The organism is Streptomyces sp. NPDC047515, assembly GCF_040643055.1.
In the GTDB taxonomy this organism is placed as follows: Bacteria; Actinomycetota; Actinomycetes; order Streptomycetales; family Streptomycetaceae; genus Streptomyces.
Genome location: NZ_JBEYTM010000059.1, coordinates 1 through 49,179, shown reverse-complemented (window position 1 = coordinate 49,179; position 49,179 = coordinate 1). Strand labels below are relative to the sequence as shown.

The following is a 49,179-nucleotide window of genomic DNA, read 5'->3' as shown; positions in this document are numbered from 1 at the left end:
TCCAGAACCCTGAAGCCAGAATGATCAAGAGATCGCAGAGTGGCTCACTTTTCATCCGCCGCCCGTGGTATCCATTTCACCCGTTGCCGACACAGTCCGGCGCGGTTGAGATCGGAGGCACTTCCCTGCCACCTCCGCATGAATCCAGCAATCGCATACCGGAGACCGGGCCGGCCCGATCTACAGGGTCAGTGGCGCAGGGCATATCGGGTCAGGCGGGAGCAGGCGGCCTTCTCGCTGACCCCGAGCGCGCGGGCGACGGTGTCCCACTGTGGCCCGTCCACGATGTCGACGCTGAAAGTGGCGTCGGTCGCCGACCCGCCGTGCTGACCAGGAACCCGCCGAGGGTGGGCCCGGCGATCGTGGCCACGCCCGCGACTCCGCCCCAGAGGCCGAGCGCGGTGCCCCGGCGCTCGGCCGGGAACGAGCCGATGATGATCCTCGTCGTCTGCGGCATCAGCGCCGCGGCACCCAGCCCTGCACGACGCGGGTGGCGATGAGCTGGGCCGGATCCTGGGCCAGGGCGCACAGCACGGATGTCACGGTGAACAGCGCGCGACACCCCCGATGAACATGGTGCGCGGCCCGCGCACGTCGCCCAGTCGGCCGAACGTGATCAGCAGTGCGGCGAGGGCGAGGATGCAGACATTGATCACCACAGCACCTCGTCCAGCGACGCGTGCAGGTCGCCGAGCATGCTGGGGATGGCGACGTTGACGGCCGTCGGCTCCAGCAGTGTCATGAAGAATCCCGGACTGAGCGTCAGCAGCACCACCCAGGGGTATTGATCCCAAGGGTATTGATCACGAACAGGAGGTTCAGCAGCACGCTGCTGAACCTCCTGCGGGCGCACTGGCCGCTGCCAGGCAGGGTGAAAAGCGTCACTGCCGCAGGATTCACCGGGCGGACCGCAGGCACCATCGGCCGAGGCGAATCAGCCCACCCGGGCGAGAGGGGAATGTCAGCTCTTGGCAGGGGCCTGCAGACTCCACAGCCGCCCATCGGGGTCCCGGACGGTCATCACCCGGGTTCCGTAGTACATGTCCTGGAACGGGTGACCACCTCCAACTGCTCACCCCGGACCGGTGGCAACTCATCCGTGACGGCTCCGCATGCAGGTCGACGATCACATGACCGTCACCCACATCCACGGATACGCAACCGTCCCTGCGGACGTGCGCCGTGGTGCTCACCCTCGCCGGCCGAGTGCTCACCAACCCCAACGACCCGCGACGAGAGTCGGCCGGCTCAGCAGACGTCACCTGCGCGTCCAAGACGATCGACGCGACCCTCCCCCTGCGGACCGGGACCTGCTCGCCTGATGCCGACGATGCCCCGGCGGTGCTGGAATCACCGGCCCGGGGTCTTTCGTCTCGCGTGCCTCTCACACACTCTGTGCGAAACGGTCGTCCAGGGGCCTCTGACCTGGACCTTATGGACTCGGTGGACGCTCACGAACCGCTGCGGACGCCAGGTAAACTCTGGACACGTGACTGCTGTGTCTGCGAAGCCTCGCATCCCCAATGTCCTGGCCGGCCGCTACGCCTCCACGGAGCTGGCCGTCCTCTGGTCCCCCGAGCAGAAGGTGAAGCTGGAGCGTCAGCTGTGGCTGGCGGTGCTGCGCGCTCAGAAGGACCTCGGGATCGAGGTGCCTGACGCCGCCCTCGCCGATTACGAACGTGTCATCGACCAGGTCGACCTGGCCTCGATCGCCGAGCGCGAGAAGGTCACCCGTCACGACGTCAAGGCCCGGATCGAGGAGTTCAACGCCCTCGCCGGCCATGAGCAGGTCCATAAGGGCATGACCTCCCGGGACCTCACCGAGAACGTCGAGCAGCTCCAGATCCGGCTCTCCCTGGAACTGATGCGCGACCGCACGGTGGCGGTCCTGGCCCGGCTCGGCAAGCTGGCGGGCGAGTACCGCGAGCTGGTGATGGCCGGCCGCTCCCACAACGTCGCCGCGCAGGCGACCACGCTCGGCAAGCGCTTCGCGACCGCGGCGGACGAACTCCTGGTCGCCTACGGGCGGCTCGACGACCTCCTGGGCCGCTACCCGTTGCGCGGCATCAAGGGCCCCGTGGGCACGGCCCAGGACATGCTCGACCTGCTGGGTGGCGACGCCGGAAAGCTCGCCGACCTCGAACAGCGCATCGCCGGACACCTCGGCTTCGCGCAGGCCTTCACCTCGGTCGGTCAGGTCTATCCGCGCTCACTCGACTACGACGTCGTGACCACACTGGTGCAGCTGGCCGCGGCGCCCTCGTCCGTCGCGAAGACGATCCGTCTCATGGCCGGGCACGAGCTGGTGACCGAGGGCTTCAAGCCGGGCCAGGTCGGCTCGTCCGCGATGCCGCACAAGATGAACACCCGCTCCTGTGAGCGCGTCAACGGCCTGATGGTCATCCTGCGCGGCTACGCGTCGATGACCGGCGAACTTGCGGGCGATCAGTGGAACGAGGGCGACGTGTCCTGCTCCGTGGTCCGCCGGGTGGCGCTCCCGGACGCATTCTTCGCGTTCGACGGTCTGCTGGAGACCTTCCTGACGGTGCTCGACGAGTTCGGGGCGTTCCCGGCTGTCGTCGCCCGCGAGCTCGACCGGTACCTGCCATTCCTCGCGACGACCAAGGTCCTGATGGGTGCGGTGCGCGCCGGTGTCGGCCGAGAGGTCGCCCACGAGGCGATCAAGGAGAATGCTGTCGCCTCGGCCCTGGCCATGCGTGAGCAGGGCGCCGAGCGCAACGAACTGCTCGACAAACTGGCCGGCGACGACCGCATCCCGCTGGACCGCGCACAGCTGGACGCGCTGATGGCCGACAAGCTCTCGTTCACAGGAGCGGCGGGTGACCAGGTCACCGCACTGATCTCCCGCATTGAAGAGATCACCAAGCAGCATCCCGAGGCCGCCGGGTACACGCCTGGCTCCATCCTCTGACGCTCGGCGCCACAGCCGGATGACCTTCGAAGAGCTCCGGACCGCCCGCGACCGCACCGTTCCCGATGTAGTCGCGGGTGGCCTGCGTGTGCTGTTCTGCGGGATCAACCCGAGCCTGATGACCGGAGCGACCGGCCACCACTTCGCCCACCCCGGCAATCGCTTCTGGCCCGTACTCCACCGGTCCGGCTTCACCCCACGGCAGCTGAAGCCGGTAGAGCAAACCGAACTGCTTCGATACGGCCTGGGCATCACCAACGTGGTCGCCCGCGCCACCGCACGAGCGGACGAACTGTCCATCGACGAGTTCCGCGAGGGAGGACAGATCCTCGCGGCCAAGGTCGAGGAGTTGCAGCCGCAGTGGCTGGCGGTCGTGGGGGTCACCGCGTACCGCACGGCCTTCGGCAGGCGCACCGCCCGGATCGGTTCGCAGGACCACACGATCGCCGGCACCCGTGTCTGGGTGCTGCCCAACCCCAGTGGTCTGAATGCCCACTGGACCGTCCAGACGATGACGGAGGAGTATGGACGCCTCCGCGCCTCCGTCGAACACGACAGCACCAACACCGCCGCAGAGTAGCCCTGACTCCCCCGGCGCCTGCACAGCGATTTGCCCCATGCTCTTGCAACAGGCACCAGTCGGCCTTGCTGGACCCGCGGCTGGTGGCTGGTCGCTGGTGGCGCCGTGTCGCACCGAGCGGCCTGATTACGGTGCATGACCGTTGGCTGCGCTGCTCGCCGTGCCATGGCTGCTCGCAGCGAGAGGTCGAGAGGGCCACTGGTCGCGACGAGCAGGCCGGAGACTGGTCGGCCTCAGCGGGGCCAGAGGTGATCAGCCCGGCCCTCGGCGGAGCCCGGAAAAGATCGGCCCGGCCTCGGCAGGCCGAGTCGCGGTGTGGGCCCCCGGCTGGTCGGGCCGGCGGGCGGAGCACGTTGCGAAACCCGGAAGCCCGCGCCTGCGACAGCGGCCGGATGTCCGGTCCGTGTCAGAGGGCGACGTCCGGGCTGGACACGGCAAACGATTGCGGGGCTGTCCGGACGTCGTATCAGGACAACGGCCGGCTCATCAGGACAACGGCCGACTCACGTCACGGCGGATCGATCTCCGTCACCACAACGCTCAGTTCGCAGCCGGGGCCGTCCTCCTCCCGACAGAGCCCCATGGCGACCCACCGGTCCTCGATCCGCCAGAGCTGAAGGTGTTCGCAGCCCGCCACCGTCTCGGCCCATGCCTCCGGGAGCTCCCCACCAGCCATCATCCGCTCCTGCGCACTCCACAGACTGATCGTCTGTGGCTCACCCCAGCGGCTGGTGAGCAGCGTCAGCAGCACGTCGTGCTCCGCCAGGCACTGGGCTCGGTGTTCCAGCCGCCCCACCTCGTCCTCGTCGTCGTCCCAGTGGTCGGTGTCCGAATGCAGGGACGCTGTGTGATAGCCGGGCCCGCTGACTCCCGAGCCTGACCGGATGCGCTCCGCGGGAAAGTCCCGGGTCCGCATCCCGTCGATGAGGCGGAGCTGATGTGCGGTGGTCATGCCATCAGTAAACCTCCCGGCACTGACAAACCGCTCCGCCTCATGCACTTTGAGTGGCTTTCAGCCCCCTCGCGCGACGCCGAGAACGAGGGCCGGGTATCGGGCGGTCGGCGCTATGCGTCCCTGCGCCGGATCGCCCACCAGCCCGCCAGCAGGGCGGCCGCCGCCCATGCCGCGGTCACCGCGAGTCCGCTCCACGGTCCGAGGCTGCCTACGTCGTTCTGGTGGAGCACCAACTGTCCCGCCCTGTCCGGCAGATATTGCGCCACACCGCTTGAGACGTCTCCCACCACGAAGGAGACGATGAGCACGAACGGAATGAGCAGGCTGAGCACTGCTGTGGCGCTGCGCATCAGTACCGCCAGTCCGGCCGCGAACAAGGCCATCAGGGTCAGATAGATCCCGCCTCCGAATGCCGCCCTCAGGGCACCCGGCTCCCCGAGGCCGATCGCGTAGTTTCCCATGAACATCTGCCCCACGAGGAAGGCGCTGAAGCTGGTGACAAGCCCGACCACGAGCGCCGACGTACCGACGAGCGCCATCTTGGACGCGTAGAGGACATTGCGGCGCGGCACGGCGGCGAGCGATATACGCAGGGCGCCATTGAGGTATTCGGACGAGATCGCGGTTGCTCCGAAGCTGATGGCAGCGATCTGTCCGAAGTTCAGCGCGGAGAAGGCGTTGAAAATCAGATCGGCGTCTGTCTTCTCCGCCTCGGTTCGACCTGCGATGGACAGCGCCAGCACGGTCATGGCGAGTGTTGCCAGGAGGACCGCTATCAGGGATCCGGTCACCGAACGTACCGATCTGATCTTGATCCACTCGGATCGCAGCACTGCTGTGGTCGACATGGTCACGACTCCTGACGGTTGTGGGACGGGTTCACCGCGGACACGAAATCCATGGCGTCTGCGGTGAGGTCGAGGTATGCCTGCTCCAACGTGGTCTGTTCGTCGCCGAGTTCAAGGATGGCGATCCCTTCCGCGGCGGCTGTCGCACCGATCTCCCCGGCCTTCGCACCCTCGACGGTCCAACACCCGTCTTCACTCTGCACAGGCTCATATCCATTGCGGACCAGGACATCGCGCAGCCGGATGGATTCGGTGGTGCGCACGCGCACCCGGGGCCTGCTGCGCGAGTCCAGGAAGTCCTGCATCGGCAGATCGGCGAGGAGCCTGCCCCTGCCGAGGACCACCAAGTGGTCTGCGAACGACGACGTCTCGTTCATAAGATGGCTGGACACCAGGACCGTGCGGCCCTCTCGGGCCAGCCGCTTCAGCAGCTCGCGGATCCAGATGATGCCTTCCGGATCCAGTCCGTTGGACGGTTCGTCGAGCATCACGACCTCCGGGTCTCCGAGGAGGGCGGCCGCTATGCCCAGCCGCTGTCGCATGCCGAGGGAGAACGTCTTGATACGCGCTCCTGCGACCTGGCCGAGGCCTGCCTCCTCCAGGACTTCGTCCACTCTGCGCGCACGCATCCCGTTGCTGACTGCGAGAGCCAGCAAGTGGTTCCGCGCGGTACGCGAGCCATGGGCGGCCTGAGCGTCGAGCAGGGCACCCACGCGGCGCAGCGGCTCGTCGAGCGTCGCGTAGGGCTTCCCACCGATCGTGGCCGTGCCACCGGTGGGCCGGTCCAGGCCGAGAACGAGTCGCATGGTGGTGGACTTGCCTGCGCCGTTGGGGCCGAGAAAGCCCGTGACTCGGCCGGGACGCACACTGAACGTGAGGCTGTCCACGGCGCGGGTCGTGCCGTATTCCTTTGTGAGCTCATGGACGTCGATGCTGGTCATGTCCTCAGCCTCGCGGCCTCGCCGGGTGCCCAGCCTCCCCCGGCGGTGTGGACCGACTCCCCCGCACGGGGGAGCCGCCGGTCCCGTGCGGGCTGACACGATGGCAGCATGATCCGCTTCCTCCGCCCGATGAGCTCCTCTGTCACCTACACCCGGTGGCTGCATCTCCTCGTTCCGGCAGCGGTCTACAGCGTGTGGCTCTTCATCTCCATGGACTCACCATGGGTACCCATGGTTTTCGCCGTGCCGGTGGGGTTGCTGCCCGCCATGCGACTGGCGGAGGGTGTTCAGGCCCAGCTCCTGCTCACACCTGAGGAGCGAGGCAGGCCCGATGCCGCGATCTCCGCAACCGCCGCGACCACCTGGGCGGATCGCTGGCGAACCGTGCTGTGGCTGGAGATACGACTGCTGCTCGCAGCGGTCGTGGTGTTGGCAACGGTGTGGCTGCCGGCGACCACGGTCGATCTCGTCCTCGCCGCCTCCGGATTCGGCGCGAGCAACCAGTGGCTGGTCCGCAGAGTGGAGCCGCACTGGTGGTACGCGCTGCTCTCGCCCCTGCCCATAGTGGTGCTGTTGGCCGTGGTCGCGGCGTGCGGCGAGCTGATCACCGCGACCGCCCGTCGGCTCCTCGCCCCCTCGCCGGGACAGCGGCTGACCGCTCTGGAGGAGCGCACCGAACAACTGCTGGAGCGTAATCGCATCGCGCGCGAGCTGCACGACTCGATCGGGCACGCATTGACTGTCGCAGTCGTGCAGGCAGGTGCGGCCCGGGCGGCTCGCGACCCGGAGTTCACCGAGCGGGCGCTGACCGCGATCGAGGAGACCGGCAGGGACGCGCTCGACGATCTGGAGCGGGTTCTGCGGGTGCTGCGAGAATCGGGGCCCCCGGCGGGCCAGCGGCCGACGCTCACCGAAGCCGACCGGCTCCTGGACTCCGCGCGCGGTTCGGGGGCGAGGATCGATGCGGATGTGTGCGGTCCGCTGGAGCAGGTTCCCGGAGCGATCTCCCGCGAGGGGTATCGCATCCTCCAGGAATCCCTCACCAACGTGCTGCGTCACTCCGGGGCGGTACCCGTTCGTGTGCGGATCAGCGTCGCGAACGGACGGCTGGAGCTGGAGGTGACCAATCCGATCAGCGAATCGACGAATACGCCAGGTGGTGGCAGTGGGTTGCGGGGCATCCGCGAGCGCGCCGCGCTGCTGGGCGGAAAGGCCAAGTCGGGTCCGCACAAAGGCGAATGGAGGGTGCATGCGAGTCTTCCACTGAACGGGACGAGGGGTGTCCCGTAGTCCCAGGCGGATCTTCACGCACCTTCGGACGCATTGCATCGAGGGACGGCGGGGGCATCCTCGTACCGGGCGTATTCGCGCGATCGGACAGGGCGGCGAGGAGCTGCAGCTGCCGTCGTCCGCCCTTCCGGGGGTGAGGGCCGGCCCTTATAGGCTGACCGGATGCCGGTTACTGTTCTTCTGGTCGACGACGAACCCCTCGTCCGCACGGGGCTGCGTGCGGTGCTTGAGGCCGAGCCCGATATCGAGGTGGTGGGCGAAGCGGGCGACGGTGCCGCAGTGATTCCGTTGCTGCGTCGGCTACGCCCCGATGTAGTGGCCATGGATGTCAGGATGCCGCTGATGGATGGCATCGAGGCGACCCGGGTGGTGCTGCGGACCGTACCGGATCCACCGAAGATCCTGGTGGTCACCACCTTCGAGAACGATGAGTACGTGTACGAGGCGCTCCGGGCCGGGGCGGACGGATTCCTCCTCAAACGTGCCCGGCCCGCCGAGATCGTGCATGCGGTGCGACTGATCGCTGAGGGCGAGTCATTGTTGTTCCCCGCGGCGGTCCGGCAACTGGCCGCGGAGTACGGAACGAGCAAGGCACGGGCAGCCATGGAACGGGCTTCGCTCACCGAGCGGGAGGCCGCCGTGCTGCGGCTGATGGCCCGCGGACTGTCGAATGCGGAGATCGCCGCGAAGCTCGTGATCGGTGTCGAGACGGTGAAGACCCATGTCAGCGCCGTACTCGCGAAGTTGGGTGCGAGGGATCGTACCCAAGCGGTGATCGCCGCGTACGAGTCCGGTTTCGTCGCTCCGAGCTGATCACCACCGCCTCCACATGCCCGTTCCCACCCGCAGTCGCCCTGCACCCGGGCAGCGAGTACGATCCGCCTGACATGCGCACGAGCTGGGAGGACACATCGTGGGCCGGTTGACCGGTGGGGATCCGTCGCTGCTGCGACGAATCAATTCCGCGGTGGTTCTGCACGCCCTCCGGGGCGCCGACTCCCCGACCCTCACGGATCTCACCCGGATCACCGGTCTGTCCCGACCCACGGTCGAGGGCGTCATGGAGGGGCTCTTCGAGGCCGGACTGGTCGTCGAGTCGGTTCCCGACGATGGTGGGACGCGGCGTCAGGGGCGGCCGGCCCGCCGGTTCCGCTTCCGTGCCGAGGCAGGGCATCTGCTCGGTATCGAGATCGGACCGCACCGGATCTCTGCTCTGTTGTCGGGCCTGGACGGCCGGATCATAGGGGCTGGTTCACGCGAGGTGTCGGAGACGGCCTGCGCCGACGACCGGCTCGACAAGGTCAGGGCCGTGGTCGCCGACGTGCTGCGGCGGACCGGTGTGGCCCGGAGCAGCCTGCGTGCGGTCGGGGTCGGCAGTCCGGGCATCGTGGAGGCCGACGGGACGGTCCGGCTGGGCACCGCGCTGCCGGGCTGGACGGGACTGGCACTGGGTGAGCGGCTGAGACGCTCCTTCCGCTGCCCCGTCCTCGTGGAGAACGACGCCAATACCGCGGCGGTCGCGGAGCACTGGAAGGGTGCGGCCACCGAGTCCGACGACATCGTGTTCGTCCTGGCGGGGCTGAGCCCGGGGGCCGGTTCCCTCATCGGCAGACGACTGCACCGTGGTTTCGGTGGGGCGGCGGGTGAGATCGGCGCCCTGCACCTCCTCGGCCGTGAGGCGACGCCCGAAACGCTTCTGTCCACGACGGACACCCCACTGGACCCGTTGGACGAACCCGCGGTTGCCACCGTGTTCGCCGAGGCACGGCGTGGCGATGTCCGGGCGCAAGCAGCGGTCGAGCGGTTCATCCAGCGTCTGGTGCACGATGTCGCGGCGCTGGTGCTGGCGCTGGACCCGGAGCTGGTGGTGATCGGCGGTTGGGCCGCGGGATTGGACGGTGTGCTGGACCCGCTCCGCCGTGAGCTGGCCAGGTACTGTCTTCGGCCGCCCCGGGTCACGTTGTCGTTGCTCGGCGAGGCGGCGGTGGCCACGGGCGCCCTGCGACTGGCTCTCGACCATGTCGAGGAACAGCTCTTCGCGGTGGAAGGCACGGTGACGGCCCGCCGCTGAGTGCGACGGGCCGTACGTGTACATCACCGGCAGGTGGAGCCGACAGGGCTCAGGAGGCCTGTCGCTCCTCGTTGTGATGGCTGATCTCCAGGTCGCCCGAATCGCCGAAGGTGAGCCGGCACGTGTCGGCCCGGTAGGTGGCGACGGAGAGTGCCGCCGTGCCACCGGCCGCGAGGTAGCGGGTGGTGACGACGAGAACGGGGGCGCCGGGAAGCCGGTCCAGCTCCTTGGCGTCGTCCACGCGCGCCGAGCCGAGCTCCACCGAACGGTCCTGGCCGTCGAGTCCGAGACGGTGCAGTTCGCGCAGGACGCTGCGGGCCCGGGCGGGGCCGGAGGGGGCGTCGATCGCGGAGAGGTCGGGCACGGACGAGGACGGGACGTACAGGAGTTCCGCCGCGACGGCCTGTCCGTGAGTGACCCGGATCCGGCGGACGATGTGCACCGGCTCGTCGGGCTCCACGTCGAGCACGGCCACCACCGACGCCGGCGCGACCGCCGTCGTGCAGTCCACGGGCTGCCAAGCCTCGCCGGTGCCGCCACCGGACCAGTCCCGTTGCGCCGTGGAGACCGCGATCCCGACGCGCGGTGGGGCGACGGTGGTCCCGACACCGCGGCGACGCTGGAGCCTGCCTTCGAGTTCGAGCTGCTCCAGAGCCTGCCGGAGCGTGGCTCGGGCGACGCCGAACCGGGCGGCGAGCTCGCGCTCGTTGGGCAGGATCTCGCCCACCGCAAAGTCCGAGTCGAGTGCCTCACTGAGCACGGTCTTGAGGTGCCAGTACTTCGGCTCCTGCACCGTTTCCAGCTGCGTGGTCCCCACCCTGTCCTCCGCAATCGCCCAGCGGCTTTTCCGCGACGCTATTTATTAAAGGTTCCTGTCTTAACGTTGAGACCATAGGACGGCACACCCCCTTGGTCAAGACCAATCCTCCATCGGTCACGCAGCGAAACGAGCCTCTTCCGCAGAGCGTTCACAGGACGTTCGTGGTGCCGTGAGCCGCCCGCAGCACCTGGCGTCACGACGGGCGGGAGGCGGGGCCCCGGGCAGGGGCGGCAAGCTGTTCCCGCCGGCGGACCCGAGGAAGGCGCGCCGATTGCGAGCGCGCCGAAAGGCCGGTGAATCCGGCTACTCTGCGGCCAGACCGACGAGCTTGTCGGGGTTGCGCACGATATATACGGACTGAATGAGCCCGTTCCTGATGTCCACCTGGAAGACGGAGTCGGGCTTTCCACCCGAGAGCAGCAGGAGACCCGGCCCGCCATTGAGCTCCAGGAACCGGAAGCCGAGCTCCGGGAGCTGATCGTGGGCGACGGCGAACAGGAAGCGGCCGACCTTGTCGGCACTCTCGATGATCCGCAGCGGCCCCTTGGACTTTCCACCACTGTCCCCGACGAGCCGCACATCGGGTGCCAGCAGCGCCAGCAGTTCCTCGATGTCGCCACCCGCCGCCGCGGCGAGGAACCGCTCCGTGAGGTCGCGGCGCCGGGCCGGGTCGACGTCGTAGCGCGGTTTGCGCTCCTCGACATGGCGCCGCGCACGTCCCGCGAGCTGGCGCACCGCCGTCTCGGACCGGTCCAGGGCGGCGGCGATCTCGGCGTACGGGAAGCCGAAGGCCTCGCGCAGGACGAAGACGGCCCGTTCCAACGGTGACAGCGATTCGAGAACGACCAGCACGGCGACCGATACGGAGTCGGCGAGAACGGCCCGTTCCGCGGTATCGGGAACGGCCGGGCCGAAGTCGGTGACAAGGGGCTCCGGCAGCCACGGCCCGACGTACGACTCACGCCGCGACCGGACCTGCCGCAGTCGGTCGATGGCGAGCCGGGTGACGACCCTCACGAGGAAGGCGCGCGGCTCCCGTACGTCCTCGCGCGAGGCGGACGACCAGCGCAGCCACGCCTCCTGCACCACGTCCTCGGCGTCGGCGATCCCGCCCAGCATGCGGTAGGCGACCCCGGTGAGCACGGGACGGTGGCCCTCGAAGACGTCGGTCGCGGTATCGCCTGTCACCCCTCCATCCCAGCCGACGCGTCGCACCCTGTCCAGCGCGAATCGCCCGGCCCCCTTGAACTGCAAGCTACCGAGCGGTAATTGTTATTGACGAGACGTCTAAGTCGCGCTCAGGCATGGCTCCTTCATGCCTGACCACCCCGGGAGCACCAGCATGGCCACCACGGTCTCGTTCAGCGCCGACTCACCGCGAGGGCCCCGGGCTGTGTCCGTGGCGTATGAACGCAGTGGCTCCGGAGAGCCGTTGCTCCTGTTGCACGGGATCGGCCACCACCGTCATGGCTCTCTCGGAGTGCGGCCGGACGTGCGGCCCTGACCAGCACCATCTATGCGCGGCCCGGCCGCCGTTCACCCGGCGCGGTGGTCGCCGAGACCGTCGCCCTGCGTGAGGCGACCGGTTTCCGTCAGACACTTGCCGTCGGGCGGACCGTCGCGTTCACGGACGATGTGCCGGGGTTGCCCGTGACCATCGCCTGGGGCAGCCGGGACCGGATTCTGCTGCGCCGTCAGGGAATCGGGGCCAAGCACACCATTCCCGGCGCGCGACTGGTCCGGCTGCCGGGCTACGGACATGTTCCGATGAATGACGACCCGGCGCTCGTGGCACGCGTCGTTCTCGACGCCAGCCGCTGAATCGGCACCCCCGCCGCATGTCGGAGCCGCGCCGTGCGAAGGAACGACGACGGGCAGCCGGGTGGCCCGGCCCGAGGTCCATTTCCATGACGTCCACTACGCGCAACCACCGTCAGGAGACCGCGTCGGGTGTCCGGCCGCCGGCAGCGGCCCAGCGGGACACGGAAGGACAGGACATCGGTCGGGGCCGCGGCCGGGTGTTCATCCGAGGTTGGTGTGCACGCCGCCGACGGGCACGAAGGTGGGTTCGGTCCACAAGCCACCCGTCATCCGCCGATCATTGCCCCGGAGGCGCCTCGATGTCGTACCGTCCGCGCATTTTGTCCCTCGACCGCCGCGGTGTGCTGCGTGGTTCGCTCGCCGCCTCGGCCGCGCTCGCGCTCCCCGTGGCGGGCGCCGCGGCCCCCGCCTTCGCTCTGTCCGGCCGACCGCGCGCCGCATGGGGTGTGCAGGTCGGCGACGTCACCGCGTCATCCGCGCTGGTCTGGGTACGGTCGGACCGTCCGGCCCGGATGGTCGTGGAGACAGCGGCGACGGAGTCCTTCCGCCGGTCCCGTACGTGGCACGGCCCACTGGTCGGTTCCGCTACCGACTTCACCGGGACCACACCGCTCTACGGGCTGCCGCCGGGCGAGCAGGTGCACTACCGGGTGACGCTCACCGATCCCGGGGACCCCCGCCGCAGCGGCGAGCCGGTGTACGGAACCTTCCGGACCGCGCCCGCCCGCCGCCGGGACGGGGTGCGTTTCCTGTGGTCCGGCGATATCGCCGGCCAGGGCTGGGGCATCAACCCGGACATCGGTGGCTATGTGGTGTACGACGAGATGCGTCGCCTGGACCCGGACTTCTTTCTGTGCAGTGGCGACAACATCTACGCGGACGGGGTGATCGAGCCGAGCGTGCCCCTGCCCGACGGGCGTGTCTGGCGCAATGTCACCACACCGGAGAAGTCGAAGGTCGCCGAGACCCTTGCCGAGTACCGCGGAAACTTCCGCTACAACCTGCTCGACCACAATCTCCGCGAATTCAACGCGCAGGTGCCCTCGATCATTCAGTGGGACGACCACGAGGTGCGCAACAACTGGTATCCCGGGCAGATCCTCGACGACCCCCGCTACACCGAGAAGAACGTCGACGTGCTGGCGGCCCGGTCGATGCGGGCGTTCCGCGAGTACTTCCCGGTGTCCACGCTGCGTGCCTCGTCGGACGAGGGACGAGTGCACCGTGTGGTGCGGCACGGACCGCTGCTCGACGTGTTCGTCCTCGACATGCGATCCTTCCGAAACGCCAACTCCCCCGGCCGGCAGCCCGACGACACCACCGGCATCCTCGGCGCCCAGCAGCTCCGCTGGCTCAAGCAGGAGCTGTCGCGGTCGCGCGCGGTGTGGAAGGTGATCGCCGCGGACATGCCGCTCGGACTGGTGGTCGCGGACGGCGCCGCGGACTTCGAAGCTGTCGCCCAGGGCGAGCCAGGGGCGCCGCTCGGTCGTGAACTCCAGATCGCTGAACTGCTCCGCCACATCAAGCACCGGCGGATCACCGGCACGGTGTGGCTGACGGCCGATGTGCACTACACGTCGGCGCAGCACTACAAGCCCGAGCGCGCGGTGTTCAAGGACTTCGCACCTTTCTGGGAGTTCGTGTCCGGACCGCTGGCGGCCGGCCAGTTCCCGGCCAACGCGCTCGATGCGACGTTCGGTCCCGACCAGGTCTTCGTGCGGGCACCCGACCGCGCCAACGTGTCACCGATGGAGTCTCCGCAGTTCTTCGGCGAGGTCGACATCGACGGCGACAGCGGCGAGTTGACCGTCCGGCTGCGCGCCCAGGGCGGTTCCGTGCTGTTCAGCAAGGTGTTGCAGCCGGGGCGCGTCGGACAGTGAACCGGCTCACCGACCATCGGCCCCGTGCAGTGGGCCGGGGCCGATTGTCAGTGGTGGGTTCTACGGTTTTTGCATGACCCGATCCGTTCAGGCATTGGCCTACTCACGCCCGTCCGCACTGGAGTCCTCGCAGGCCGGGCAGCTCCTCGGTCTGGAGACCGCCGGTGGTCTCACGCCGCGGGGCACCGAGCCCCACCCCCGGTTCTTCTCCGGATTCCTCACCTCACCGAGGATCGCCGCGCGCGGTCTGCTGGCGGTGGCGGACGTGGCATCAACGCGCTACTACCAGCGCACCCTGCCCGCATCGCTCGATCCGGTGATGACGGGCAACGGCGACCGGTTGCGCTTCGAGTCGTTCTCCGGCTGCTGCGGGGTGTACGCGCGCCTCGATGTGCTCGAGGACGGTTTGGACGGCGCGCGGACGGGTTATGGCACGACGAATGTGGATGTCAACAATCCGCTTCGGGACGCACTTTCGCGGATAGCGGGAGACGATCCGCTGCATATGCGCGTGGGCCCGGACGAGTTGGCCGTCACTACCATGGACGGACCGGTCGTGGAGAAGAAGATGCCCTTGCCCGACCGGTGGCTGCGTGGCTTCGCCGAGGCGCAGCTGGTGTCCGCCGGTTTCGATCTGCGGGCCGAACTGCCCGCCGCGGAGGCCGTACGGTTCCTGCGTGCCCTGCCTCGCTCGTCGGGGAATGCCTCACGGGGCGCGCAGTGGGTCGTTCCCGTCGGCAAGACGTTGCGGCCGACGACCCGCCCGGTCCCGGGTGCGGTGTGTCTGCCGGGCCCCGAGCGGTTGGTGGCCCTGCAGCGGGTGTTGCGTCATGCGACGGCACTGAGGGTGTACGGGCCCGTGGCCGACGGTGCGGCGACGGCGAGTGCCTGGGAGGCGGTGCTCCCCGGCATGCGGCTCACCCTGACGCTCTCGCCCGATGCCTCGCGGGGATTCTCCGGTGAGGGCAGAGTGCTCGACGCGTTGGCCACCGACGACGCCGCGGCCGACGCCGAGCTGGTGTCCGTGCTGCTGGCCTGGGAGCCGCGGATCGAACCCGCCGATCTCGTGGAACAGTCGGGCCTGACGGTCGAGCGGGTGCGGGCCGCGCTCACCTGGCTGGGCACGGCGGGCCGGGTCGGCTACGACCTCGCCGACGCGACCTATTTCCACCGCGAGCTGCCGTACGACGCCGACCGGGCCGAGCGGCACAATCCACGCCTCGTGGCGGCCCGGCAGCTGGCCGGCTCGGGCGCCGTCGTACTCGACGGGGACGTGGCGACCGTGGCCTCGACGGAACGCCGGTACCAGGTGAGGGAAAAGGGCGGAGTGCTGAGCTGCACCTGCCCATGGTGGGTCGACTACCGCGGGTGCAGGGGCCCGTGCAAACACGCGCTTGCCGTCCGGATGGTCCGCCGCGGTGCGCCGGTTGCCGGAGGTGTGCGATGAAGGAGCTGCTCATCGCCGTGCGGGAAGGACACAAGGAGAATGTACCGGCCCTGCTGGCCCGGCTCGATGCGGCCGAACGGCGTTCGGCGCTGGCGGAGTTGAAGGCACTCCGCAAGGAAGCACGGAGCTGGCACTGGCACGAACAGGAGAGGATCCGGAAGACTCTGCTGATCGCGGGCGCGGGCTGTCATACAGGCGCTGCGGGCTGCGCGACCTGGATCGGCGGCCGGGACCTGCTGGGTTGGACACGGTCCCCGTACCCACTGGTCCTCGAAGTCCTGGCGGACCGTGATCCCGCCTGGCTCGGTGACGTCGCACACCGACTGGCGGCGCGGCCGACGACGGCGGAGATCACGTACGAGCTCATCTCCGAGCTGGTGAAGATCGCGCAGTGCCCCGTACCCGCCACGGACGGCTTCGTGCGGGGCTGGGCCGAGACGGTCTCGACCGTGCGGTGGCGACGGCGCGGGACACGGGCCCTCATCGATCGCCTCCGCGCCGACCCGCATCTGGCTGCTCTCATCCCTCGGCTCTTCGAGCTGACGGAGCTGCCGCCGCAGGTGACCTGGTACGACCAGCCCGACAACCCATGCCACTGGCCCCAGACGCTGGCCGTCCTAGCGGACGAGGGCCTGTTGGAGCGGCGTGGCCTCGTCGAGCGTTGTGCCACCCGGCTGCTGCGCGGCGGAAAACCCGGCGACCTGCGTTTCTTCCTGACGGTGCTCCGCCGGCTCGCGCTGACCGAGCGGGAGGAGGCCGAAAGGATCGCGGACTGGATCGGCATGGCCGCGGACGGGATCTCCACCGTGGCCGGTCATGCCCAGGGGGTGCTCGCCCGGCTGGACGAGCGGGGCGAGCTACCCGTGCGGGCACTGGCGGATGTCTCCGGTTCGGTGCTGTTCCGTGCCGAGAAGAAGCTGGTCCGGGCCCAACTCGTACTGATCGGCAAGGCGCTGCGACGCGATCCGTCGACGGCCGAAGAACTACTGCCGGTCGTCGCCGAGGCCTTCGGGCACGAGGACATCGACATCCAGCAGCGGTCGCTCAAACTCGTGGCACGCCACCTGCCCGCCGTCGGCGACCCGGTGCGCGAAGAACTCGCCCTTTCCGCATCGTTGTTGGGTCCGACGCACAGCGCGGCCGCGGCGGAGGTGTTCGGCGATCTGCTGGGCGAGCGCTCGACCGCAGAGTCGTACGAGGAGGTCCTTCCGCCCGTCCCCGACCCGCAACGTCTCGAACCCGCGCCGCCAACGCTGCCCGAGCTCGTCGAGGAGGTCGTGGTCCTCGCGAGATCCGCGTCGCAGGAGAGCACCACCTTCGAGCGGGCGCTGGACGGGTTGGTCCGCCATGCCCACACCGACCGGCCGGCGTTGGCCGACGCATTGCGTGAAGCGCTTGCGGGACAGTGGTGGCTCGGCGACGAACCGCAGTCGCGGGTGGAGCGGCGGCTCCGATCGGAGGCCGGAATCGAGCTCGTCGTGGCCGTCCTGCTCGGACGGATACCGGCACAGGCCGCACATGACGGGCGTGCCGCGTGGACCGGCACCGGGACCTGCGTCCATGCCGCCCTCACGGGAGTGATGCGGGCCCGGCTGTGGGAGGCCGCTTACGCCGTACTGAGCGGCACCGCGCCATTCCTGCTGGCCTTTCCGACGTGGCACACCGGCTCGATCGATCCTGCCGTGCTCGTCGAGCGACTGCGCACCTACCAGCGGCTCGGGATCCGGCCCGGGCAAGCAGACTTCGCCCAGGCCCTGCTACGCGTACGGCGCAGCGGTCAGGACGAGGCCGCAGCGGCCGCGGCCCTCCTGGGAACCCGGGAGGGTGACAGGCTGGCCGCCTGGCTGCGGGTCGACGAGCCGCTCGCGCGCACGTCCCGCTTCGATCTGGAGAAGGGCAGTACCTCGACACGAGGCTGGCCGCTGCGGGAACCGACCGACTGGACGCGACGCGTCCTGATGGCGAGCGAGGAACGCCCGGTCATCCAGCAGGAGTTCCCCCGTTCCTTCCACTGGCTCGGCCATCCGCATTCACCGGACCACCGCCTCTGTCCCCACTGGGGCGACCACTCGGGCACGTGGCTCGCCACGCTGCCCGAGGACGGCGAAACGCTGGCTGCGTGGCTGCTGCCGACCACAGCGACCTGCGCGACGGACGAATTGCGCGGCACGGCCGAACCGTTGCCCGGACTCGTCGAGCTCGGCGGGCCGACCGCCCCCGAAGCCATCCATCTGTCCGTGGCATACGGGCTGGGGGGCCCGCCATCCGGAGGATCGGTTGTCGGCGGTGGACGCCCTGCTGATGCTCGCGGCCCAAGGCCGGCTGGGCGCGGCATCAGTCGGCCAGGACCTGGCGATCCTCCTCGACCACAAACTGGTGAAGCCCAACCGGCTCGCGGACTCCACCCGTACCGCAGCCGCCACCGGCGCATACCGGATGGTGCTGTCCGTACTTGCCCCCGTGCTGCCAGGGCTGCTCACTCAGGAGAAGGCGCCTCGCGGGCTGAGCGACCTGCTCCCCGTGGCCGCCGAGTGCGTGGAGCACTGTGGTCCGGTGAGCTCGGAGCCGATCCCCGGCCTCACCGAAGTGGCCGCGCGTGGCGGATCCTCGCAGCTGGTACGTCAAGCAATGCGCCTGAAGACAGCCTGGGAGCAGGCAGCCGAACCGACAGGTTCCGGACCGATGGCCTCCGCGGCGATGGGGTCAGGACCGTCGGACTCCGGACCAACAGAAGCCGGCGTGACCGGCGTGACCGATGTGACCGGCGAGACCGGCGAGACCGGCGAGACCGGCGAGACCGGCGAGGACATCGTGGCGTAACCCGCAGGGACCTGTCCGGGGCCGATGGGTCGCGCCCGGACCGGGTCGGCTCGGACCAGCGCCGTCCCGACCGACGACCACCGTCCGGGCGCGATGCTCCTCGCAACGGGCCGGGACGAGAGCCGCCCCACTCCGGCCCTGGGATTCGCGGGCCCGGCTCACCGTCCCGGGCCCGGACGGAAGCTGCCGTGCCCCCTCCGCACGCCCCCGGCCAGCAGGACCTGCTATACCGGCCGATCCGCAATTGATCAAGACAATAATCCACCAAACCCGCCGATAAGGGACCAGATCCACACTTAACCCATCCGTCACAAAGCGTTCGTGGTGAAGCAACACCGCTCCGTCACAGTGATGGCATGACTGATGTGACATCCGCCAAGTCCACCCGCCGCTCCCACCACTGGCGGCGGGACGTGACCGAACTCGCCGGGCTGTTCACCGCGGTCGCGGTGGCCGACGCGATCGCCGACCTGATCGGGCACCAGCCGGACGGACCGTATCTCTTGATCGCCTCGGCCGTGGCCCTGGCCGTGACAGCCGCTTTCCACGCCTGGTGGTCGCGGCGGCACAGCCACGCTCCGCCTCCGACCGCCATCGACCCCATCACGAACAGCGGAAGCGACAGCGACGACGACGGCGCGGCCCCGTCCCATCGCACCATTCCCGCCGCGAGCACGCTCGTGACCGCGTCCACCGCCGCGGGCCCGGCCCGGTCCCCCGAGGACACGGTGCTGTGGCGGATGCGTACCACCGTGCGGGACGCTCCGGGCAGTCTGGCCGCGCTGTGCGCGGCACTGGCCCGGCACCGGGTCGACATCCTCACCCTGCAGACGCACCCGCTGGCACACGGCACGGTCGACGAGTTTCTGCTGCGTGCGCCCGCCGCCCTCCAGGCCCAGCAGCTGAGCCGGGCGATCTCCGCCGCGGGGGGTGGCTCGACGTGGATCGAGCGGGCCGACGCGCACGACCTGGTGGACACCCCGACCCGCATCCTGGGCCTCGCCACGCGCACGGCCCTGGACGCGGCCGAACTTCCCCTCGCCCTGCGTCAGCTGCTGGGCCGCTGCACCATCCACTCGCTGCCCGCAGTCTCGATCACCGGCCGCTCCACCGGTGAGACGGCGCCGGTCGAGGGCGTGCTGGAGGGGACGGTGATGCGGCTGCGCGACCCGTCCGGAGGCGCCATCACCGTCGAGCGGCCCTATCTTCCGTTCACCCCGACCGAATTCGCGCGAGCCCGCGCCCTGGTGGAGCTGGATGCCCGGCTCGGTCCCCGCGTGCCGCGCGGCGAGCACGTACTGACCCTCCCCGAGGGCAACGAGATCACCGTGCGCCGGGTGGATCGCAGCGATCTCGAAGCAGCACGCGCCATGCACGACCGCTGCTCCGAGCAGACGCTGCGACTGCGCTATCACGGCCCTGTCCACGACGCGGACCGTTACCTCGACCACCTGCTGAGTCCCCGATTCGGCCGCACCCTGGCCGTGGAGACGGCCTCTGGCCGGCTGGTCGCGCTCGGCCATCTCCTCTGGGACGACGACGAGACCGAGGTAGCTCTCCTGGTGGAGGACGAGTGGCAGCGCCGCGGGATCGGCTCCGAGCTCCTCGGCCGTCTGGTGGTGCTCGCCATCGAGGCGGGCTGCGAGAGCGTGTACGCCGTCACCCAGGCGTCCAACACCGGCATGGTCGCGACCATGCGGGCGCTGTCCCTGCCGCTCGACTACCAGATCGAGGAGGGCACTCTGGTCGTCACCGCCCGATTGGACGCGACTCCGGTCCGTTCGCTGCCACCGTACGAACAGGCCGGTCGCTGACCTCCCGACGCGGGAATTCCGGCCCGGGGCCTCCAAACCCGAGGCCTGCGAACCCGGGGCCTCCAAACCCGGGGCCACCGAACCCCGGGGCCACCGAACCCGAGTTCTCCGTCCAAAGGCCCCGGCCCCGGAGCCGGACCCGCCCCTCACAGCCGGCTTCCGTAATCCCCGTCCCTTACGAACCGCCCCCCGCCCCCCTCTTCCCGTCAGCTCAGTGCCTGGCACAGGTCGGCCCACAGGTCCTCGACGTCCTCCAGTCCGACCGACATGCGCAGCAGCCGGTCCCCGACGCCGGATGCCTGCCGGTCCCCCTCGTCCACAATGCGGTGACTGATGGAGGCCGGATGCTGGATCAGGGTGTCGACACTTCCGAGGCTGACCGCGGGCGTGATGAGGCGTACGGCCGAAATCACCTGGTGTGGATCCCCGTACACCTCGAACGAGACCATCGCCCCGCCCAGCTTCGGATAGTGGACCCGGGCGATGCGTGGATCGACCGTCAGTCTGCGCGACAGTTCGGCGGCGCTCGCGGAGGCGGCCCTTACCCGCACCGGAAGTGTGGCGAGGCCACGCAGCAGCAGATATCCCGCCATCGGGTGCAGCACCCCGCCGGTGGCGAAGCGCACCTGCCGCAGCCGGGCCGCGAACTCCTCGTCACAGGCGACGACTCCGCCCATCACATCGCCGTGCCCACCGAGGTACTTGGTGGCGCTGTGCAGCACGATCCGTGCGCCGTGCTCGACGGGGCGCTGGAGCACGGGGGTGGCGAAGGTGTTGTCGACGAGCAGCGGCACGGAGCCGCAGGAGTGCGCGAGGGCATGGATGTCGGCCTCGGCGAGTGTCGGATTGGCGGGCGTCTCCACCATCACCAGCCCGGTGTCCGGACGGATCGCGTCCGCGATGCCCGCCGGGTCGGTCCAGGTCACCTCGGTGCCCAGCAGACCGGCGCCGAGAAGGTGATCGCTGCAGCCGTAGAGCGGACGGACGGCTACCACGTGACGCAGTCCCATGCTCGCCCGGACCAACAGGACCGCGGTGAGCGCCGCCATTCCGCTGGCGAACGACACGGCGCTCTCCGCGCCTTCGAGCCGCGCGAGCGCGGTCTCGAAACGGGCGGTCGTCGGATTGTCCAGTCGCGCGTAGACCGGCGGGCCCTCAAGTCTGGCGCCGGTGGCGGCGAAGGTGTCGATCCGCTCGGCCTCGCCCCTGGAGTCGTACGAGGGGTACGTGGTGGACAGGTCGATCGGCGGGGCGTGCAGGCCCAGCGCCGCGAGATCGTCGCGGCCCGCGTGCACGGCTTCGGTGGCCAGCGCCCTGGACCGGGATGTCGTCCGGGGCGCCGTCGAGGCTTCGGTATCCATCGCACCACTCTGAACAAACGCCGGGACTTCATCCGTATATCCCGTGCTACGTTCGGCAGATGGCTGATTCCGTCGTTCTGGACCCGGTGGACCTGCACATTCTGCGGCTGCTGCAGAACGATGCCCGGACCACTTACCGCGAGCTGGCCGCCGAGGTCGGTGTCGCACCGTCGACCTGTCTGGACCGGGTGGCCAGGCTGCGCCGCTCCGGCGTCATTCTCGGCCACCAACTCCGTCTGGACCCGGCGCGGCTCGGCCGCGGCCTGGAGGCGCTGCTCTCCGTGCAGGTCCGTCCGCACCGCAGAGAGCTCATCGGACCGTTCGTCGAGCGCATCAGGTCGCTGCCCGAATCCCGCGCGCTCTTCCATCTGACCGGGCCGGACGATTACCTGGTCCATGTCGCGGTCACCGGCACCGCGGATCTGCAGCGACTGGTGCTGGACGAATTCACCTCACGCCGCGAAGTGGCCCGGGTCGAGACCCGCCTGATATTCCAGCAGTGGGAGTGCGGACCGCTGCTGCCACCGACCGTGGGACCGGCCGGGACAGGACCCTGAGGCAGGATGATGGTGACGCGGAGGCCTCCGCCGTACGAGGATGTCCGCATGTCAGACATTCCCAGCAGCGCCCTGCCCCGCCAAGTCGCCGACGCCTACGTCGACGCGTTCATCGAACTCGACCCGATCGCCGGCACCTATCTCGGTGTCGCGGAGAGCTCGCGCCGCCTTCCCGACTTCTCCCCCTCGGGGCAGGAAGCCGTGGCCGAACTCGCCCGAGCCACCCTGGCGAAGCTCGACGCCGCCGAGCGGCTGCCCGGCGCGGACAGCGATGCCGAGCGCCGCTGCGGACGCCTCCTGCGCGAGCGCCTCACGGCGGAACTCGCCGTCCACGAAGCCGACGAGGGGCTGCGCGCGGTCTCCAACATCTCCTCCCCGGCGCACAGTGTCCGTGAGGTGTTCACGGTGACGCCCACCGAGACCGACGAGGACTGGGCGGCGGTCGTGGACAGGCTGCGCGCCGTTCCGGCCGCGCTGGAGGGTTACCGCGAATCGCTCGCGCTCGGTCTGGAGCGCCGGCTGTACGGCGGGCCGCGCGCCACCGCCACCTTCATCGACCAGCTCGACGAGTGGGCCGCCCCCGACGGAACGGGTTTCTTCCTTGAGTTCGCGGCCGCCGGCCCTGCCGTGCTGCGCACCGATCTGGACGACGGCGCGCGTAGGGCCACCGAGTCCATCGCGGCGCTGCGCGACTGGATGCGCGAGGTGTACGCCCCCGCGGTCGAGGGCGCTCCGGACACGGTGGGCCGTGAGCGGTATGCGCGCTGGTCGCGCTACTTCAACGGTACCGACCTGGATCTCGACGAGGCCTACGCGTACGGCTGGTCCGAGTACCACAGGCTGCTCGCCGAAATGAGGACCGAGGCCGAGAAGGTCCTGCCCGGCGCCGGCCCCTGGGAGGCGCTGGCCCATCTCGATGTGCACGGCAAGCACATCGAGGGGGTCGATGAGGTCCAGGCCTGGCTGCAGGGCCTGATGGACGAGGCGATCGAGGCGCTCGACGGTACGCACTTCGAACTCGCCGAAAGGGTACGGAAGGTGGAGTCCCGCATCGCCCCGCCGGGGGGCGCCGCGGCCCCCTACTACACGGGTCCGTCCGAGGACTTCTCACGTCCCGGCCGCACCTGGCTGCCCACCATGGGGGAGACCCGCTTCCCGGTGTACGACCTGGTCTCCACCTGGTATCACGAGGGCGTTCCGGGCCATCACCTGCAGATCGCCCAGTGGACTCATGTCGCCGACAGCCTCTCCCGCTACCAGGCGTCGATCGGCGGCGTCAGCGCCAACCTGGAAGGCTGGGCGCTGTACGCGGAGCGGCTCATGGACGAGCTGGGCTTCCTGCCGGACGCCGAGCGCCGGCTCGGCTATCTGGACGCGCAGATGATGCGGGCCTGCCGGGTGATCGTGGACATCGGCATGCACGCCGGGATGGAGATCCCCAAGGACTCCCCCTTCCACCCCGGTGAGAGGTGGACTCCCGAGCTGGCCCAGGAGTTCTTCGGCAACCACAGCGGCCGTCCGGCCGACTTCGTGGAGAGCGAGCTCACCCGCTATCTCTCGATGCCGGGGCAGGCCATCGGCTACAAGCTGGGCGAACGCGCCTGGCTGCTCGGGCGGGAGAACGCCCGCAAGGCACACGGTGACGCGTTCGACGCCAAGGCCTGGCACATGGCCGCACTGTCGCAGGGGCCGCTCGGGCTCGACGACCTCGTGGACGAGCTGTCCAGGCTCTGACTCCGCTCCCGCCCCCTCCCCGCCCCTCCCGCACTCGCGTTCTCCCCCCATGGAACGCCCGGACGGGACCGGGCGGGAGGGGCACTCTCCCGGCCCGGCCGGTCAGCAGCCGCAGTCGCCGGAGTCGACCGGTGCGGTGAGCGGGTCGGCGTCACGCCGCGCATGTCCGTCCCAGGTCTCGGACTCGAAGCCCTCCCGGACCCAGTACTCGAAGCCGCCGAGCATCTCCTTGACCTGGTAGCCGAGTTCGGCGAGGGCGAGCGCGGCACGCGCCGCGCCGTTGCAACCGGGTCCCCAGCAGTAGGTGACCACGGGCACGGCCGGGTCGAGAAGGTTCCGGGCCTGTACGGGGATGAGGGCGGTCGGCAGATGGACGGCGCCGGGGACGTGCCCCTGGTCCCAGGAGGCGGTGGAGCGCGAGTCGAGGAGTACGAAGCCGGGGTCGCCGTCGGCCGAGAGCGCGGCCTCGACGTCGGAGACATCGGCGTGAAACGCGAGCGAGGCGCCGAAGTGGGCGGCTGCCGCGGCCGGGGAGGCCGGCGGGACACGGAGGACGGGGTTGGCCGCGGTGGTGGGCTGCGTGGTCATGCTCAGAAATCTATGGTCGGTGCCCTTTCCCTGGAAGATGAGATCCCCGGCACAGCTCTTGATCCGCCGGTGATTTCCCTGTTGTCTCCCGGGCATGACCGACTATTCCCCGGACGCCACGGACTGGCGCATCCTCGATGTCCTGCAACGCGCGGGCCGTGCGACGTTCGCCGAGCTGGCGCGGGAGGTGGCGATGTCCCCGAGCGCCGTGACCGAGCGGGTGCGCAGACTGGAGGAGGCCGGGGTGATCAGCGGCTACACCGCGGTGGTCGACCCGGAGCGCCTGGGGCTGCCGATTCTCGCTCTGGTACGACTGCGCTACCCGAACGGCCATTACAAGCCGTTCCACGATCTGCTCGGTACGACTCCGGAGATCGTGGAGGCCCACCATGTCACCGGCGACGACTGCTTTGTACTGAAGGTCACCGCCCGCTCGATGCGTCATCTGGAGGAGATCTCGGGGAAGATCGGCGCGCTCGGCTCCGTGACCACGAGCGTCGTCTACTCCTCCCCGCTCCCCCGGCGCGCCGTCAGTCGCTGACCGCCCCCGGTGTGCGGTGCCGCACCGCCGATCCGTGCCGCTCCTTCACCACTTCGAGCTGAGCGGGGATGCGGCGGCGCAGATCCGCGACATGGCTGACGATGCCGACGCTGCGGTCCCGCTCGCGCAGGGAGTCCAGTACGTCGAGCACCTCGTCGAGGGTCTGGTCGTCCAGGCTGCCGAAGCCCTCGTCGATGAAGAGGGTGTCCAGCCGTACGCCGCCCGCCTCGTCGGTGACGACATCGGCGAGGCCGAGCGCGAGGGCGAGCGAGGCGAAGAACGTCTCGCCGCCCGAGAGCGTCGCCGTGTCGCGCTCGCGTCCGGTCCAGGCGTCGACGACATGGAGACCGAGGCCCGATCTGCGGCCGCCGGTGCGGGCGTCGGAGTGGACCAGGGTGTAGCGGCCGGAGGACATCCGCTGCAGCCGTGCGGTGGCGGCGGCGGCGACCTGTTCGAGCCGGGCCGCGAGCACGTACGACTCCAGTCGCATCTTGCGTTCGTTGTCCGCGGACGTACCCGCGGTGAGCCCGGCCAGCCGTGCGACCTGGTCGTACTCCTCGCGCAGCGGACCGAGCCCCCGCACCTCGTCGGCGGCGTCGCGCGACAGTCTGCCCAGCTCGGCGCAGCGCTCACGTGCGGCGGCCAGCGTCGCGGAGGCGTCCCGCAGCAGCCGCTCGGCCGTGTCGTACGCGGCCTCGGCGACATCCACCGCGGCCGGGAGGCTCTCCGCGGCGGTACGGGTCGTGGTCTCGGCGAGTCGGTCGGCCACCGCGGCCGACTCGGACTGCCAGGTGTCGACGAGACGCTGGAGTTCGCGTTGGTCGGTATCGGTGAGGAGGTTCGCGGCAGCGGCCTGCGGGGTGGCGAACCCGGCCCGGAACGCGGCGTCCGCGAGCCGGCCGTCGGCCTCCTTGCGACGCAGTGCGGCCGTCTCCTCCTCGCGTACCGCCTCGGCGGCCTCGGCCAGCAGACCGACCCGGCGCTCCAGCAGGGCGGCATGCTCGGCAACGCTGCCGCAGTCCCCCCGGGCATTCACCAACTCCTCCTCCAGCGAAGCCTGTTCGCGGTCCAGGCCGTCCCGCACAGAGGTGCGGGCCGCGGCCCGGCGCTCGGCCAGCCGCAGACCTTCAAGACGCTCCGCCTGTTCCCGCTCGGCGACCGCGAGGGCCTCACGCGCCGCGTGCATACCGGCGGCCGTCCGGTGCGCCTCGGCATGCCGGCGTGTCAGATCGTCGACCAGAGTGCCGAGCTCGACGACCGTGGGGTCAGTGGCGGTCTCGGCGGCGGAACCCGGAGAGGGCTGCTCACAACGGCCCGCACCGTCGTCCATCGCCTCGGCCCCGGCCACCTCTCCGGACGCGACCGACCCGGCAGCGGCATTCCTGGCGGGCTGCGCTGCGTCGGCGCCGTCCCTGGGCTGCGGCACCACGGACTGTGCGGCAGCGCGGGCCGTCATGTGCTTCTCGCGTACGACCCCCAGCTCCCGGTCCGCCCCCGTGCGTGCCTCTTCGGCCCGCCGGTAGGCGTCCAGGGCCCTTTCCTCGGTCGCCCGGTCGACATGGCCGTCGGCCGCGCGTGCGGGCCTGGGGTGCTCGGACGAGCCGCAGACCTTGCAGTCCTCGCCGTCCACCAGCTCGGCGGCCAGCTCCGCCGCGATGTCGCGCAGTCGTCGTTCGCGCAGCTCCAGCCACGACTCGTGGGCGCCTGCGGCCCGCTCGCGGGCCGTGGTCAGCCGCTCGGCGGCGGCCGACGCCTTGACGGCGAGCGCGTCGCGGCGGCGGGCGGCGTCCAGCCGTGCGCGGGCCGGCTCCAGGCGGCCGGCGAGGTGTTCGGCGCGGGTCGCCGCCTCCTGGGCCTCCTCGATACGGGCCCGCAGGTCGTGTCGGATGGATTCCCAGTCGGCCAGCCGGCCCTTCGCCTCATGGATCAGTTCGTCGTCCGCTCGGGCCTGGCGCTCCAGTCCGGCCCGCTCGGCATCGATCTCCGCGCCGCGCCGCTCGGCGCGCTGTGCTGCGTCGAGCCCGCCGAGCTCCTGCCGGAGCTTTCGCTCCAGCTCCGCCAGGTGTTCCCCGCCGGCGTCGGCCAGGGTGTCGGGCAGCAGCGCACGAACGCGGTCACGGGCCTCACGCGCCGTGCGGTAGGCGCGCTCGGCCTCGTCGCGCAGCTCCAGCGCGGGGGCCACGAGGTCGGCTGCGCGGGCCTGCGCAAGCCGTTCCCGGTGCCGGTCGCAATCGGAGCGGCCGGCTTCGAGCGCGGTGGCGCGGCGCCGTGTCTCCTCGTACCGCCGCTGGAGCCCGGCGAGTTCGCGTTCGGCGTCGAGGGCCAGTCGGGCGGCCGTCCGCCGGTCGTCGGCCGCGGTCAGCACGGCCGCGGCGATGTCGAGCCGTTCCCGGGCGGCGCCACGGGCCGTGGCGGCCCACCCCAGCACGCCGTCGGCCAGCCCCGGTTCGCCGGGCTGGATGTCGGGCAGCAGCGATTCACGCGCGGCCGGACCGGCGGCCTGGGCGATCCGCTGGGCGACCGCGAGAACGCGTTCGTCCCCGGCCCGCACCTGTGCTTCGGCGGTGCGGCGCAGTTCGGCCAGGCGTTCCTCGACGGCGGCGAAACGGCGGGTGTCGAAGAGCCTGCCGAGCAGTTTGCCGCGCGCCTCGGCATCGGCACGCAGAAAGCGCGCGAAGTCGCCCTGCGGCAGCAGGACCACCTGGCAGAACTGGTCCCGGCTCATGCCGATGAGCTGGGTGACCTCCTCGCCGATCTCCTGGTGCGAGCGGCTCAACTGCCGCCAGCCGTCGTCGGGGTCGTATGCGCGCAGCCAGCTCTGCGCCTTCTCCGTCGTGAAGCCGCTGCCCTTCTTCTTGGGGCGGGGCTGTGCGGGGCGCCGGGTTACTTCGAGGCGTCGGCCGCCGACGGTCAGTTCCAGCTTGACCTCGGTGGGGAGGTGCGCGGGGGCGTGGTCGCTGCGCAGCGAGGTGCCGGGGCTCTGGCGGGCGCCGGGCACCGCGCCGTACAGGCCGTAACAGACGGCGTCCAGGACCGAGGTCTTGCCGGCTCCGGTCGGCCCGTGCAGCAGAAAGATCCCGGCCGAGGAGAGGGCGTCGAAGTCGATGTGCTGGGTGACACCGAACGGGCCGAAGGCGGTGAGGGTGAGCCGGTGGAGTCTCAACGGTTCACCTCGCGCACCGCGTCGTCCACCCGTACATGGTCGAACGCGTCACGCAGTACCGCGCGCTCCTGCTCGTTGGCTGCGGACCCGCCCCGCACATGCGCCACGAAGTCCTCCGCGATCTGCTGGTCGTCGCGCCCCTTGAGGCGCTGCGCGTACGAGGCGAGCGGGTCGTCGGGGGCCCGGTCGGGTTCGAAGACGAGGCTGAGTGTGTGCGGGAACCGCTCGACGAGGCGGGCCATCGGCTCGACCGGACGCACCGGGTCGGTGAGGGTGGCCTCCACCCAGGATTCCCGGTGCCGTTCCAGCGCGGGGTCGTCGACGAGGGTGTCGAGGCGGCCGCGGAGCCTGGCGAGCGGGCGGGGCACCGGGCAGTCGATGCGCTCGGCGGCGATCGTGCCCGAGGCGTCAAGGTCGATCAGCCACATCGTCTTGCGGTGGGCGACCTCGGAGAAGGAGTACGCCAGCGGCGAGCCCGAGTAGCGGACCCGGTCCGTGACCGTCTGGCAGCCGTGCAGGTGTCCGAGCGCCACATAGTCGACGCCGTCGAAGACTCCGGCGGGCACGGCAGCCACCCCGCCGACGGTGATGTCGCGTTCGCTGTCGCTGGGCTCGCCGCCCGCGACGAAGGCATGGGCGAGCACCACGGACCGGGTGGTGTCGGGGCGGCTCGCGAGGTCGGCGCGGACCCGGTCCATGGCGGCGGTCAGCACCGCCTCGTGCCCGGCGCGCTCCGCCCTGAAGACGTCCTTCACCAGGGTCGGTTCCAGGTACGGCAGCCCGTAGAACGCCACATCTCCGTGGGCGTCGGGCAGGACGACAGGGGTGGCGCAGTGGGCGGGGTCGGTACGCAGGTGGATTCCGGCCCGCCCGATCAGCCCCGCGCCGACGCCCAGCCTGCGTGCCGAGTCGTGGTTCCCGGAGATCATCACGGTGGGCACACCGGCGGCGGCGAGCCGGTGCAGCGCGTCGTCGAAGAGCTCGACCGCGGACAGCGGAGGGACGGCCCTGTCGTACACATCACCCGCGACGAGGACCACGTCCACCTCGTGCTCGCGCACCGTCGCCACGAGATGGTCCAGGTAGGTGGCCTGGGCTTCGAGCAGGGAGACCCGGTGGAACGACCGCCCCAGGTGCCAGTCCGACGTGTGCAGAATCCTCAAGAGTCGGCTCCGACCTGCATTGTTCTCTTCCTCCGCCCCCGGGGCCCGGGTCTGTCGCGCCGTGCTCGGTCCGTCCGGCGCGGAGCCTCGTCGCCCGCATCGGCCACAGCGAGGGCGGTGAGCCCCTCTTCCCTCACCGACCACAGTGTCCCATCACCGCCGACCGCCGCCGTGGCCTTCAGGCGAGAAGATCGATCCGGGTTCCGACGGAGAGCTCTTCCGCCCGGCGGTACGCGGCCCAGGCGACGGCCAGGTCCTGCCAGGGGAGCCCGACGGGTGCGTAGACGGAGCGGCTCGTGCTCGGGGTACGACCGGGATGCGCGCCGCCGAGCAGCTCACCGAGGGTGGCGTCTGCGGCGATGGCCGAAAGTCCCGCCGCGGCCAGGGCCCCCGTCGCCGCGGCCTGCTCGCGGTCGTCGACGACGAGGAGGGCGGAGGCGAGCAGATCGGCGGAGAGCTCCTGTTTGCCGGGCTCATCGGCGCCGAGCGTGGTGAAGTGCTGCCCGGGGCGACTGTCGGCGAGGCTCAGCAGGGGCGTGCGGGACCAGGTGGAGAGCAGGACGACATCGGCGACCGCGCCGATCCCGGCCGCGGAGCCGAGGACCCGGCCGTGGTGACGGATGGCGAATCGTGCGGCGCGTTCCGGATCCGTGTCGTGCACCACGAGTTCGCGGAAGCTGCGCAGACTGCGTAGTCCGCGAACCATGATCTCGGCCTGTGCCCCCGCGCCGACGACGCCCAGCACCGCTTCGCCCGCGGGGTCGGGTGCGGCGAGGACGTGAGTGCCGAGGGCCGCGGCCAGTCCGGTGCGCCACGCCGTGACGGTGGCGGAGTCGAGAAGGGCGAGGAGTTCGCCGTCCCGTCCGCTGTGCAGACAGACCACACCGCGCAGCGCCGGCCGGGCGCCGGGGAACTTGGCGTTGACCTTGACGGTGTACGCGTCGATGCCCGGCAGCAGTCCGGGAATGAGAGCCGTCGCCGTACCCGGGAACGGCAGATCCGTGCGCACGCGCTGCCCGGCGACCGTCGGGGGGCCGGTGTGACGAAAGCCCTCCCGCAGGGCCGCCAGGGTGGCCTCCGGGTCGAGCACGGCCAGAAGGTCACTGCTGGTCAGGAGACGGGTCATGGGCCCATTGTCCACTGCGGCCGGTCAAGGCCCGCAGATGCCCCGTGGCGCCGCGGAGCGTTGTGGCAACGCGCGGACAGCCCGGTCACGCGTCCTCGTACGCCTCGCCGCCCAACTCCAGCCCCGCCTCGCCCGCTGTGGCATCGGCCAGCCAGCCGCGGAACGACTCCACATCGGCTTCCGGCAGCCCGATCTCGATGACGACGGCCTCCGCGTAGCGGACCTCGCGCACGGTCCGTCCGGTGGCTCGGAGGTCGTTCTCCAGCTTGCCGGCGCGCTGATGGCCGACGTTGATCGACGCGAGGCGGTACCGCCGGCGGGTGACGGTGCCGAGTTCGTCGAGGGCCTCGCCGACCACGCCTCCGTACGCCCGGATCAGTCCGCCCGCGCCGAGCTTCACACCGCCGTAGTAGCGGGTGACGACGGCGACGACGTACCGCATCTCCCGGCGCGTCAGCATCTGCAGCATGGGCACGCCGGCGGTGCCACCGGGCTCTCCGTCGTCGCTCGCCTTCTGCACGGAGGCGTCGGCGCCGATCACGTAGGCGAAACAGTTGTGGGTGGCGGTCGGGTGTTCCCTGCGGACGCGTGCGACGAAGTCCTGCGCCTCCTGCTCGGTGGCGGCGGGGGCGAGCCCGCAGATGAAGCGCGACCGGTTGATCTCGGTCTCGTGCACGCCCGCTCGGGCGACGGTCCGGTACTGCTCCTGCATCCGACCACCCTATGCCCCGGCCGGGAATGGTCCCGGGCCCCCGTCCGTTGTCCGGATCATGTACGCAGACGCAGAGACGATCAGCAGGATTCTCCGGGACTCGGGCCAGACCTGGGCCGTGGTGGGCCTGTCGGGCAACCGGTCACGCGCGGCCTACGGCGTCGCCGAGGTGCTTCAGCGCTTCGGCAAGCGCGTGGTCCCGGTGCACCCGAAGGCGGAGCGGGTCCATGGCGAGGACGGCTATGCCTCGCTGGCCGACATACCGTTCCCGGTCGATGTGGTGGACGTCTTCGTCAACAGCGAACTGGCGGGCGCCGTGGCCGACGAGGCGGTGACGGCCGGGGCGAAGGCGGTCTGGTTCCAGCTCGGGGTGGTCGACACCGAGGCGTACGAACGCACGCGCGCGGCCGGGCTCGACATGGTCATGGACCGCTGCCCCGCGATCGAGATTCCCGCGCTGGACCGGTAGCGACGGCACGCCCCTCTCCCGTGCGGATGTGCGTGGTGTCACATGCGGCGCTCGGCTGGGAGAATGACGGGCTGTGGGTACTACGACTGCGACGACCGTCCGCCACGGCCGCGCCGGACTGTCCGGGCAACTGACCGATCTGGGCGTGGAGCGGAACGCCGTTCTGCTGGTGCACGCGTCGATGCGTGCGGTGGGGTCGGTGAGCGGCGGGGCCGGGGCAGTGGTCGACGCGTTGCGGGACGCCCTCGGAGTGGGCGGCACACTCGTCGTTCCGGCGTTCACCCCGGAGAACTCCGACACCTCGGCGCACTACCTCGACCGCGTGCGCGGTCTCACCGAGCGGGCCCGGGAGGCGGTGCGGGCGAGCATGCCGCCCTTCGACCCGGCGGCCTCGCCCGCACCGTCGATGGGACGTCTCGCGGAGACCGTACGGCTCACCGAGGGGGCGGCCCGCAGCGACCACCCCCAGACATCCTTCGCCGCACTCGGCCCCTCGGCCCGGGAACTGCTGGCGCACCACCGCCCCGACTGCCATCTCGGCGAGGACTCCCCGCTGGCCCGCCTCTACGGCCTGCGGGCCCAAGTACTGCTGCTGGGAACCGGGTTCGACACCTGCACCGCGTTCCATCTCGGTGAGTACCGGGTGTCCGCGCCGCCCCGCCGCAACTACCGCTGCGTGGCGACCGTCGCGGGCCGGCGCCAGTGGTGGGAGTACGAGGACGTCGCGCTGGACGACAGCGACTTCGCGGCCCTGGGCGCGGAATTCGCCCGCGCGGACGACGGCGCGGCCGTGCGCACCGGCCCCGTGGGCTCGTCGACGAGCCGTCTCTTCCGCATCACCGACGCCGTCGACTTCGCGTCCCGCCGACTGCCGGCGCACCGGGGCGGCGTACCGGTCCAGGCGCTCGGCCGCGCGCACCGCTGAGCTCAGCCCCGGACGCCCAGTCCCTCGACGACCACCGCTCCCGGCAGCGCCGCCAGTGCCTTGCCCGGAACGATCAGCTTGCCCCGTCGGCCGCCGCTGCCGATCAGGACCCATGCCTCGTCGACGACGGCGGGATCGATCAGTAGCGGCCATGCGGCCGGGAGTCCGATGGGCGTGATTCCGCCGTACTCCATGCCGGTCTCGCCGACCGCCGTGTCCATCGGGGCGAAGGACGCCTTGCGGGCACCGAGGTGCTTGCGGACCGCACCGTTCACATCGACGCGGGAGTGGGAGAGGACGAGGCAGGCCGCCAGTGTCACTTCGCCACCGCGCTTGCCCGCCACCACGACACAGTTGGCCGACCGGTCGAGCAGCTCCGCACCATGGTGCTCGACGAAGACCGCCGTGTCGGCGATGGCCGGATCCGTGTCGACATGAATGATCTGCTCGGCGGGAACACCGCCCCAGCCCTCGCTCACGGCGGCGCCGACGGGCGGGGGGAGCAGGTCGAGGCGGTCGGCCGCCGGACCGGCGTCCTCGAAGGATCCGATGGGTGCGCGCATGCGCGCCACGCTAACAGCGTCCCGCAGGCCGTCGACCGGGCGTCTCACCGTACGGGCGGGATGGACACCGCCATAGTGATCTCGGCCGGCTCGGAGCCGTCGTTGCGGTAGGCGTGCGGGTGGTGCGCCTCGAAGGTGGCGGAGCTGCCGGCGGGTACGGCGTACGGGGTTCCGTCGACGACCAGGGTGAGTTCGCCCGCGGTGACGTGGAGCAGTTCGACGGTGCCTTCGGGGTGCGGGTCGGAGGCACTGCTGTCGCCCGGCATCAGGCGCCACTTCCAGAGTTCGAGGGGCCCCCTGGCCTCCGTACCGACGAGCAGGGTGGTCGAACTGCCCGCCTCCGTGGACCACATGCGTACCGCCTGGTTCTCGGGCACCAGCCGCACCGGTGAGCCCTGCTCGTAGTCGAGCAGGGTGGTGATGCTGACGCCCAGCGCGTCGGCGAGCTTGACCGTGGTGCCGACACTCGGGTTGGTGCGGGCCTGCTCGATCTGGATGATCATGCCGCGGCTGACCCCCGCACGGGCGGCGAGTGCGTCCAGAGTGAAGCCGCGTTCCCCGCGCCAGCGCTTCAGATTGCGCGCGAGCGACTGGGTGAGCTGATCGAGGTCAGACACATTCCGTCCAATATTTTGGATGACAGAGTCGAACATACTGCACTACGGTGTGGCGTACCCACCGTCCACCGCACTGTACTGCGAGGCATGCAATGACAGCAGTGTTCGCCTTGGCCACCAGCCTGCTCTGGGGGTTGGCCGACTTCGGCGGCGGGCTGCTCACGCGACGCGTGCCGGCGCTCACCGTGGTGGTCCTCTCACAGACCGTCGCCGCCGTGGTGCTGGGCGCCATCGTGATCGCGACCGGCGGCTGGAGGGAGACGGGACCGCAACTCTGGTTCGCCGTCGCGGCCGGCGCCGTCGGACCGGTCGCGATGCTGAGCTTCTACAAAGCCCTGGCGCTCGGCCCGATGGGCGTGGTCTCCCCGCTGGGATCGCTGGGTGTCGCCGTGCCGGTGAGCGTCGGGATCATCGTCGGGGAACGGCCGGGACTGCTGCAGTTCACCGGCGTCGCCGTCGCCGTGGTGGGCATCGTGCTGGCCGGCGGTCCACAGTTGCGCGGGGCGCCGGTGCAGCGCCGGGCAGTGCTGCTGACGCTGGTGGCCGCGTTCGGCTTCGGGTCGGTGATGTCCTTGATCGCGGAGGCGTCCACCGACGTCACCGGACTCTTCCTGGCGCTCTTCGTCCAGCGCCTCACCAATATCGCGGTGGGCGGTACGGCCCTGTACACATCGGTGCGCCGCGGGGCACGCGCGCTGCCGGAGGAGGGCGGGGGTGCCGCGGTGCCGGCCGCGCTGCCCGCCCTGGCTTTCGTAGGACTTGCGGATGTCGCGGCCAACGGCACGTACTCGTTGGCCGCACAGCACGGCCCGGTCACCGTGGCCGCCGTGCTCGCCTCGCTCTACCCCGTGGTCACGGCCCTGGCCGCGCGCGGAGTACTGGGGGAACGGCTGCGCGGGGTGCAGGCGGCCGGGGCCGGCCTCGCCCTGGTCGGCACGGTGCTGCTGGCAACCGGCTGAGGGACCGGATCCCGACGGCCTCAGTCCCCCGAGGGCCCCGACGCCTCGCCCGGCTCCGCCAGGGCGAGGAGTTGCGCGGGCGTGACACCCGACGGGATCGGCACCGGGGCCGGGGTACGCAGCGGCGGCTGCCAGCCCTTCTCCGGATCCCAGCTGCGCACCACACGGGCGGGAGCGCCGGCCACCACCGCCCGGTCGGGCACCTCCCCCCGCACCACCGCCCCCGCCGCGACCACCACATTGCGCCCGAGCGTGGCCCCGGGGAGGATCACCGCTCCGGTGCCGATCCAGCAGCCCGGTCCGATGGAGACGGGCTCCATGCGGGGCCACTGCTTGCCCACCGGCTCGTGCGGATCGTCATAACTGTGGTTCGTGGACGTGATGTAGACATACGGTCCGCAGTAGGTGTCCGATCCGATGGTCACCCTGGTGTCGGCGACGACATGGCTGCCACGACCGAGCACCACTCCGTCCCCCAGGGTCAGGATCGACTCCGGGCCGAGATCCAGGCCGGGCATGAGTCCGGCGGTCAGCGTGACCTGTTCACCGATCACGCAGTGGGCGCCGAGCTCGATCCATGGCTCCCCGAAGACGGTGCCCTGCGGGAAGGCCAGCCGGGTGCCCGCGCCGATCCGGCCGAACCGCAGTGGACCGGGGTGTTCCGCGGTGACCGCGCCCGACTCCTGCACCCAGCGCCAGCCGCGGTGGACGGCTCTGGACAGGGCGCGCCGCCGCCAGGCGGCGAGGGAGGAGAACGCGTTCCTGTTCTTCGGCACTCGCACACGGTAGTCGGCGGCGCCCGGCCCGATGACCGCGACCTCCTGTGATGTTCACCCCACTCGGCGGCCGCCCGCCGCCCGTCGCATACCGTTCCCCCTGACGCGATCGGACGACCGCGACCGCACAGCACCTGAGCACGGAGGAACGGGCGATGGCAGAGCAGGCGTTGATCACGGGAATGGGCGGCAAGGAGCCGGTCATCGATGCGGATGCCTTCACCGCACCGACGTCGGTCGTGATCGGTGAGATCACGATGGCCGCGGGCTCCAGCGTCTGGTACCACGCCGTACTGCGCGCCGACTGCGGTCCCATCTCCGTCGGCGCCGACAGCAACATCCAGGACAACTGCAGTGTTCACGTGGACCCCGGGTTCCCCGTCACGGTCGGCGAGCGCGTCTCCGTCGGGCACAACGCCGTGCTCCACGGCTGCACCATCGAGGACGACGTCCTGGTCGGCATGGGGTCCACCGTCCTCAACGGTGCCCGCATCGGGGCCGGTTCACTGATCGCGGCGCAGGCACTGGTCCCGCAGGGGATGCAGGTGCCGCCGGGATCGCTCGTCGCGGGCGTCCCCGCCAAGGTCAAGCGGCAGCTGACCGAGGAGGAGCTCGAAGGCATCAAGTTCAACGCGGTCGGCTACGTGGAGCTCGCCAAGGCGCACCGACAGGCACACGAGAGCTGAGCGGGGCCGAGGGCGCGGCAGACGGTTCCACCGGCCCGCCTCACCGCCGGTCGGCATCCCCGCCGCCGTCCGGTCGGCCGGTCGCCGCCGGTCAGTCCGGCGTCGGCAGGGCCCCCGCGTCGGGCGCGGGTACGGCCGACGACTGTGCCGCCGCCTTCTTGGCCCGGCTCTTCAGGATCAGCATCGAGCTCACACCGATCAGGACCGCGACCACCAGGCCGAGGTAGGAGAACCGCTTGAGCCAGGCCTCGGCGACGACACCCACCGAGTAGACGACGGCCGTGGTGCCACCGGCCCAGACGATGCCGCCGAGCACGTTCGCGATCAGGAACCGCCAGTACGGCATGTGCAGCACGCCGGCCAGCGGCCCCGCGAAGATCCGCAGCAGTGCGACGAAGCGGCCGAAGAACACCGCCCACATGCCCCACTTCTGGAACGACCGCTCCGCCATGGCGATCTGGCTCGCGCCGAAGTGCTTGGGGAACTTCCCGCCGAGCCGGGTCAGGAGCGGACGTCCGCCCTTGCGGCCGATGGCGTATCCGATCGAGTCACCGATGACCGCGCCGGCCGAGGCACAGGCCCCGAGGACCCATGGGCTGATCCCGTCGTGCCCGGCCGCCAGAAGTGCGGCGCTGACCAGGACGATCTCACCCGGCAGCGGAATGCCGAGGCTCTCAAGTCCGATGACGACGCCCACCAGGACGTACACGCTGACCGCGGGAACGGTCTCCAGCCACTCCTGGATGTGCAACGCCGGTTCCTCCCGTGATGATGTCTCATGGCTCGCCGGTCAACTCCTCGGCGCACGGCGGGAATGCTACCTGTCCCGCCATCGGCCCGGACAACACGAAGGGCCGCCGCGCTCGCCCCGGTGGGGGTGCGCGGTCGGCCCTTCGGGGGAAGCCGCCCGGGATCAGGCGCTGGGGCGCAGCGTCCAGACGACCGTCATCTCACCGGTCACCGCGCCGTCCGCGCGCCGGATCTCGATGAGCACGGGGAACTCGGGCCGCTTGCCCTCGTCGAGTTCGGCGACGACGTCGGCAGCCGGGCGGCCGAGGGTGGCCGTCGCCGTGACGTCGCCCTTGGCGAGCTTCTTGTACGCGATCTCCGCCTTCACCGCCAGCGGCACGGCGCGCGACAGCTGGTCGCCGAAGGCGGCGATGACGATCGCGCCGCTCGCCGATTCCGCAAGCGTGAACATCGCGCCGGCGTGGGGTCCGGCGAGGTGGTTGTGGTAGTCGGCCTGGTCCGGCAGGCAGACCACCGCGCGCTCGGCGGTCGTCTCCAGGAATTCGAGATTGAGGGTCCGGGCCATCGGAACCGTCGCGGCGAGCATCTCGCCGACGGTCATCTGTTCAGCGCTCATGACCAGATGTTACTCATCAGTAAATATATTTGGCCATACCCGGGATCCCCACACCCCCTCGCCTGGTCATCGCCTTCACCATCCGCTCACGGGGGCGGACGTAGCCGAGGGGTCGGCGCCCCTCTATCGTTACTCGCCATGTGGCCAGGACAGCAGCCGCCCGGGGGCGAGCAAAACCCGCAGGACCAGAACCCATATCAGCAGCCGGGGTACCAGCAGCCGAATCCCTATCAGCAGCCGGGTCATCCCGGACAGCAAGCGGGACATCCGCAAGAGGGTCAGCAGCCGGGGTACCCGCAGCAGGGTCAGCAGCCCGGCTACCCGCGGCCGAACCCGTACCAGCAGCCGACCGTGCCGCAGTACGCGGTCCCCGGTCCGCCCGGTGGTCCGCAGCCGGACGGCGGAAAGAAGAAGACCACCGCCATCGCGATCGTCGCGGCCACCGCTGTCGCCGTGGCTGCCGTGGTCACCGGTGTCGTCGTGATGAACAAGGACGACAACAAGGGCAAGGACATCGCGGACGACAAGAACTCCTCGGCGCCCGCCAAGCCGTCCGACTCCCCGTCCTCGTCCCAGGCGAACCCGCGCGGCACCGACGGGGATACCAAGCCCCTGATCGCCGGCTGGAAGGTCGTCACCAACCCCAAATGGGGCACGCAGTTCGACGTGCCCGGGGACTGGGAGGTCGGCTCTCCCGGCACGTTCTCGTACTTCGACGACGACAAGAAGGGTGACGGCTCGCCCTACATCGGTTTCTCCGCACCGTCGTACTACCAGCGCGAGTGGTGCGTGGACGGTTCCGACAAGGACGGCACCAAGGAGGACATGAGCCTGGCCAGCGCGGGCACCAGGGGCGCCCAGGGCGCCACCGACGCGGCCGTGAACGCCCGCAACGAGGCCGGCGACTGGGCGTGGGCCGCCTACGCGCAGCACATGCCGAAGAGCACCATCAAGTTCACCGAGGCCAAGCAGTACACCACCAAGTCGGGTCTCACCGGCCAGGTCGTCACAGCCACCGCCCCGAATGTCACGAAGCGGAAGAAGTGCGACAGCGACGGCAAGACGATCGCCTTCACCTTCAAGAACAAGAAGGGCGAGTTCGCTTCCTGGATCCTCTACGGAGCCCACAGCGTCAAGGACGAACTCTCGGACACGACGATCCAGCAGATCCTGAGCACCGTGCGGTTGGTGGACATCGCGCCGTCCTCCTGACCCTCACCACCGCCGCAGGGAAAGCAGTTGGCACGGCGAGGTCGCAGCGGCGATAGTCCCGTGGTGACTGTCGCTTCCGCCTCTGCTCCCCCGGTGCGCCACCCCGGCCGCAACTATCGGCTCCTGACCGCCGCCGCGATCATCACGGGCCTGGGCACCCATGGCGCGCTGATCGCGGCGGCGTTCGCCGTTCTGGAGTCGGGCGGTGACGGCGGCGACGTCGGTCTGGTCGCCGCCGCCAGGGCCGCACCGCTGGTGCTCTTCCTGTTGATCGGCGGGGCGGTCGCGGACCGCTTGCCCCGCCACCGTGTGATGGTCGCGGCGAACGTCCTCAACTGTGTCTCGCAGGCGGCCTTCGCCTGGCTCGTGCTGGCCGGCGATCCGAAGCTGTGGCAGATGATGCTGCTCACCGCGCTGTGCGGGACCGGGCAGGCGTTCTTCAACCCGGCGGCCGAGGGCATGTTGATGTCCAGCGTCAGCCGTGAGCAGGCGAGCCGCGCCTTCGCCCTCTTCCGGATGGCCACGCAGGGCGCGACGATCGGCGGGGCGGCGCTCGGCGGCGCCATGATCGCCGCGATGGATCCGGGCTGGGTGCTGGCCATCGATGCCGCGTCCTTCGCGTTGGCGGGTGCGCTCCGTGCCTTCCTGGACGTCAGCCACATTCCGTCGCGCGCGCCGGGCGGCGGCCTGCTCGCCGATCTGCGCGACGGCTGGCAGGAGTTCATCGGCCGCCCCTGGCTGTGGAGCATCGTGGCCCAGTTCTCGGTGGTGGTCGCGGCCGTGGGGGCAGCCGAGTCGGTGTACGGGCCGTTGGTCGCCCGGGACGAGCTCGGTGGAGCCCGCCCCTGGGGCTTCGCGCTCGCCGCGTTCGGGGCCGGCACGCTGGGCGGCGCGTTCTTGATGACGCGCTGGAAGCCCCGACGGCTGCTGCTGGCCGGAACCCTCTGCGTCTTCCCGTTGGCCCTGCCCTCGGCCGGGCTCGCGGTCCCGCTGCCGGTGGCCGGGCTCTGTGGGGTGATGTTCGTCAGCGGCGTCGCCATCGAGGTGTTCGGGGTCTCGTGGATGACGACCATGCACCAGGAGATCCCGGAGGAGAAACTGTCGCGCGTCTCGGCGTATGACTGGTTCGGCTCGGTGGCCATGATGCCGGTCGCCACCGCGCTCGCCGGTCCGGTCGAGGCCCTGGTTGGGCGCGGTCAGGCCCTGTGGGGCTGCGCGGCCTTGATCGTACTGGTCACCGGCGCCGTGCTGTTCGTGCCCGAGGTACGCAATCTGACCCGCGCCGCCACCACAGAGGTGGCGGCGGCGGCCAAGGCCCCGCGGCCGTCCTCAGCCGATGCCGAAGGCCCCGTCGGGCGGCTCGGGTGAGGCGACCGCCTCGCCGTCCCCGACCGGCCGGGCGGCTCCGGTGAGCCGGTCCAGCGCGGGGCCGTGCTCGACCCTGGCGGGGAAGGCGTCGGCGGCGCAGCGGCGGGTCAGCGTCGCGGTGTCGATGGGGCTGCGGGACGCGACGAGGACGACGTTGCCGAAGCGCCGACCGCGCAGCACCGCCGGTTCGGCGATCAGCGCGAGCTCCTCGAAGACGGCCGCGAAGGTGGCCAGTTGGGAGCGGAGGAAGTCGAACGGCGCGCCGTCCGCGAGGTTGGCGGCGTACGTCCCGCCGTCGCGCAGCGCCCGGCGCGCGGCCCCGGCGTACTCGACGGTGGTGAGGTGGGCGGGTACCCGGGAGCCGCCGAAGACATCCGCGACCAGGACGTCGAGGGATCCGGGCGGCGTCCGTTCCAGCCGGCTGCGGGCGTCCTCGCCGTGCACGGCGATCCCGCTTCCGTCGGGGACCGGCAGCTGCTCGGCGACCAGAGCCAGGAGCCCGAGGTCGGCCTCGGCGACGTCCTGGCGGGAGCCCGGCCTGGTGGCGGCCACATAGCGGGGCAGGGTGAGCGCGCCGCCGCCGAGGTGGAGGACGTCCATCGGTGCGCCCGGTGCCGCGGCGCAGTCCATGACGTGCGCGAGGCGTCGTACGTACTCGAATTCGAGATGGTCCGGCGCGTGGAGGTCGACGTACGACTGGGGTGCGCCGTCGACGGTGAGCAGCCAGGCCCTGTCCCGGTCGACGTCCGGGAGCAGCCTGGCGGTGCCGTGGTCCACGTCCCTGATGACGGGTATCGACTCGTTCACTCCCCCATTGTGCGGCGAACGATCAGCCGCTCATGACCGCGGCGACGGCTTCGGTGTGCGCGGCCGACTGCGCGAGCCCGGCGCGGGCCGCCGCGGCCCGGCAGGCCGGGTCGAGCGGGTTGCGGCCGAAGGCCTTCTTCGCCGCCGCGTCCGGGGTGATGACCTCCACGCGGGCGCCCTTCGCGGCGAGCTCGGCCGCCTGCGAGCGCGGCGTGACGATGACCTTGTTCCCACTGGCCGTCGGAGCGATGACGACGACGCGTCCGTAGCCCTCGGCGAGATGGGCGTTGGCCGTGGAGTGCACCCCTCCGTCGATCCAGGACCGTCCGTCGACGGTGGCGACGGGCCGGACGGCCGGGACGGCGCAACTCGCGGTGACTGCGTCCACGAGGGAGACTCCACTGTCCTTGTCGAACGTGTGGAGTTCGCCGGTGGCGGCGTCGACCGCGGTGACGCGCAGGGACCGCTCGGGCCAGTCGGACGACGGAAGGCGATCGGCGATGGCCGCGCGCCGCTGCTCCGCCGTGATGCCGAGGCGGGCGCCACGCGCGATCCGGGCCAGCTTCCGGCCGTACGCCTCGGGAGTACGCGAGGACAGCACGGCCCCCGCGTAGCGCAGGAGGGTCGGCACGCCGAGCCTGCCGCCGGTCATGCCCTGCGGATCGGCGAACTGGAGTTCGTACAGTTCGGGAAGACCGACCAGTCCGGAGGCCAGCTGCGCGCCGACCATCGCGCCCGCCGAGCTGCCGATGATCACGTCGACGCCGCCGAGGTCCACTCCCGCCTTCGCGAGCCCGTGGAGAATCCCCGTCTCCCAGGCGCTGCCGGTGACACCGCCGGCACCGAGCACCAGTGCTGTTCCTGTCATGCCGTCAGTCTTGCGCAAGACATCGGGCCCGCCTCCCGTGGGGTACGGGAGGCGGGCCCCTGGCACGCAACGTCTCAGAGCAGTCCGGTGACGGTGCCCGCGCCGACGGTGCGGCCGCCCTCGCGGATCGCGAAGCCGAGTCCGGTCTCCAGCGGGACGTCACGGCCCAGTGCGACGGTCAGGTCGACCGTGTCACCGGGGCGCGCCACCACCACCGCGCCGAGGTCGACGTCTCCGACGACGTCCGCGGTGCGGATGTAGAACTGCGGCCGGTAGCCGGTCGTGACCGGGGTGGTCCGGCCGCCCTCCCGCGCCGACAGGACGTACACCTGCGCCGTGAAGCGACGGCTCGGCGTCACGCTGCCGGGCGCCGCCACCACATGGCCGCGGCGGACCCGGTCACGCTCCACGCCGCGCAGCAACAGGGCCACGTTGTCGCCCGCCTCGGCGGAGTCCATCGGCTTCCCGAAGGTCTCCAGGCCGGTGACGACCGTCTCGATGTCCGGACCCAGCACCGACACCCGGTCGCCGACCCGCACGGTGCCGCGCTCGACGGCCCCGGTGACGACCGTGCCCCGGCCGGTGATGGTCAGGACGTTCTCCACCGACAACAGGAACGGCGCGTCCGTGTAGCGGACCGGCATCGGCACATACGTGTCGACGGCGTCCAGCAGCGCCTCGACGGCCGGGGTCCAGCGCGGGTCGCCCTCCAGGGCCTTCAGGCCCGACACCCGGACGACGGGGACAGAGTCACCGCCGTAGCCGTGCGCGGAGAGCAGCTCGCGGACCTCCAGCTCGACGAGGTCGGTCAGCTCCGGGTCGCCCGCGTCGGCCTTGTTGAGGGCGACGACGATGTGGTCGACGCCCACTTGGCGGGCGAGCAGTACGTGCTCGGCGGTCTGCGGCATGATGCCGTCGAGCGCGGAGACGACCAGGATCGCCCCGTCGAGCTGGGCGGCGCCGGTGACCATGTTCTTGATGTAGTCGGCGTGCCCCGGCATGTCGACATGCGCGTAGTGACGGGTGTCGGTCTCGTACTCGACGTGCGCGATGTTGATGGTGATGCCGCGCTGCGTCTCCTCCGGCGCCCGGTCGATCCGGTCGAACGGGACGTACGTCCCGCTTCCCCGGTCGCTGAGGACCTTGGTGATGGCCGCGGTCAGGGTGGTCTTGCCGTGGTCGACGTGGCCCATGGTGCCGATGTTGAGGTGGGGCTTGGTGCGCACGTATGCCGTCTTGGGCATGGCTCGTTCCTTGGAATTCGAAGCTGAGTGAGAAGACCCCAGGGCCCCGCCGACCCTCCCCTTGCGGGGTCCGCCGGACTGTCGGGGGAGGGTCAGCTTCGGGCGCCGCCGATGGACGCTGCGGCAGCGGTGAACGCTGCTGCGACGACTGCCGCTGCGGTGACGGGGCTCACGGCAGCCTTCGGCACGTCCGCGACTGCGGACGGCGCTGCGAGGAAGGCGTACCGGAACATGGCTCCGATGATGGCCGAGGAACGTGGTGGCGTCGAATGGTTTTCCGGCGCGGACGACGCGGGCGGACACGGGAGTTCGGCCTCCGCCGCGGCATCTCGGCCGCGTCCGCGCGGGCCGCCCGGTACGTACCGGTTCGCATGACGGCGATCACACACCGGCGTCGGTTAGTCTCCCCGCATGCTCGACCCCGTCCCCGCCGCCCGGCCCGCCACCGGCCTCGCCGTGCGCTGCACGAGGGCTCTGCTCTCGCCCTGGTCCCGGTTCTCACTGCTCGTGGCGGTGCTGCTGGGCGCCGCGGCGACCACGCTGCTCCTCGATCCCCAACGTCTGCTCGCCACCGGCTGGCCCACCCGGCTGAGTGGGGGCGCCGCCGCGGTCGTGCTGTTCGGCGTCGCGTACGGCGTGTGCACCGTGGCCTTCGTGCCGCGGCCGCTGCTCAATCTCGCCGCCGGTGCGCTGTTCGGTTCGCAGGCGGGGCTGGCCGCCGCGCTGGCGGGCACGGTGCTCGGCGCGGGCATCTCGTTCGCGCTGGGCCGGGTACTGGGGCAGGACGCGCTCCGTACGCTGCTGCGCGGGCGCTGGCTCAAGGCGGCGGACGGCCAGTTGAGCCGGCACGGATTCCGCTCGATGCTGGCCCTGCGGCTGTTTCCCGGTGTGCCCTTCGCGGCGGCCAACTACTGCGCGGCGGTCTCACGCATGAGGTATCCGTCGTTCCTGATGGCCACGGGGCTCGGTTCGGTCCCGAACACCGCCGCGTATGTCGTCGCGGGCAGCGAGGCCTCGTCACCGACGTCGCCCGCTTTCCTGGCCGCGACCGGGTTCATCGTGCTGACGGGGGTCGGCGCGACCGTCGTCGCCTGGCGCAAGCGCCACCGTCTCGGCGCCGAGTGATCCGGTGCGCACGCAGGCGGGCAGTGGTGCGGTGGGCGGCGCGGGGGTACGCGTAAAGCTGTTCATCTGAGGGCGATACCCTGCCCGCGACCGACCGAAGTCTCCGGGCGCGGCACGGCCCTGCCCTCATTCGACTCCACATCCGCACGCTGCCGACGGCTCTCACGGCCGTCGGCCGTTGCACGATCACCTCCGGGATGGCCAAAGCCCCATGAGCTGGTTCGAATCGTTCATCCTGGGCCTCGTTCAGGGACTGACCGAGTTCCTGCCGATCTCCTCCAGTGCGCATCTGCGGCTCACTGCGGCGTTCGCCGGCTGGCACGACCCGGGTGCGGCGTTCACCGCCATCACCCAGATCGGCACGGAGGCGGCAGTCCTCATCTACTTCCGCAAGGACATCGTCCGGATCGTCTCGGCCTGGTTCCGTTCGCTGATCGACCGGTCGATGCGGAGCGACCACGACGCACAGATGGGCTGGCTCGTCATCGTCGGCTCGATCCCCATCGGCGTGCTCGGCGTGACATTCAAGGACCAGATCGAGGGCCCTTTCCGGGATCTGCGGCTGATCGCCACCACATTGATCGTGATGGGCATCGTCCTGGGCATCGCGGACCGTCTCGCCGCCCGCGACGAGGCGGGCGGCAGGCACCGGGCCAGCAAGGAGCGCAAGACGCTCAAGGAACTCGGGGTCAAGGACGGCCTGATCTTCGGTTTCTGCCAGGCGATGGCGCTGGTTCCGGGTGTCTCCCGCTCCGGCGCCACCATCAGCGGCGGTCTGCTGATGGGCTACACCCGCGAGGCGGCGGCCCGCTACTCCTTCCTGCTGGCGATCCCGGCGGTGCTGGCCTCGGGGGTCTTCGAGCTGAAGGACGCGGGTCAGGGACATGTGTCCTGGGGGCCGACCATCTTCGCCACACTGATCGCGTTCGGTGTCGGCTATGCCGTCATCGCCTGGTTCATGAAGTTCATTTCCAGCAAGAGCTTCATGCCGTTCGTCATCTACCGCGTGCTGCTCGGTGTACTGCTGTTTGCCCTGGTGGCGGCCGGTGTGCTGAGCCCGCACGCCGGCGAGTCGGCGGGCTGATCGAGGTTCTCCGAGCGGCAGATACTCACCTCCGATCTAGAGATTTCTAGAGGCGATTCGAGCTCTTCCGACATGATCAACTCCCACTTGCCTCCCATTTGATCTCCCAGATAGCTGAACCAAGGCGAGGCCGCCACCTGGAGGGGTGGACCGCGGCCTCGCCTTGGTCGATCTACGCGACGAGCGGCCAGGGCAGGCCCTGACCGCACCGGACACGATTCACCGCTCTGCGGTCGAGCGTTCCACGCGGTGGCACTCACATTCGCAGCGCTGTCGTACCGCGATCGCCCCGTCGGCCACGATGCCCTGGTTGCCATCGCACAGTTCGTGCTCCTCGAACTGGCATTCCGGCGCCGAGCAGATCCGGGTCGACTCGGTCATGATGCGGCGTCGAGCCTTATGGGCGCGAAGCCGTGCGCCCGTTTCTCGCTGGTCTGCCATGCGTGCGAGGTATTCGCAACGTGATCGCGGAGAGCTATCGCATCGGGGACCTTCGGGTGCGCTGCGGCGAGGCGGGTCAGTTCGCGGACGTCGTCTGCCGCGCGCCGGGAGTGGAGTGTCCCGCCTTCGACAGTATGTGACATTGATGACGGCTGAGCCTGTCCAAGCGCGTCTTTCCACCCTCCCGGCGGCGCACAAGGCCGCCTGCGCAGGCACCCCGAGGTCGCCAGCTCTGGGACGATCACTGGCTCTACCGCAGCTTCAGACCCCTCGAAGCGTGGAAGGACGCGCTTGGACAGGGCTGGTCGCTCAAGAGGGGCGCAGGGTCAGTCCTCATCGAAGGGCAGCGCCGGCTCGTCGTCGCCGGGGTCTCCGTCGTCGTAGACGGCTTCGGTGGCGACTCTGTCGTACGCGTCGGCGAGGTCTGCGCCACTCGCCCCGAGGATGCTCTCCCAGTCTGTTCCCATGGCTGCGACTCTATCCGTGCTCCTGGAGGAGCTTGGCGATGTGGACGTTGATCTCGTCGGTCCATGGGCGAGCATGGCGAGGGTGACCCAGCGCGACCAGGAGGTGTAGCGGCGGACCTGGTGTTCGTCCAGTCCGGCCAGGCCCTTTCCGGACTGGAATGTCTCTTCGACCCGCCACCGTGATCCCGCGACCCGCACCAGGGTCGTCAGCGGGACCAGGTGGGGCGAGTAGCAGCGGTAGTAGGCGAGTTCGCCGGTGGTGCGGTTGCAGCGGATCAGGAGATGGCGGTGGCCGGGGGTCGGATCGGGCAGGTCGATGTGGGCCCAGTCGTAGAAGCGGTGCCCCTTGGCGCCGGCCCCGGCGGACAGTTGCTGCCAGGCCCGCTTGGGGAGCTTCTTGGCCAGGGTGCCCGCGCGGAGCTTGCCTGCCTGGGTGGTGAATTCGTGATTACAGGCCACCGCGAGGACGTAGCCGGTGCCGCGTTCCTCCAGGACGGCACGCAGTTTCGGGTTGCCGCCGTAGACCTCGTCGCCGGCCACCCAGCGGGCGTGGTGGCCGGCGTCAAGGAACCGGGCGATCATGCGGGCGGCCAGTTCGGGCTTGGTGGCGAACTCGGTGTCCGGGGCGAGTCCGGCCGCCTGGCAGCGGTCGGGCTGGTCGGTCCACGAGCGCGGGATGTACAGCTCCCGGTCCACCGCGGCATGACCCCGCTGACCTGCGTAGACCAGGTAGACGGCGACTTGGGAGTTCTCGATCCTGCCTGCGGTGCCGGTGTACTGGCGTTGGACGCCGACGGTGCGGGTGCCCTTCTTCACGTCGCCGGTCTCGTCGACCACGAGGACAGCCTGGTCGTCGTGGAGGTGCTCGACCACGTAGTCGCGTAGGTCGTCGCGGACGGCGTCGGCATCCCATTTGGCGCGGTTCAGCAGGTGCTGCATGCCGTCCGGGGTCGCGTCCCCGGCCCACTCGGCGATGGTCCAGCAGTTCTTTCGGGGCAGGTCGGAGAGCAGTCCGAGCACCAACCGGCTTATCCGGCGGCGGGGTTCGACCCGAGTGAACCGGCCTGCGATTCGGCCCATCAGGCCCTCGAATGCCTCCTGCCAGCGGGCAGGGTCTACGCTGTGACCTGCGGCCACCGCATGATCGTTTGTCTTCACACACCGATGATCAACGGTGGCCGCACCCATGTCCGCACCGGCCCCGCCAGCGTGATCAGGATCCACCGCTGGAGTATCAGTCCAGAAAGATTCCGGCGAGGCGTGGCAGGCGGCGGCGCATCTCATCATCGTCGGCGACGTCCCACCGAGCTCCGGCCGGCTCGGTCATGGCGCTGAGGGGGCCGGCTTCTGGGGAAGCCTCCAGCGCCTTGTTGAGCCCGTCCGGTTCACCGGTGAGACGCTGGTACGCCCGGTGGGCCACCTGGTTGAAGTCCTCGGTCCCGATGAGCACGTCCCCGCCCTCCCGCACTGCCGGATGGTCGGCGAGGGAGTCCGGATCCGCGAGCGCGCGCTCATACCAGTATCGGCCGAGCGAGATGAGGCCCTCACGGAAGTCCATAAACCCGTCGTCGGACCACCAGCCTTCGATGAGGAACGCCGCCGCCCACAGGTCGTATCGGTATGCCTGGTCGCGCAGCTGCCAGTGGCGCAAGGAGAACTGGACGATCTCGGCAGGCGTGCGGCTCACAAGCCGCTCCTCGCACGCGCGCTCGATCGCGTCGCGCCGATCGTCGAAGTCCAGTTCCAGCGCGTCAACCTCTGCGCACGCCTCGCCTATCAGGGTCCAGAACTCCTCGACATCCATCACGGCCTGAGTATGCCAGGCGCTTCGAGACCCCAGGCCTGCTGCACAACCGGCGCCAGACCGGCGCACCGCTGGACAACGGCCATGCACCGATGGTGGCGGCCCGGCGCCACCCAAGGGCTGCGTTCAGGGGGAGCTGATACACCGTTACACCGTTGATCGGAAAGTCCCGCAGCGCCAGCGTGATCACGATCTACCGCTGGAGTACTAGACTAGGGAAGATCGGCTCCTCCCCTTCAGGGGTGATGCGGCAAGTCGCTCGTGTAGGGGCCGGCTCCGGCGAAGGGTCAGGGGCAGGGTTGGCCACAGCGTCCAGCAGAGTCTTGCCCTGTGCGACCAGGCGTTGTTCGTGACGAGCACCTCGAGCCCTGACCACGTGGCTCACGCCGGGCACGCTGCTTCGTCGTCGGTGCGGCGGATCCGCGGGCGCAGTTGCTGGATCTCTCGCGAGAGTGAACGAACTACTGACGTTGAACTCGTGATGTCGTGCTGTTGGTCAATTGGGTGTGATGGTCAGGCCGCGCTCACCTGGGTGCTGAGATCTTTCGTATGGCGACCTGAGTCACACTCGCTGCCCGGAGTACTTCAGCGCCCCACGTCGTCGGGTCAACTGAAGTGCTCGACCCGCTGGCCTATCGCTGTGAGCCTGATCAGTCCCACTGCTCTTGATCTTTCTTATCCGCTGCCTGTGACGCAGCACGCTGGCGTTCGGTAGGCCAGCTGCAGAAGATCTCGTCGGCAACAGGATCGCCGAGATCAGCCATCTGGCAGATCTCCAGCTCAGACGCCTCGGTGTAGACAGGCAAGTGCAGGTCCTCAATCTCGTCGTCCGACAGCTCGTCCTGCGGTAGCTCACGCGTCCATGGCTTTTCCATGCTGACAGTCTGCCTGCCAGGCCTGCAGGTAGGGAAACGAATCCCAGAGCAGGTTCCGCCACCGTTTCACACGAGCCCCGCCAGGCCGCCCCGTTCGACCTCTCTCGCTGGTCGCCCGGGCTGACCAGCGCAGATCGTCAGGTGAGGGTCGCCCCACTGAAATCTTCCTGCGGGATGGCCCACTACGTCCGGCCAGCGGTGCGGCGTCCCCAGTGCGCTGAGCTTGACTCTGTCGGGGATCTTGGAGTTTCCCGGTGCGGCCGCATGGTCAACGGGCAAGCTCGGGTCGTTCCGATGACCGTTATAGCTGTCGAGGTGTCCGTTGTCCCTGTGTCCCCGTTCCGGTGAGCAAGTTCCGC

Annotated in this window: 45 protein-coding genes and 3 pseudogenes; 21 read left to right on the top strand and 27 right to left on the bottom strand. The window is 70.3% G+C overall.

Annotation, left to right across the window (positions count from 1 at the left end):
- Nucleotides 1-328: 328 nt before the first annotated feature.
- Both ABZ826_RS32550 and ABZ826_RS32545 read right to left on the bottom strand, forming a co-directional pair.
- A pseudogene (locus ABZ826_RS32550) lies at nucleotides 329-529 on the bottom strand (MFS transporter); the annotation flags it as partial.
- Nucleotides 530-961: 432 nt separating this feature from the next.
- Nucleotides 962-1,054 (bottom strand): annotated as a pseudogene (locus ABZ826_RS32545) (VOC family protein); the annotation flags it as partial.
- A gap of 435 nt (nucleotides 1,055-1,489) precedes the next feature.
- Here ABZ826_RS32545 and purB point away from each other — a divergent pair.
- Complete coding sequence (gene purB, locus ABZ826_RS32540; RefSeq protein ID WP_361456437.1) at nucleotides 1,490-2,932, top strand: adenylosuccinate lyase; 1,443 nt, start codon at nucleotides 1,490-1,492, stop codon at nucleotides 2,930-2,932.
- Between the two features lie 19 nt (nucleotides 2,933-2,951).
- Complete coding sequence (gene mug, locus ABZ826_RS32535; RefSeq protein WP_361456434.1) at nucleotides 2,952-3,512, top strand: G/U mismatch-specific DNA glycosylase; 561 nt, start codon at nucleotides 2,952-2,954, stop codon at nucleotides 3,510-3,512.
- A gap of 508 nt (nucleotides 3,513-4,020) precedes the next feature.
- Here mug and ABZ826_RS32530 read toward each other — a convergent pair.
- The 3 genes from ABZ826_RS32530 to ABZ826_RS32520 form a co-directional block, all read right to left on the bottom strand.
- Nucleotides 4,021-4,464 (bottom strand): hypothetical protein, encoded by a 444-nt coding sequence (locus tag ABZ826_RS32530; RefSeq protein ID WP_361456431.1) that lies wholly within the window; start codon nucleotides 4,462-4,464, stop codon nucleotides 4,021-4,023.
- 113 nt (nucleotides 4,465-4,577) lie between these two features.
- A complete protein-coding gene (locus tag ABZ826_RS32525) occupies nucleotides 4,578-5,321 on the bottom strand; it encodes an ABC transporter permease (protein ID WP_361456428.1) in 744 nt (247 codons plus the stop codon).
- Nucleotides 5,318-6,256 carry an ATP-binding cassette domain-containing protein gene (locus tag ABZ826_RS32520; RefSeq protein WP_361456425.1) on the bottom strand — a complete coding sequence of 313 codons (939 nt, stop codon included), beginning with the start codon at nucleotides 6,254-6,256 and terminating at the stop codon, nucleotides 5,318-5,320. Before ABZ826_RS32520 ends, ABZ826_RS32525 begins: the two co-directional genes overlap by 4 nt.
- Before the next feature lie 108 nt (nucleotides 6,257-6,364).
- Between ABZ826_RS32520 and ABZ826_RS32515 the strand changes: the two genes are divergently transcribed.
- From ABZ826_RS32515 to ABZ826_RS32505, 3 genes are all read left to right on the top strand, one after another.
- The gene (locus tag ABZ826_RS32515; protein WP_361456419.1) at nucleotides 6,365-7,546 is read left to right on the top strand and encodes a histidine kinase; all 1,182 of its coding nucleotides are present in this window, start codon (nucleotides 6,365-6,367) and stop codon (nucleotides 7,544-7,546) included.
- Nucleotides 7,547-7,708: 162 nt separating this feature from the next.
- Entirely contained in the window at nucleotides 7,709-8,359 is a 651-nt protein-coding gene (locus ABZ826_RS32510; protein ID WP_361456416.1) for a response regulator transcription factor, read from the top strand.
- 100 nt (nucleotides 8,360-8,459) lie between these two features.
- Nucleotides 8,460-9,617, top strand: a complete 1,158-nt coding sequence (locus ABZ826_RS32505; protein ID WP_361456413.1) for an ROK family protein — start codon at nucleotides 8,460-8,462, stop codon at nucleotides 9,615-9,617.
- Between the two features lie 49 nt (nucleotides 9,618-9,666).
- Here the strand turns inward: ABZ826_RS32505 and ABZ826_RS32500 are convergent, their stop codons facing one another.
- Nucleotides 9,667-10,434 (bottom strand): GntR family transcriptional regulator, encoded by a 768-nt coding sequence (locus ABZ826_RS32500; protein ID WP_361456410.1) that lies wholly within the window; start codon nucleotides 10,432-10,434, stop codon nucleotides 9,667-9,669.
- Nucleotides 10,435-10,740: 306 nt separating this feature from the next.
- Nucleotides 10,741-11,625 (bottom strand): RNA polymerase sigma-70 factor, encoded by an 885-nt coding sequence (locus ABZ826_RS32495; protein ID WP_361456407.1) that lies wholly within the window; start codon nucleotides 11,623-11,625, stop codon nucleotides 10,741-10,743.
- Nucleotides 11,626-11,779: 154 nt separating this feature from the next.
- On the opposite strand from ABZ826_RS32495, the pseudogene ABZ826_RS32490 reads away from it, so the two are divergent.
- From ABZ826_RS32490 to ABZ826_RS32470, 5 genes and pseudogenes are all read left to right on the top strand, one after another.
- A pseudogene (locus ABZ826_RS32490) lies at nucleotides 11,780-12,258 on the top strand (hypothetical protein).
- A gap of 299 nt (nucleotides 12,259-12,557) precedes the next feature.
- Nucleotides 12,558-14,138 (top strand): alkaline phosphatase D family protein, encoded by a 1,581-nt coding sequence (locus ABZ826_RS32485; RefSeq protein ID WP_361456404.1) that lies wholly within the window; start codon nucleotides 12,558-12,560, stop codon nucleotides 14,136-14,138.
- Nucleotides 14,139-14,211: 73 nt separating this feature from the next.
- On the top strand, nucleotides 14,212-15,585 hold the full coding sequence (locus ABZ826_RS32480) for an SWIM zinc finger family protein (RefSeq protein WP_361456401.1): 1,374 nt from the start codon (nucleotides 14,212-14,214) through the stop codon (nucleotides 15,583-15,585).
- Entirely contained in the window at nucleotides 15,582-18,653 is a 3,072-nt protein-coding gene (locus tag ABZ826_RS32475; protein ID WP_361456398.1) for a DUF6493 family protein, read from the top strand. Before ABZ826_RS32480 ends, ABZ826_RS32475 begins: the two co-directional genes overlap by 4 nt.
- A 108-nt stretch (nucleotides 18,654-18,761) precedes the next feature.
- Complete coding sequence (locus ABZ826_RS32470; RefSeq protein WP_361456395.1) at nucleotides 18,762-20,219, top strand: GNAT family N-acetyltransferase; 1,458 nt, start codon at nucleotides 18,762-18,764, stop codon at nucleotides 20,217-20,219.
- A 206-nt stretch (nucleotides 20,220-20,425) separates the two neighbouring features.
- Here ABZ826_RS32470 and ABZ826_RS32465 read toward each other — a convergent pair whose 3' ends face one another.
- On the bottom strand, nucleotides 20,426-21,580 hold the full coding sequence (locus ABZ826_RS32465; RefSeq protein ID WP_361456392.1) for a PLP-dependent transferase: 1,155 nt from the start codon (nucleotides 21,578-21,580) through the stop codon (nucleotides 20,426-20,428).
- 59 nt (nucleotides 21,581-21,639) lie between these two features.
- On the opposite strand from ABZ826_RS32465, the gene ABZ826_RS32460 reads away from it, so the two are divergent.
- Together ABZ826_RS32460 and ABZ826_RS32455 are read left to right on the top strand one after the other, a co-directional pair.
- Nucleotides 21,640-22,137: an Lrp/AsnC family transcriptional regulator gene (locus tag ABZ826_RS32460; RefSeq protein WP_361456389.1), complete on the top strand. Its 498-nt coding sequence runs from the start codon at nucleotides 21,640-21,642 to the stop codon at nucleotides 22,135-22,137.
- 48 nt (nucleotides 22,138-22,185) lie between these two features.
- Nucleotides 22,186-23,871, top strand: a complete 1,686-nt coding sequence (locus tag ABZ826_RS32455) for a DUF885 domain-containing protein (RefSeq protein WP_361456386.1) — start codon at nucleotides 22,186-22,188, stop codon at nucleotides 23,869-23,871.
- Nucleotides 23,872-23,973: 102 nt separating this feature from the next.
- Here the strand turns inward: ABZ826_RS32455 and ABZ826_RS32450 are convergent, their stop codons facing one another.
- Nucleotides 23,974-24,459: a rhodanese-like domain-containing protein gene (locus tag ABZ826_RS32450; RefSeq protein ID WP_361456383.1), complete on the bottom strand. Its 486-nt coding sequence runs from the start codon at nucleotides 24,457-24,459 to the stop codon at nucleotides 23,974-23,976.
- A 94-nt stretch (nucleotides 24,460-24,553) separates the two neighbouring features.
- On the opposite strand from ABZ826_RS32450, the gene ABZ826_RS32445 reads away from it, so the two are divergent.
- Nucleotides 24,554-25,000, top strand: coding sequence for an Lrp/AsnC family transcriptional regulator (locus ABZ826_RS32445; protein ID WP_361456380.1), 447 nt, complete (start codon nucleotides 24,554-24,556; stop codon nucleotides 24,998-25,000).
- On the opposite strand, the gene ABZ826_RS32440 is transcribed toward ABZ826_RS32445, so the two are convergent.
- The 4 genes from ABZ826_RS32440 to ABZ826_RS32425 all read right to left on the bottom strand — a co-directional run bounded on the left by ABZ826_RS32440 (nucleotide 24,990) and on the right by ABZ826_RS32425 (nucleotide 31,164).
- Complete coding sequence (locus tag ABZ826_RS32440; protein WP_361456377.1) at nucleotides 24,990-28,163, bottom strand: SMC family ATPase; 3,174 nt, start codon at nucleotides 28,161-28,163, stop codon at nucleotides 24,990-24,992. The two genes, ABZ826_RS32445 and ABZ826_RS32440, sit on opposite strands and share 11 nt — an antisense overlap.
- Nucleotides 28,160-29,326: an exonuclease SbcCD subunit D gene (locus ABZ826_RS32435; RefSeq protein WP_361456374.1), complete on the bottom strand. Its 1,167-nt coding sequence runs from the start codon at nucleotides 29,324-29,326 to the stop codon at nucleotides 28,160-28,162. Before ABZ826_RS32435 ends, ABZ826_RS32440 begins: the two co-directional genes overlap by 4 nt.
- A gap of 178 nt (nucleotides 29,327-29,504) precedes the next feature.
- On the bottom strand, nucleotides 29,505-30,452 hold the full coding sequence (locus ABZ826_RS32430; RefSeq protein WP_361456371.1) for an ornithine cyclodeaminase family protein: 948 nt from the start codon (nucleotides 30,450-30,452) through the stop codon (nucleotides 29,505-29,507).
- An 85-nt stretch (nucleotides 30,453-30,537) separates the two neighbouring features.
- On the bottom strand, nucleotides 30,538-31,164 hold the full coding sequence (locus ABZ826_RS32425) for a YigZ family protein (protein WP_361456368.1): 627 nt from the start codon (nucleotides 31,162-31,164) through the stop codon (nucleotides 30,538-30,540).
- 58 nt (nucleotides 31,165-31,222) lie between these two features.
- Between ABZ826_RS32425 and ABZ826_RS32420 the strand changes: the two genes are divergently transcribed.
- On the top strand, nucleotides 31,223-31,633 hold the full coding sequence (locus ABZ826_RS32420) for a CoA-binding protein (RefSeq protein WP_361456365.1): 411 nt from the start codon (nucleotides 31,223-31,225) through the stop codon (nucleotides 31,631-31,633).
- A 73-nt stretch (nucleotides 31,634-31,706) separates the two neighbouring features.
- Nucleotides 31,707-32,558, top strand: a complete 852-nt coding sequence (locus tag ABZ826_RS32415) for an AAC(3) family N-acetyltransferase (protein WP_361456362.1) — start codon at nucleotides 31,707-31,709, stop codon at nucleotides 32,556-32,558.
- A gap of 2 nt (nucleotides 32,559-32,560) precedes the next feature.
- Here ABZ826_RS32415 and ABZ826_RS32410 read toward each other — a convergent pair whose 3' ends face one another.
- Both ABZ826_RS32410 and ABZ826_RS32405 read right to left on the bottom strand, forming a co-directional pair.
- The gene (locus ABZ826_RS32410) at nucleotides 32,561-33,121 is read right to left on the bottom strand and encodes a YbaK/EbsC family protein (protein ID WP_361456359.1); all 561 of its coding nucleotides are present in this window, start codon (nucleotides 33,119-33,121) and stop codon (nucleotides 32,561-32,563) included.
- Between the two features lie 44 nt (nucleotides 33,122-33,165).
- Nucleotides 33,166-33,738, bottom strand: a complete 573-nt coding sequence (locus ABZ826_RS32405; RefSeq protein WP_361456356.1) for an XRE family transcriptional regulator — start codon at nucleotides 33,736-33,738, stop codon at nucleotides 33,166-33,168.
- Nucleotides 33,739-33,830: 92 nt separating this feature from the next.
- Between ABZ826_RS32405 and ABZ826_RS32400 the strand changes: the two genes are divergently transcribed.
- Nucleotides 33,831-34,697, top strand: coding sequence for a DMT family transporter (locus ABZ826_RS32400; RefSeq protein ID WP_361456353.1), 867 nt, complete (start codon nucleotides 33,831-33,833; stop codon nucleotides 34,695-34,697).
- Nucleotides 34,698-34,717: 20 nt separating this feature from the next.
- Here ABZ826_RS32400 and ABZ826_RS32395 read toward each other — a convergent pair whose 3' ends face one another.
- On the bottom strand, nucleotides 34,718-35,473 hold the full coding sequence (locus ABZ826_RS32395) for an acyltransferase (protein WP_361456350.1): 756 nt from the start codon (nucleotides 35,471-35,473) through the stop codon (nucleotides 34,718-34,720).
- Nucleotides 35,474-35,628: 155 nt separating this feature from the next.
- Here ABZ826_RS32395 and ABZ826_RS32390 point away from each other — a divergent pair, with 155 nt between their 5' ends.
- Complete coding sequence (locus tag ABZ826_RS32390) at nucleotides 35,629-36,159, top strand: gamma carbonic anhydrase family protein (protein WP_361456347.1); 531 nt, start codon at nucleotides 35,629-35,631, stop codon at nucleotides 36,157-36,159.
- Nucleotides 36,160-36,250: 91 nt separating this feature from the next.
- Here ABZ826_RS32390 and ABZ826_RS32385 read toward each other — a convergent pair whose 3' ends face one another.
- The 3 genes from ABZ826_RS32385 to ABZ826_RS32375 form a co-directional block, all read right to left on the bottom strand.
- Nucleotides 36,251-36,910, bottom strand: a complete 660-nt coding sequence (locus ABZ826_RS32385; protein WP_361456344.1) for a DedA family protein — start codon at nucleotides 36,908-36,910, stop codon at nucleotides 36,251-36,253.
- Nucleotides 36,911-37,072: 162 nt separating this feature from the next.
- Nucleotides 37,073-37,510 carry a DUF4442 domain-containing protein gene (locus tag ABZ826_RS32380; protein ID WP_361456443.1) on the bottom strand — a complete coding sequence of 146 codons (438 nt, stop codon included), beginning with the start codon at nucleotides 37,508-37,510 and terminating at the stop codon, nucleotides 37,073-37,075.
- 144 nt (nucleotides 37,511-37,654) lie between these two features.
- Nucleotides 37,655-37,792, bottom strand: a complete 138-nt coding sequence (locus ABZ826_RS32375; RefSeq protein ID WP_361456341.1) for a hypothetical protein — start codon at nucleotides 37,790-37,792, stop codon at nucleotides 37,655-37,657.
- 84 nt (nucleotides 37,793-37,876) lie between these two features.
- Here ABZ826_RS32375 and ABZ826_RS32370 point away from each other — a divergent pair, with 84 nt between their 5' ends.
- Together ABZ826_RS32370 and ABZ826_RS32365 are read left to right on the top strand one after the other, a co-directional pair.
- A complete protein-coding gene (locus ABZ826_RS32370; protein WP_361456338.1) occupies nucleotides 37,877-38,737 on the top strand; it encodes a hypothetical protein in 861 nt (286 codons plus the stop codon).
- Between the two features lie 63 nt (nucleotides 38,738-38,800).
- Complete coding sequence (locus ABZ826_RS32365; protein ID WP_361456335.1) at nucleotides 38,801-40,105, top strand: MFS transporter; 1,305 nt, start codon at nucleotides 38,801-38,803, stop codon at nucleotides 40,103-40,105.
- Here the strand turns inward: ABZ826_RS32365 and ABZ826_RS32360 are convergent.
- The 4 genes from ABZ826_RS32360 to ABZ826_RS32345 form a co-directional block, all read right to left on the bottom strand.
- Nucleotides 40,067-40,912 carry a fused MFS/spermidine synthase gene (locus ABZ826_RS32360; protein WP_361456332.1) on the bottom strand — a complete coding sequence of 282 codons (846 nt, stop codon included), beginning with the start codon at nucleotides 40,910-40,912 and terminating at the stop codon, nucleotides 40,067-40,069. The two genes, ABZ826_RS32365 and ABZ826_RS32360, sit on opposite strands and share 39 nt — an antisense overlap.
- Before the next feature lie 22 nt (nucleotides 40,913-40,934).
- Nucleotides 40,935-41,780 (bottom strand): patatin-like phospholipase family protein, encoded by an 846-nt coding sequence (locus ABZ826_RS32355; RefSeq protein WP_361456329.1) that lies wholly within the window; start codon nucleotides 41,778-41,780, stop codon nucleotides 40,935-40,937.
- Nucleotides 41,781-41,854: 74 nt separating this feature from the next.
- Nucleotides 41,855-43,024: an elongation factor Tu gene (gene tuf / locus ABZ826_RS32350; RefSeq protein WP_361456326.1), complete on the bottom strand. Its 1,170-nt coding sequence runs from the start codon at nucleotides 43,022-43,024 to the stop codon at nucleotides 41,855-41,857.
- A gap of 92 nt (nucleotides 43,025-43,116) precedes the next feature.
- Entirely contained in the window at nucleotides 43,117-43,257 is a 141-nt protein-coding gene (locus ABZ826_RS32345; protein WP_361456323.1) for a hypothetical protein, read from the bottom strand.
- Between the two features lie 178 nt (nucleotides 43,258-43,435).
- On the opposite strand from ABZ826_RS32345, the gene ABZ826_RS32340 reads away from it, so the two are divergent.
- Together ABZ826_RS32340 and ABZ826_RS32335 are read left to right on the top strand one after the other, a co-directional pair.
- Entirely contained in the window at nucleotides 43,436-44,149 is a 714-nt protein-coding gene (locus ABZ826_RS32340) for a TVP38/TMEM64 family protein (protein ID WP_361456320.1), read from the top strand.
- Nucleotides 44,150-44,360: 211 nt separating this feature from the next.
- The gene (locus ABZ826_RS32335; RefSeq protein WP_361456317.1) at nucleotides 44,361-45,233 is read left to right on the top strand and encodes an undecaprenyl-diphosphate phosphatase; all 873 of its coding nucleotides are present in this window, start codon (nucleotides 44,361-44,363) and stop codon (nucleotides 45,231-45,233) included.
- A gap of 219 nt (nucleotides 45,234-45,452) precedes the next feature.
- Here ABZ826_RS32335 and ABZ826_RS32330 read toward each other — a convergent pair whose 3' ends face one another.
- The 4 genes from ABZ826_RS32330 to ABZ826_RS32315 form a co-directional block, all read right to left on the bottom strand.
- Entirely contained in the window at nucleotides 45,453-45,614 is a 162-nt protein-coding gene (locus ABZ826_RS32330) for a hypothetical protein (RefSeq protein ID WP_361456314.1), read from the bottom strand.
- A 386-nt stretch (nucleotides 45,615-46,000) separates the two neighbouring features.
- Nucleotides 46,001-47,221: an IS701 family transposase gene (locus tag ABZ826_RS32325; RefSeq protein WP_361456440.1), complete on the bottom strand. Its 1,221-nt coding sequence runs from the start codon at nucleotides 47,219-47,221 to the stop codon at nucleotides 46,001-46,003.
- 154 nt (nucleotides 47,222-47,375) lie between these two features.
- Entirely contained in the window at nucleotides 47,376-47,945 is a 570-nt protein-coding gene (locus ABZ826_RS32320; protein WP_361456311.1) for a DUF4240 domain-containing protein, read from the bottom strand.
- Between the two features lie 650 nt (nucleotides 47,946-48,595).
- The gene (locus ABZ826_RS32315; protein ID WP_361456308.1) at nucleotides 48,596-48,820 is read right to left on the bottom strand and encodes a hypothetical protein; all 225 of its coding nucleotides are present in this window, start codon (nucleotides 48,818-48,820) and stop codon (nucleotides 48,596-48,598) included.
- Between the last annotated feature and the right edge of the window lie 359 nt (nucleotides 48,821-49,179).

Bases quoted from the DNA above. Each gene is read 5' to 3' on its own strand.
- mug (WP_361456434.1), top strand. From the start codon at position 2,952: ATGACCTTCGAAGAGCTCCGGACCGCCCGCGACCGCACCGTTCCCGAT.
- ABZ826_RS32530 (WP_361456431.1), bottom strand. From the start codon at position 4,464: ATGACCACCGCACATCAGCTCCGCCTCATCGACGGGATGCGGACCCGG.
- ABZ826_RS32520 (WP_361456425.1), bottom strand. From the start codon at position 6,256: ATGACCAGCATCGACGTCCATGAGCTCACAAAGGAATACGGCACGACC.
- ABZ826_RS32515 (WP_361456419.1), top strand. From the start codon at position 6,365: ATGATCCGCTTCCTCCGCCCGATGAGCTCCTCTGTCACCTACACCCGG.
- ABZ826_RS32510 (WP_361456416.1), top strand. From the start codon at position 7,709: ATGCCGGTTACTGTTCTTCTGGTCGACGACGAACCCCTCGTCCGCACG.
- ABZ826_RS32485 (WP_361456404.1), top strand. From the start codon at position 12,558: ATGTCGTACCGTCCGCGCATTTTGTCCCTCGACCGCCGCGGTGTGCTG.
- ABZ826_RS32480 (WP_361456401.1), top strand. From the start codon at position 14,212: ATGACCCGATCCGTTCAGGCATTGGCCTACTCACGCCCGTCCGCACTG.
- ABZ826_RS32475 (WP_361456398.1), top strand. From the start codon at position 15,582: ATGAAGGAGCTGCTCATCGCCGTGCGGGAAGGACACAAGGAGAATGTA.
- ABZ826_RS32470 (WP_361456395.1), top strand. From the start codon at position 18,762: ATGACTGATGTGACATCCGCCAAGTCCACCCGCCGCTCCCACCACTGG.
- ABZ826_RS32465 (WP_361456392.1), bottom strand. From the start codon at position 21,580: ATGGATACCGAAGCCTCGACGGCGCCCCGGACGACATCCCGGTCCAGG.
- ABZ826_RS32460 (WP_361456389.1), top strand. From the start codon at position 21,640: ATGGCTGATTCCGTCGTTCTGGACCCGGTGGACCTGCACATTCTGCGG.
- ABZ826_RS32455 (WP_361456386.1), top strand. From the start codon at position 22,186: ATGTCAGACATTCCCAGCAGCGCCCTGCCCCGCCAAGTCGCCGACGCC.
- ABZ826_RS32450 (WP_361456383.1), bottom strand. From the start codon at position 24,459: ATGACCACGCAGCCCACCACCGCGGCCAACCCCGTCCTCCGTGTCCCG.
- ABZ826_RS32445 (WP_361456380.1), top strand. From the start codon at position 24,554: ATGACCGACTATTCCCCGGACGCCACGGACTGGCGCATCCTCGATGTC.
- ABZ826_RS32430 (WP_361456371.1), bottom strand. From the start codon at position 30,452: ATGACCCGTCTCCTGACCAGCAGTGACCTTCTGGCCGTGCTCGACCCG.
- ABZ826_RS32425 (WP_361456368.1), bottom strand. From the start codon at position 31,164: ATGCAGGAGCAGTACCGGACCGTCGCCCGAGCGGGCGTGCACGAGACC.
- ABZ826_RS32420 (WP_361456365.1), top strand. From the start codon at position 31,223: ATGTACGCAGACGCAGAGACGATCAGCAGGATTCTCCGGGACTCGGGC.
- ABZ826_RS32410 (WP_361456359.1), bottom strand. From the start codon at position 33,121: ATGCGCGCACCCATCGGATCCTTCGAGGACGCCGGTCCGGCGGCCGAC.
- ABZ826_RS32400 (WP_361456353.1), top strand. From the start codon at position 33,831: ATGACAGCAGTGTTCGCCTTGGCCACCAGCCTGCTCTGGGGGTTGGCC.
- ABZ826_RS32390 (WP_361456347.1), top strand. From the start codon at position 35,629: ATGGCAGAGCAGGCGTTGATCACGGGAATGGGCGGCAAGGAGCCGGTC.
- ABZ826_RS32380 (WP_361456443.1), bottom strand. From the start codon at position 37,510: ATGACCGTCGGCGAGATGCTCGCCGCGACGGTTCCGATGGCCCGGACC.
- ABZ826_RS32375 (WP_361456341.1), bottom strand. From the start codon at position 37,792: ATGTCCCGCTTGCTGTCCGGGATGACCCGGCTGCTGATAGGGATTCGG.
- ABZ826_RS32355 (WP_361456329.1), bottom strand. From the start codon at position 41,780: ATGACAGGAACAGCACTGGTGCTCGGTGCCGGCGGTGTCACCGGCAGC.
- tuf (WP_361456326.1), bottom strand. From the start codon at position 43,024: ATGCCCAAGACGGCATACGTGCGCACCAAGCCCCACCTCAACATCGGC.
- ABZ826_RS32345 (WP_361456323.1), bottom strand. From the start codon at position 43,257: ATGTTCCGGTACGCCTTCCTCGCAGCGCCGTCCGCAGTCGCGGACGTG.
- ABZ826_RS32340 (WP_361456320.1), top strand. From the start codon at position 43,436: ATGCTCGACCCCGTCCCCGCCGCCCGGCCCGCCACCGGCCTCGCCGTG.
- ABZ826_RS32335 (WP_361456317.1), top strand. From the start codon at position 44,361: ATGAGCTGGTTCGAATCGTTCATCCTGGGCCTCGTTCAGGGACTGACC.
- ABZ826_RS32330 (WP_361456314.1), bottom strand. From the start codon at position 45,614: ATGACCGAGTCGACCCGGATCTGCTCGGCGCCGGAATGCCAGTTCGAG.
- ABZ826_RS32325 (WP_361456440.1), bottom strand. From the start codon at position 47,221: ATGGGCCGAATCGCAGGCCGGTTCACTCGGGTCGAACCCCGCCGCCGG.
- ABZ826_RS32320 (WP_361456311.1), bottom strand. From the start codon at position 47,945: ATGGATGTCGAGGAGTTCTGGACCCTGATAGGCGAGGCGTGCGCAGAG.
- ABZ826_RS32315 (WP_361456308.1), bottom strand. From the start codon at position 48,820: ATGGAAAAGCCATGGACGCGTGAGCTACCGCAGGACGAGCTGTCGGAC.